Consider the following 49,792-nt stretch of genomic DNA (forward strand, 5'->3'; position numbering starts at 1 on the left):
GACGGTCCTGGCCAAGCTCGACCAGGTCTCCCGCGCGGGCGCCGCGAGCGCGGCGGTCGAGCACGGCCTGCTGCGCCTCCCCGTCCCCGGCGGCGGCCGCAGCATCAGCCGGCTGCCGGTCGGCCGGGTCGACGTCGCCGCCCGTCAGGCCGACGCGCCGCTTCCGCGCACGCCGGCCGCCGAGCTGCCGCTGATCCGGCGGTCCTCGCGCCAACGTCCGTTCCTGATCGGCTGCATCCTGCCGCTGTCGGGGCCGATGGGGGCCGACGGACGCGAGAAGCAGAACGGCTCGAGCCTCGCGATCGCCGAGGTCAACCGCCGCGGCGGGATCGGCGGGCGCCCGATCGAGCAGCTGGTGATCGACGTCGACATCGGCAGCGCGTCGGAGGTCGACGCCGCGCTCCGGCGGCTGGTCGAGGCCGAGGTCGACGCGATCACCACCGGCTACACCTTCGCCGAGGACCCGGCCCGCTACGAGACGGTCGCCGACTACGGCTGCCCGCTGCTGACCACCGAGACCTCCGAGATCCACGCCGAGTGGGTCGCCAGCGACCGCAGTCGGCTGGCCCAGGTCTTCCAGGTCGGGCCGACCGAGGTCCACTACGGCGCCGGCTTCGTGCGCTTCCTCGACGACCAGGTGCTCGCCGGGACCTGGCGCCCACCGAACCGCCGGCTCGTCTTCGTCGAGACCCGGGTCCCCGGCGGGCACATCACGACCCCGGCGGCGATCGACGCGATCGAGGCCTCGGGCTGGAAGATCGACGCGCTCCTGCACGTCGACGTCCACGGCGTCGACTGGACGACCGCGTTGGCCCAGATCCGCAGCACCGAGCCGGCGGCGGTGATGCTGACGCACTTCGTGCCGGAGGAGGTCGCGGCGTTCCAGCGAGCGTTCGTCGCGGACCCGACCGACACCCTGATCTACGGGGTCTACGCACCGTCGGTGCCGGAGTACGTCCAGCTGGCCGGTCCCGCGGCCGACGGGGTCGTCTGGGGCACGGTCACCGGCAGCTACAGCGACCGGATCGGGGCGGCGTTCGCGCAGCGCTACCAGGCCGCCTACGGGATGCTGCCCGGGCGCTCGCAGGCGGGGCTCTCGTACGACCAGGTCAGCCTCCTGACCCAGGCCTGGGCGCGGGTCGGCAACCCGCGCGCGTTCGACGCCGTCGGCGACGAGCTGCGGCGGGTCGCGCACCGCGGCGTCAACGGCACCTACGTGCTCGGCCACGACCGCCAGACCGGCCTCACCTACCCGTACGACACCCCCGATCCGTCGTTGGGCCAGGCGCACCTCGTCTTCCAGATCCAGGACGGGGCCAACCGGATCGTGCATCCGCGGCTCTACGCGGAGGGCAGCTTCCGGTTGCCACCGTGGTTCTCCCGCGCCCGCGGCTGAACGGCCGGAAACAGCGAAGAGTCCCGGCGACGACGGTCGCCGGCGAGCCCCGCGCCTACGTCGATTGACGTATGGCGCCCACCAGGAGCCCGGGTTACTGTGCGCCCTCGCACGGTCCGGTCCGGGCCCGGAGGAGGAACGGTATGACGCAGGAACCGACACGACGTCCCGCGGGTGTGACCCGTAAGCAGCTCGTCACCGGCATGGGGTCGGCGACGTTCGGCAGCCTGCTGCTCGGCGGAGCCGCCGGCTTCTTCGGCGGCCAGTCGGCGCAGGGCGCCGAATCAGGCGGCGGCACGGGCAAGCCCGTCGTCGTCGGCGCGCTGCTGCCGGTCACCGGCGCGGCTGCCGGGGACGCCCAGGAGCAGCTCCGCGGCCTCAAGCTCGGCGCCAAGCAGATCAACGACGCCGGCGGCATCGGCGGGCGCCCGATCGAGATCCAGGTCCAGGACGCCAAGGACCAGGCGCCGAACGTGATGACGGCGGCGATGCGGAAGTTCGTCGGCGACGGGGTCGCGGCGATCTTCTCGCCGTTCCTGACCTACACGAACATCGAGACGCCGATCGTCGGCAAGTCGAAGATCCCGCTCTTCCACATCAACACGTTCCAGGGCAACGTCGACTTCGCCGTCAAGAACGGCTACGACAACCTCTTCCAGGCCTGCCCCTCGGAGACGTGGTACGCGACCGGCTTCACCGCCGTCGTCGACGACCTGATCAAGAACGGCAAGTTCAAGCCGCGCCAGAAGACCGCGGCGATCGTCACCTCGAACGACGCCTACAGCTCGAGCGTGGCCAGCACCTTCCGCAAGGACATCGAGAAGTCCGGCTGGAAGGTCGTCCAGTACGACTCCTACACCGCACCGCAGGCCGACTGGGGCGGTGTCCTCGCCCGGATCCGCAAGCACGACCCGGACGTGGTCTTCCAGAGCGACTACCTGCCGGGCGACGAGGCGTCGTTCATCAAGCAGTTCGCCCAGGCCCCGACCCGCTCGCTGGTCTACCAGCTGTACGCGCCGTCGGTTCCGGAGTACCTCGACCTCGCCGGCAAGGCCGCCAACGGCGTGATGTGGGCGACGACGACCGGGACGATCTTCGACGACTCGCTCGGCAAGCGCTTCTTCGACTCGTACCGCAAGGCCTACAAGCAGGATCCGGGCCGCTCGAACGCCGGCGCCAACTACGACATGATCCGGCTCTGGGCCCAGGCCGCCTCGCTGGCCTCGACGCCCTACGCCTACGACGAGGTCTCGGCCAACGTCCGCGGCCAGGTCTTCCGCGGCGTCAACGGCGCCTACAAGATGGGCCCGGACCAGCTGACCTGCATGCCGTACCCGGCCGCCGAGCGCGATCCGTCGCTGGGGATGGTCCTCCAGACGTACCAGATCCAGAACGGCAAGCAGGTCCTGATCTCGCCCGATCCGTACACCACGGGCAGCTTCGAGGAGCCCTCGTGGCTGCGCTGAGCGATCAGGCGTCGAGCACCTCGGCGCTGGGCGTCGCGAACCCGGCGACGCTCGAGCTGCGCGGGATCCAGAAGCACTACGGCGGTCTGCGCGCCGTCGACGGCGTGTCGACGATCGCCCAGCCCGGTGAGGTGCTCGGGATCGCCGGTCCCAACGGCGCCGGCAAGACGACGCTGTTCGACGTCGTCAGCGGCCTGACCCCGGCGACCGCCGGCGAGGTCCTGCTCGGCGGGAGGTCCCTCTCCGGGGCCAGCGTCCACAAGCGCTGCCACGTCGGGATGGCCCGCACGTTCCAGCAGCCGACGGTCGCGGGCAGCCTGACCGTCTTCGAGAACCTGATCGTCGCCGCCCGCTTCGGCAAGGCCGGCGACCACTGGAACGGCCTCGGCCGCGACGCCGTCGCCGACGCCGAGTGGGCGCTGACGTGGTCCGGCCTCGCCGACCAGGCCGACGACCCGGCCGAGCTGCTGGGCGTCTTCGACAAGAAGCGGCTGATGATCGCGACCGCGGTCGTGCTCGGCCCGCGGACCCTGCTGCTCGACGAGCCGTTCGGCGGCCTCAACGCCGACGAGATCGATCGCACCCTGGTGCTGATCGAGGCCGTCGCCGCGTTCGGCGTCGCGGTCGTCTGCATCGAGCACGTGATGCGCGCGCTGGTCCAGCTCTCGGCCCGCGTCCTGGTGATGCACCAGGGCAAGCCGTTCTTCGAGGGCACGCCCCAGGAGATGCTGGCCGACCGGCGCGTCATCGAGATCTACCTCGGCGAGAAGGCGGCCCGCAATGCCGGACACTGAGCCCCAGTCGCTGCTGCGGGTCCGCGGCCTGCGGTCCGGCTACGGCGAGACGACGATCGTGCGCGACGTCGACCTCGACGTCCACCACGGCGAGACGCTCGTGATCGTCGGCCCCAACGGCCACGGCAAGAGTACCCTGCTGCGCGCGATCAGCGGCCTGCTGCCGCTGAGCGCGGGCGAGGTCGTCTTCGACGGCCAGCGGATCGACGGTCGTCCGGCCGAGCGCCTGACCGAGACCGGCCTGATCCACATCCCCCAGGGCGACCACCTCTTCCCCGACCTGACGGTCGAGGAGAACCTGCTGATGGGGGCCTTCCCCAAGGCCGCCTGGCGCGGTCGCCGGAAGGCGATCGAGCGGGTCTTCGACCAGTTCCCGAAGCTCCGCGAGCGGCGTGCCCAGCGCGCCCGGACCCTCTCCGGCGGTGAGCGGCGGATGGTCGCGATCGGTCGCGGCCTGATGCGCGAGCCGCGGCTGCTGGTGATCGACGAGCCCTCGCTCGGCCTCGCCCCGGTGATCGTCGAGCAGGTCTACGAGATCATCGCCGCCGTCGCCCGCGAGCAGGAGACGTCGATCCTGCTCGTGGAGGAGAACTTCACCCACGTCGAGGAGCTCGCCGACCGCGTCTGCGTCCTCGAGATGGGGCAGATCGTGCGGACCGGCTCGCCCACCGAGCTGGCCAACGACCCGACGGTCACGCAGTCCTACCTCGGAGTGCTCCCCTCATGAGCGACATCCTCAGCATCCTCGTCAGCACCGTCGTGCTCGGCTCGATCTACGGCCTGGTCGCGCTCGGCATGACCCTGATCTACGGGATCCTGCGCGTGCTCGACATGTCGCAGGGCTCGATGGTGATGATCGGCGGCTTCGTCGGCTGGGCGGTGATGACCAGCGCCGGGCTCAGTCCGGTCCTGGCGATCGTGGCCGCGTTCGTCGTCACCTTCGCCTTCGGCGTCCTGACCCAGGTCGTCTCCGTCCAGCCGTTGATCGGCCGCCGCGGGACCGACTTCGAGATGATCACCTTCATCACGACGTTCGCCGTCGCGATGGTCCTGGCGAACCTGGCCCTGCAGTTCTTCGGGCCCCGCCAGCGCAACGTGCCGGAGCTGGTCAGCGGATCGGTCCACCTCTACGAGAGCGTGTCGCTGCCGTACCAGTCGATCGTGATGACGCTGATCGCGCTCGCGATCATGGTCAGCTTCGCGCTCTTCCTGAACCGCTCGCGGTACGGGATCGCGATCCGCGCCGTCGCGCAGGACCTCGACGCGGCCCGCCTGATGGGCGTGCCGATCAAGCGGGTCTTCCCGCTCGTGATGGGCTTCGCCTCGGCGATCGCCGGTGTCGCGGGCGTCTTCCTCGCCACCCAGTACTTCGCCTCGCCGACCGCCGGCGACCAGCCGCTGCTGCTGGCCCTGATCGTCGTCGTCTTCGGCGGCCTCGGGAGCCTCCAGGGCGCGATCATCGCGGCCTACGTGATCGGCTTCGTCCAGGCCGCCGCGTCGGTCTACGTCAGCACGACCTGGGCGCTGCCGCTGCTCTACATCGTGATCCTCGTCGTGCTGGTCATCCGCCCGCGAGGTATCGCCGGCCGCTCTCTGGAGGCCCGACTGTGACCCGCCCGACCCTGATGCAGGCGACCTTCTCGCGCGAGAAGGTCCTGCTCAGCAGCGCGCTGATCGTCCTCGCCGCGCTGATCCCCTTCATCTACCCCAGTGCCTACGGCATCGGGGTGCTGGTGACGATGCTCGTCTTCGTCGTCCTCAACATCAGCTGGAACTTCCTGCTCGGGATCGCCGGGGTCTGGAACTTCGGCCAGCTGGCGATGTTCGCCGTCGGCGGCTACGGCGGTGGGCTGCTGATCATCCACCTGTCGCTCTCGCCCTGGTTGGCGATCGTGGTCGGCGGCATCGCCGGGGCGGCGCTCGCGGTCGTGATCGCGATCCCGACCCTGCGGCTCTACGGCATCTACACCTCGCTGCTGACCTTCGCCGCGGCCCAGGTCGTGCAACTGGTGATCCAGAACGACACCACCGGCACGACCGGCGGCGCGCTCGGGATGCCGAGCGTCGAGGGCCTGTTCACGTCGCTCTCGCCGCTCTGGTCGGCCCGCGCCTACTACTGGCTGCTGCTGGCGGTCGTGGTGCTCGCGACGATCGGCAGCGTGCTGCTGACGCGGGCGCCGTTCGGGCTCGCCCTGCGGACGATGCGCGACTCGCTCGCGTACGGCTCGGCACGCGGGATCGACCCGCTCCGCTACCGGGTGATGGCGTTCGCGGTCTCCGGCTTCCTGGCCGGGATGGCCGGGATGCTCTACACGCTCTACAACGGCAGCATCTCGCCGGCCGTGATGGGCCTGACCCCGATGAGCATCTACGTGACGATGATGGTCGTCGGCGGGCTCGGCACGATCGCCGGACCGATCGTCGGCACGATCGTCCTGACCGCCGTCCAGCAGGCCCTGATCGACCATCCCGGCACGCAGCTGACGGTGCTCGGCGTGGTCCTGATCGCGATCGTGGTCTTCGTCCCGCGCGGGATCGCCTTCGAGGTCGGCCGGGTCCGCGACCGGATCGTGCGCTGGATGAACGAGGAGGAGGTCGTTCCGCCCGCGTCCGGGAACGGCGCCCCGCCCGTGCCGCCCGCGGCCGGAGGGTCCGGCGGGACCGACGCCACGCGTGCACGGCCGAGCGCCGCCGGTGCGCCACTGACCACCCAGGAAGGCCTCTGATGGACGTCGCGTTCAGCTTCGACTTCGACGCCGAGGAGGTCTGGATCGGCGAGGATCCGGCCAACGCGGATCGCCCGGGGGTCCTCTCGCAGGGGACCTACGGGGCGAAGGTCGCGATCCCGCTGATCCTCGAGCTGCTCGAGCGCCACGGCGTGCGGTCGACCTTCTTCACCCCGGGACGGGTCGCCGAGCGCCACCCGCAGCGGGTGCGGGAGATCCTCGCCGCCGGGCACGAGATCGGCCTCCACGGCTACACGCACCGCTCGCCCGCCGGGCTCGCCCCGGGCGAGGAGGAGCAGGAGCTGATCCGCGCACGCGAGGTCCTCGAGGGGCTCGGCGCGACGCTCTACGGCTACCGCTCGCCCTCCTGGGAGTTCAGCCCGGAGACGATCGGCTTGCTCCAGCAGCACGGTCTGCGGTACTCCTCCAACTTCATGGACGACCTGCGGCCCTACCGCCACGAGGGCACCGACCTCGTCGAGCTGCCCGTGCAGTGGCTGCTCGACGACGCCGCGCACTTCTGGTTCTCCAACGCCGACTGGAACAACTCGATCGCCACGACCCGCCAGGTCCGCGAGATCTGGGAGGAGGAGTTCCTCGGGCTCCGCCGCCACGGTGGCTCGTGCGTCTTCACGATGCACCCGCAGATCATCGGCCGGCCCAGCCGGCTGGCCTTCCTCGACAGCTTCCTGGGGTTCGTCCTAACGCACGACGACGTCCGCGTGACCACCTGCGCCGAGATCGCCGAGGGCGTGGCATGAGGGCGATCGTGACCGGCGCGGCCCGCGGGCTCGGGGCCGGGATCGCCGAGCGGCTGGTCCGCGACGGCGGTTCGGTCGCGCTGCTCGACGCGATCCCCGCCGTCGAGGAGACCGCGGCGTCGTTCGCCGCCACCAGCGAGGCGACCGTCGTCGGGCTGGTCTGCGACATCGCCGACGAGCAGGCGGTGGCGACGACCTTCGGCGCCGCGATCGAGGCCCTCGGCGGCGTCGACCTGCTGGTCAACTGCGCCGGGATCGGCGGTCCGGGCGACCCGATCACCGAGACCGACGTGGCCGCCTTCCGGCGCACGCTCGACGTCAACCTGACCGGGACCTTCCTCGGCTGCCGTGCCGTCGTCCCCGCGATGGCCGCTCAGGGCTCCGGCTCGATCGTCAACATCGGCTCGATCTTCGGCCAGCAGGGCGTGCCGTTCGGCGGCGCCTACTCGTCGTCGAAGGGTGGCGTCACGCTGCTGACCCAGTCGCTGGCGCTGGAGCTGGCCCCGCAGGGGATCCGCGTCAACTCGATCGCGCCCGGCCACATGGAGTCGGTGATGCACTTCGACGAGCTGCGCGAGCGGGCCGTCCGCGCCGGGACGACGTTCGAGCACGAGCTGCAGCTCGCCCGCGAGATCGTTCCGCTCGGCCGCCACGGCACCGGCGAGGACGTCGCCGGGGCCGTCGTCTGGCTGGCGTCGTCGGACTCGTCCTACGTGACGGGCCAGACGATCAACGTCAACGGCGGGCTGTTGCTCTCGTGAGCGGCGCGTTCGCCGGCCGGCGGGCCCTGATCACCGGCGGTGCGTCGGGGATCGGCCTGGCCGTCGCCCAGCTGCTGCTCGACGCCGAGGCCGAGGTCGTCGTGCTCGACCGCGGTGCCGCTGCGGCGACGATCGCGGAGGGGATCGGTGCCGGCTTCGTCCGCGCCGACATCGCCAACGAGGTCGAGGTCGAGGACGCGGTCCGCGAGGCCGGCGTGCTGCTCGGCGGCACCCCCGACCTGCTCGTCTCGTCGGCGGGGATCTACCCGATCGCGCCGCTGGTCGAGGTCGACGCCGACGCCTGGGACGGCGTCCTGGCGATCAACCTGCGCGGCGCGTTCCTCGTCGGGCGGGCCGTCTACCGCGGCCTCCGCGACGCCGAGGACGGCCGCCCCGGCGCGATCGTCAACGTCTCGTCGTTGGCGGCGACCCACGCCGACGCCCACGAGCCGGCCGGGGCCTACGCCTCGAGCAAGGCCGGGCTGCTCGGCCTGACCCGCCAGATGGCCGCCGAGTGGGGGCCGCAGGTGCGGGTCAACGCGGTCAGCCCGGGGGTGATCGAGACGCCGATGCTGCGGATCACCGACGACCCCGAGGCGACCCGCGAGTTCCTGGCCGGGCGGGTTCCGCTCGACCGCCTCGGTCGCGCCGACGAGGTCGCGCGCACGATCGAGTTCCTGCTGTCCGACGCGGCCTCGTACGTCACCGGCGCGGTGCTGCCGGTCGACGGCGGCGCCAGCATCACCTGAGTCTCCGGGAGTTCCCGATGTATCCGAGGATCCGAGTCAGCGGCGGCCCGCGCGAGCGCGGCCGCCAGTACGGCGAGCAGGCGCGCGACCGCGTGCGCCGCTCGATCGAGGCCTACGAGCAGGTCTTCGCCCACTACGCCGGCTGGGACTGGGCGCGGGTGCTCGAGGAGGCGGCGCCGTTCCGGGCCCCGATCGAGCAGCACGGCGCGCGCTACCTGGAGGAGATCCGCGGGATCGCCGAGGGCGCCGGGGTCGACGAGCTCGACATCCTCGCGATCAACGTCCGGACCGAGGTGATGTTCGCCGCCAAGGCCCGCCAGGCCGCCGCGGGGACGTCGACCCCGGCCCCGCCGCTGGAGTGCAGCGCGCTCGCGGTCATGCCCGAGCGGACGGTCGACGGGCGGCTGCTGGTCGCGCAGAACTGGGACTGGCTCGTCCACAGCTTCGACACCGTCGTGGTGCTCGAGGCCGAGCAGGACGACCGACCGGACTACGTGACCGTGGTCGAGGCCGGGCTGCTCGCCAAGGCGGGGATGAACTCCTCCGGCGTCGCGCTCGTCACCAACGCGCTGGTCAGCTCCGAGGACGTCGGCAAGCCGGGCCTCCCGTACCACGTGCTGCTGCGCTCGATCCTCGACAGCGAGGCGATCAGCGACGGGCTCGCCGCGATCCTGCAGTCCGAGCGCTCGTCGTCGGCCAACTACCTGCTGGCACACCAGGACGGGATCGCCGTCGACGTCGAGGCGGCTCCGGGCGACCACACGCGGACCTTCCTCGGCTACCCGCAGGACGGGGTCGTCCTGCACGTCAACCACTTCACGAGCCCCGACAGCGACGTCCGCGACGTCTCGCTGTGGGCGATGCCCGACAGCCCGTTCCGGCTCGAGCGCCTGAACCAGCTGACCGGCCGCGACGCCGGCCCGCTCGACGTCGAGGCCTGCCAGCGGATCCTGATGGACGAGCGGATGCGGCCGTACGGGATCTGCTGCCGGCCCGATCCCCGTGACTCGGGCGTGACCCGCTGGGCGACCATCACCGGCCTGGTGATGGACCCGGCCGAGCGCACGCTCTGGCTCTCCTCGGGGATCCCCGCCGACGTCGCGTTCGAGCGGCTCGACTACGCGGAGTTCCTCTCGAAGCCGTCGCCGGTGGTGACCCCGCCGGCCTGAGCGTCGTGGGCGCCGTCGAGGCGGCGCGGCCGGTGGTTCGCGCGGGGCGGGCGGAGGCCACCCCGGAACGGCGCGCTGGCGGGCCCCGGCCGGTGAGCGCACCGAACTGGGGACTGGTGAGGGCAGAACGGTGCGTTCGTCGTCAGTGCCCCGGCGAGCGCACCGTTCTGGGGACTCAGCCGCCGGTCACCGCGTAGCTGACGGTCAGCGAGGCGTCGACCGAGCAGTCGGCGGCCGGGGCGGGCGCGACCGTGCGAGCGCTGGCCTTCGCCGGCTGCTTCTTCTTGCCCGACGGGTGCTTCCGCGCCGGCTTCGGCGCACGCGCCGGCTTCGCCGGGCGCTTGGCCGCGTCGCCCTCGGCGGCCATCGCGTAGCCGCCCTGGCAGCCGCTGATCGGCGTGTTGCTCTGCTCGACGACCGACTGGACCGACCCGAGCGCGACGCCGGTCGCGCCCGCGAGCGCCTGGGCCTTGGTCTTCGCGTCGGCCAGCGCGTCGGCGAGGGCCTGGCCGTAGGCCGCGGTCGCCTCGGCCGCGGGGGCGCTGCTCGCGACGCCGCGGGCGCCGGCGCCGTTGACGGTGATCACCCGGACTGGGGGTGCCGTGGTCGCCGGGGCGGGGCCGGTGTCGGCGTTCGCGACGCCGAGCACGCCGACGATCATCAGCGCGGCGGCCGCGCTCAGGACGATGGAGATCCAGCGCTTCATGGGAAGCCTCTCTGGGACGGGGAGGGGCGAACGTAGCACGGGCCCCCGCTGCTCCTCCCCGGTTGCCGGGGGCCTCCGACTACCGCCGCGGCGGCCGCTCGCGACCGTTGCGCCGGGGGATCCGGACCCGGACCCGCCAGCCCTCCGCACCGGGGACCGTGCGCGGGAGCCGGGTCGCCGTCGCCACCGGGGTGCTGAGGCCGCGGTGGACGGCGAGCAGCCGCAGGCCGACGGTGACCAGCAGCGAGACGACCAGCCCGAGCGCGACGCTGCCGCCGAGCGTCTCGGCGGCGACGTAGACGGCGCTGCCTGCGGCGGCGGCGAGGCCGTAGATCGGGCCGGGGCCGAAGATGTACGGCCGCTGGCCGCTGAGCAGGTCGCAGAGCACGCCGCCCGCGGTCGCCGAGACGACCCCGACGGCGGCCGAGGCGACCGGCCCGAGCCCGGCGTCGAGCGCCTTCGAGGCGCCGACGATCGCGAACAGCCCGAGCGCGATCGCGTCGAACAGGTCGAGCAGGTCGTCGAGCCGCTGGGCCTGGGGGTGCGCGATCAGCATCACCACCCCGGTCGCCAACGCGACCGGCAGGTACGAGCCGTGGGTCAGCGCGACCGGCATCTGGTTCAGCAGCAGGTCGCGGGTCACGCCGCCGCCGAGCCCGCCGCAGGCGGCCAGGCCGATCACGCCGGTGAGGTCGAGGTCGCGCCGCAGTGCCACCAAGGCCCCGAACACGGCACCGACCGCGACCGCGGCGAGGTCGAGTCCAAGCGGCAGGGCGACGGTGGTGATCGCGAGCGTCACGCGCTCATCATGACGAGCGGTTGGGTCGGCCGCCGGATGCGCTCGCGACCGCCGGTTGACAATACCCCTATGGGGTATATAGTGCGAGCGATGGAGGGGATGGCGCACAACCACCACGGCGGGCACGACCAGCACGCCGGCCACGAGCCGCAGTCGGGCGCCGAGCTGACCCGGACGGCGGTCGCGGCGACCGTTCACTGCCTGACCGGCTGCGCGATCGGCGAGGTCCTCGGGATGGTCCTGGCGACCGCGTTCGGCTGGGGTGACGCGCTCTCGATCGGGGTGGCGATCGCGCTCGCCTTCGTCTTCGGCTACGGCCTGACGATGCTGCCGCTGCTGCGGGCCGGGCTGCCGAAGCGGCAGGTGCTGCGGCTGGCGCTGGCGGCGGACACCTTCAGCATCGCGACGATGGAGGTCGTCGACTCCGCGATCATCCTGGTCGTGCCGGGGGCGATGGCCGCGGGGCTCGGTGACCCGCTCTTCTGGGGCTCGCTCGCGTTCGCGCTGCTGATCGCGTTCTTCGCCGCGGTGCCGGTCAACCGCTGGCTGATCGGCCGCGGCAAGGGGCACGCCGTGGTCCACGCCTACCACTAGGCGGCACGGCGGCCCCCGAGGCCAGCGCTCGCATCGCGATGCCTCGGTCCGCCGCGGTTCCCTGGCCCGCCGCGATGCCCCGGTCCGCCGCGATGCCCCGGTCCGCCGCGGTCCCCGGGCCCGCCGCGATGCCCGCCTCAGAGCGGCGTCAGGAGCCGCCGCGGCTCCCGCAGCGCAAGCGTCACCGCGTCGTCGCGGGGGGAGTCCATCCCCGGCCGGAGGGCGGTCTCGATCTCGCCCGGCGCCGGCGTCACGTCGCAGGTCGGGCAGCGGCCGTGGGCGTCGAGCTCGGTTCCGCAGACGGCGTGCGCGAACCAGCGGTAGGTCGGGCCGTCGACCCGGTGGCGGTCGCCCCAGCTGACGAGCGCGTGGATCACCGGCCAGAGGTCCTCGCCGGCGGCGGTCAGCCGGTAGTCGTGGCGATCGCCACGGTCGGGATCGGGCTCGCGGACGAGGATGCCGTCGGCGACCAGGCTGCGGAGGCGGTCGGAGAGCACCGCCCGCGGGACGTCGAGATGGTCGGCGAAGTCGCTGAACCGGCGGACGCCGTAGAAGGCGTCGCGGACGATCAGCAGCGTCCAGCGCTCGCCGATCGCCTCCAGCGTGCGGGCCGCGGCGCACGCCTGGCCCTCGTAGCGGTTGCCCAGCATCAGCCGATCGTAGCGCACGGTTCGGTGACCGAACTGAAGCTGGTACGGTCCCCGGCAGTTCGATCAACGAACCATGGGGACGACGGTGGCGACGATCCAGAGCGACGAGCGGCACGAGCAGCAGGTGGGGGCCGACGAGGCCGCCCGCACGCTCGTCGTGGCCGCGGCCGGCACGCTGCTGGTGCTCGTCGCCTTCACCACGATCACCACGATCGTCGGCCCGACGGCCGCCTCGTTCGGGGCCGGGGTCGCCGGTCAGACCTGGGCGCTGAGCGGCATGAGCCTGGGGCTCGCCGCGACGCTGCTGGTCGCCGGAGCGCTCGCCGACGACCTCGGCCGTCGCCGGACCTTCGTCGCCGGCACGATCCTGTTGGCCGCCGCGTCGCTGCTGGCCGCCAGCGCCTGGTCGATGTCGGTCGAGGTCGTCGCGCGCGTGCTCCAGGGCGTCGGTGGCGCGGGCGTGCTCGCCGCCAGCCTCGGCCTGATCGGTCACGCCTTCCCGAGCGGCACCGGGCGGACCCGCGCGACCGGGATCTGGGGGGCGATGGTCGGGGCCGGGATCGCGTTCGGGCCGCTGCTGGCGGCGCTGCTCGAGCAGCACGGCGGCTGGCGACTGGTGCACGTGGTCGAGGCGGTCGCCGCGCTCGCGCTCGCACTCGCCGGCCGGAGGCTGGTCGAGTCGCGCTCGTCGCGGCCGTCGCCGATCGACCTGCCCGGGGTGGCGACCCTCGCCGGCGGGATGGGTGCGCTGGCCGCGGGCGTGATCCGGGGCCGCGCGGGCTGGACCGACCCGGCGACGATCGGGCTGCTCGGCGGCGGGCTCGCCCTGCTCGGCCTGTTCGCGGCGATCGAGCTGCGGCGGCGCCGGCCGATGCTCGACCTGTCGCTCTTCGCCCGGCCGCTGTTCGTGGTCTCGACCAGCGGCGCGCTCTTCATGGGCCTGGCGCTGATCTCGCTGATGAGCTTCTTCCCGACCTTCGGCCAGGCCGCGCTCGGGCTCTCGGGCCTCGGCAGCGCCGCGGTTCTCGCGGTCTGGTCCGGCACCAGTGCCGTCGTCGCCTGGTACTCACGGCGGCTGCCGGCGCGGCTCGACGGCCGCCACCGGCTGATCCTCGCCTTCCTGCTCTGCGCCGTCGGCGAGCTGGCCCTGACCGGACTCACGACCGACGCCGGCTGGGCGCGGGTCGCCCCGGGCCTGCTGATCGCGGGGATCGGCAGCGGGATCGGCAACGCCGCGCTCGGGCGGGTCGCGGTCGAGTCGGTGCCGGCCGACCGCGCCGGGATGGGGGCCGGGGCCAACAACACCGCCCGCTACTTCGGGGGCGCCGCGGGCGTCGCGATCGTGGTCGCGCTGGTCTCCGCCGGCGGCTCGTCCCCGGGAGCGGCCGGCCTGGTCGAGGGCTGGAACCTGGCCGCCGCGGTGACGGCCGGGCTCTGCCTCGTCGCGGCCACGATCGCCGCGGTAAGTCGGCCGCGCGCCGGCCGCTGACGTCGCTCAGCCGCCCGCGAAGACCGCCGGGTCCGGCCCGAGTCGGTGACCGCGGTCGAGGGTCGCGATCGCGTCCAGGTCGTCGTCGCTCAGCGCGAAGTCGAAGACGTCGATGTTCTGCCGGATCCGCTCCGGCGTGACCGACTTGGGGATCACGACGTTGCCGATCTGGAGGTGCCAGCGCAGCACGACCTGGGCGGTGGTGCGGTCGTGGGCCTCGGCGATCTGGACGAGCACCGGGTCGTCGAGGACCTCGCCCTGGGCGAGCGGGCTCCAGGCCTCGGTCACGATCCCGTGCTCGGCGTGGAAGGCCCGCAGCTCGGCCTGCTGGAGCGCGGGGTGCAGCTCGATCTGGTTGACGGCGGGCACGATCGAGCCGACCTCGAGGACCCGCTCGAGCTGCTCGACGGTGAAGTTCGAGACGCCGATCGAGTGCACGCGCCCCTCGGAGAGCAGGTGCTCGAGCGCCCGCCAGCTGTCGAGGTAGAGGTCGTTGGCCGGGGCGGGCCAGTGGATCAGGTAGAGGTCGACGTCGTCGAGGCCGAGCTTCTCGAGGCTGGCGTCGTAGGCGGCGAGGGCGCTGTCGTAGCCCTGGTCGGCGTTCCACAGCTTGGTGGTCACGAACAGCTCGTCGCGGTCGACGTCGGCCTCGGCGATCGCCCGGCCGACGCCGTGCTCGTTGCCGTAGATCGCGGCGGTGTCGATGCTGCGGTAGCCCGCCTCGAGGGCGGACGTGACGGCGGCGGCGGTCTCCTCGTCGGGGACCTGGAAGACGCCGAACCCGAACTGGGGGATCGTCGGTCCGTTGTTGAGGGCGAGGTGGGGGATCGTGGGCATGGAGTGCTCCGGGGTGGGTTGCGGGTCGGGAAGGCTCGTCTGGCGTCTGCCCGTTGTGGGCGCGGGCAAACGGCCGGGTGGGTGTGCGGGTGGTGACGCCGAGGCCGTCCGGGACGCGGGGGACTTCCGCACGCCATCCGGAGGCGCCGGCGGGGCCGTCCATGTCCCGGACGGGGTGGGCCGTCGCGCGGCTCGGTCGGTCGCGGCCCGGTCAGGCCCGGGGCGCGGCGGGAATCGGGGCTGCGCCGGCGCGCGGCGCGGCTGCCCGGTTGCGGTCTCGTCGCTCGAGGCCGCCGGCCAGCAGGGCGACCAGCAGGCCGGCGAGGGCGAGCCCTGCGCCGACGAGGTTCGGCGCGGTGTAGCCGAGCCCGGCGGTGATCGTCATCCCGGCGAGCCAGGCGCCGGCCGCGTTGCCGAGGTTGAAGGCGCCGATGTTGGCGGCCGAGGCGAGCGTCGGCGCGCCCGCGGCCTTCTGCAGCACCCGCGCCTGGAACGGCGGGACGGTCGCGAAGCCGACGGCGCCGAGCAGGAACAGCGTGATCACCGAGCCGATCTGGGAGTGGGCGGTGAAGGCGAAGGCGAACAGGATCACCGTCAGTGCGGCGAGCATCGCGTAGAGGCTGGGCATCAGCGAGCGGTCGGCGAGCTTGCCGCCGACGACGTTGCCGATCACGAGGCCAACGCCGAAGACGATCAGCAGCAGGGTCAGCGAGCTCTCGGAGAAGCCCGCCAGCCCGGTCATCATCGGGGCGATGTAGGTGAACGAGGCGAAGACGCCGCCGAAGCCGAGCGCGGTCATGCCCAGCGCGAGCCAGACCTGGCGGTCGCGGAAGGCGGCGAGCTCGCGGCGGAGGCCCCCGCCCGGCACCAGCGGCTGGCGCGGGACGAGGAAGAGGATCGCCAGCAGGCTGATCAGGCCGAGCGCGCTGACGACCCAGAAGGTCGAGCGCCAGCCGAACGACTGGCCGAGCAGGGTGCCCATCGGCACGCCGAGCACGTTCGCCACGGTCAGGCCGGTGAACATCAGGGCGATCGCGCTGGCCCGCCGCTCGGGGGCGACGAGGTCGGCGGCGACGACCGCGCCGATCCCGAAGAAGGCCCCGTGCGAGAGCGCGGCGACGATCCGGCCGGTCATCAGCAGGCCGTAGCTGGGGGCGAGCGCGGAGAGCAGGTTGCCAGCGATGAACAGGACCATCAGCCAGAGCAGGACGGTCTTGCGGGGGATCTTGGTCGCGGCGGCGGTCAGGACCGGGGCGCCGACCACGACGCCGAGCGCGTAGCCGGAGATCAGCAGGCCGGCGGTCGGGATCGAGACGCCGAAGCTGCCGGCGACGTCGGGCAACAGGCCCATGATCACGAACTCGGTGGTGCCGATTCCGAACGCGCTGATGGCGAGGGCGATGAGGGCGATGGGCATCGGGAGGACCTCGGAGGGCGGTGGTAGGCTTGGTCTGCGGCTTGAACAACAACCAGCGACCGAAATACTTGCGGACGCCGATGATTGCAGACGCGGGCTATCCGTGCAAGCAGCGGTCTCCGGTCGTCCGTCTCCGCCCGCCTACCGAGGACCCGCCATGTCCATGCCCGACGACGCCATCGAAGCCCGAGCCCAGGGGTGGCGCACGCTCGCCGCGCTGCACGCCCGGATCGAGGACCGGCTCGCCCGGGCGCTGGAGGCCGAGCACGACATCAGCGTCAGCGAGTACACGGTGCTCGACGTCCTCAGTCGCCAGGACGAGCACCACATGCGGATGAACCAGCTCTCGAACGCCGTGGTCCTCAGCCAGAGCGCGACGACCCGCCTGGTCGCCCGCCTGGAGGAGCGCGACCTGCTCGGCCGCTACCTCTGCGAGACCGACCGGCGCGGGATCTACACCGAGGTCACGCCGACCGGTCAGGCGCTGCTGGAGGCGGCGCGGCCGACCCACGATCGCGTCCTCCACGAGGCGCTGACCGAGGCGGCCGAGCTCCCCGAGCTCGCCCCGCTGGTCCGCGCGCTGGAGCAGGCGCCGGTCGCCGGCTGAGGTTGGGCCGCGGCGTGGGTTGAGGGAGGCGGGCGCGGGCTGGTTGGGGGACGGCGCGGGTTGGGGCGGCACGGCCGGGGTCGGGTGGCACGGCGGGGGTTGGGGTGGCACGGCCGGGGCGGGGCGCGTTCTCTTTGAGGTTTGCCACCCCTACGGTGGTCAACCTCAAAGAGAACGAGAACCGGGTCGCCACGGCTCCTGCAGCCGGGTTCTCCTTGAGGTTTGCCACCCATACGGTGGTCAACCTCGAAGAGAAGCTCCGGGCACCGCTCCGCGGAGCGGTGCCTCCCCAGCCGGTTGACGTTGAGCACCTGCACAGGTGCTCAGCCTCAACGGGTCGCCGGGTGCGGGCCCTACGGCCCGCCGCCGCCCCCTGCGCGCCCTCAATCCCGCGCCCGCCGCCGCGCCCTGCGCGCCTCAACCCCGCGCCCGCCGCCGCACGAGGCCCCGCGTCACCCGCCGCGAGCCGCGCCCTGCCCCTCAGCCCCGCAACCGCAGGGTCACCTTCTTGGTCGCCTTCGCCCCGCCGGCCGGCTGGAGCGTGAAGCGGGCGATCACCCGCGGCGTCGGGGTGGCCCGCAGCAGCCGCCGGCCGGCCGCGTTCGGGCGGACCAGCACCGTCGTGGCCTTGCCCGCGGCGACCCGGATCCGCGCGCTCCCGAGGGTCTGGGTGCGCTTGCGGCCCTGGACCGTGATCGTCCGGCTCAGGACCAACGTGCCCGAGACGCTGCTCGTGCCCCGGTTGCGGAGCGCGATCCGGATCCGGCCCCCGGCGACCCGGCCGCTCGCCGGCAGGCCGACCCGCAACGTGGTGCGGGCGACCGTCGATCCTCCGGGCTTCGAGCCCGCCCCGACCCCCGGGCCCGGAGCCGGCGGGACGACGGCGGGCGCGGTCTCCGTCGGCGGCTCGTACGGGGCCGGGGTGACCGGCGGCTCCGGCTTCTCGATCTCGATCGGGGTCGGCGTCGCGTCGGCGTCGTAGCGGAGCTTCGGCGCCTGGTCCGAAAGCCGGTGGCCGTCGCCCTGGAGCTGCTGCTCGAGCGCGTAGCCGTAGCCGAGGACCTTGGCGTCGTCGAAGGCCCGCCCGACGATCTGGAGCGACATCGGGTCGCCGTGCGGGTTGGCCCCGACCGGCAGGATCAGGGTCGGCAGCCCGACGTTCGAGGTCGGCACGCCGGTCCCGCGGTCCGACGACAGGGTCTGGGCGCCGTCGTTGTCGTAGACGTCGCTGCGGAAGCCCGGGTAGACGACCGCGTCGACCCCGGCGTCGTCCATCCACTGCCGGTAGCGGTCCTTGGCCGCGTCGCGGGCGGCGATGATCTTGGCCACGTCGGTCTCGTTCAGCCGCGGCTGCGGGGTCGAGCTCTGGCGGTTGTAGGGCAGGACCTTCGGCGACGACAGGATCCCGGCGGCGGTCGTGAACGGCGGGTCGTCGTGGGCCTCGAAGTAGTGCTGCCAGCCCTCCTCGGTGCGGCTGCCGCTGAGGCCGGAGACCGAGGTCGACTGGCTCGGGGCCGCGGTCTCGATCGGGACCAGGGTCGCGCCGGCCGCCTCGAGGTCGAGCAGCCGCGTCTTCAGCGCGACCACGGTCCCGTCGTCCTGGCCGTAGGTCGGGTTGTCGTCGAAGGCCCCGGGCAGGTAGCCGATCCGCTTGCCGGCCAGCGCCCCGCGGTCGAGGGAGGTCGTCCAGTCCTCGGGCCGCTTGGCGTCGGCGTCGGCGTGAACGGTCGCCGGGTCGTTCGGGTCGGTGCCGGTGGTGACGTTGAGGATCCGGGCGACGTCGCTGGTCGTCCGGGCGAGCGGGCCCTCGAAGTCCTGGAGGTAGGTCAGCGGCATCACGCCGGAGCCGGACGAGATCCCGTCGGTCCCGCGCAGCGAGACGAGGCTGGCGCCGGTCGCCGGGGCGTAGAGCGAGACGCCGGTCTGGGTCCCCATCGCGAAGCCGGCGAAGCTGAGCGCGGTCGCGACGGCGGAACCGCCGCTGGAGCCGAGCGCGGTCTTCGACGGGCCGAACGCGTTCCACGTCATCCCGTAGCCGCTGTCGCTGTAGCTGCCGGAGTTGGCGAACTCGGAGAGATTGGCCTTGCCGAGGACCACCGCGCCGGCGGCGCGCAGCCGCGCGACCTGGAAGGCGTCCTGCTTGGGCCGCCAGCCCTCGAAGGCGAGGCTGCCGTCGGTCGTCGGCATGTCCTTCGTGTCGTAGAGGTCCTTGACCGCGACGGGGATCCCCAGCAGCGCGCCGGTCGCCCCCTTGGCGCGGGCGATGTCGGCCGCCTTCGCCTGGGCCATCGCGTCGTCGGCGACGGTGATGAAGGCGTGGAAGCCGAAGGCGCCGGTGTCGTAGGCGGCGATCCGGTCGAGGTAGGCGCGGGTGATCTCCTGCGAGCTGGTGCGGCCGGCGGCGAGGTCGTCGCCGAGCTCGGTGATCGACTTGTCGACGACGTCGTAGCGGGAGGTCGTGACCGCCGGCGCCGGCGGCCTCTGGGCCGGGACGTCCGGCGGGACCGCGCCGGCGCAGGCGGCGGGGTCGAAGCCGACGACGGTCGCGACGTCCCAGTTGGCGATCGTGCAGCGGACGCCGGTGCTGACGTCGTCGAGGTTGGGCGCGGCGGCGAGGCCGGCGGCCGCGGTCTGGACGGCGGTGATCTGGGTCCCGGCGGTCCCGCTCGTCTCGCGGCGGCCGGCGACCACGAAGTGCAGCAGCGAGGCGGTCTCGCCCGGCTCCAGGGTCAGCTGGTTGCGGTAGCCCTGGAAGTTGGCGTCGAGGCCGGTCAGCGGCAGCAGCGAGCCGAACGGGTTGCGCTGCTGGTTGCCGGTCCCGAGCAGCGCGCCGCCGAACGGGGTCGGGCTGCCGAGCACGACCGCCGACGGCCCGCGCGAGGCCGGTCCGGCGGCGGTCGCGTTGGCCATCGCGACCCAGGCGTCGTCGCGGCCGATGGTGGTGTCGCCGCTGGAGCTGCCGACGACCTGGCTCTGGTTGGTGCCGGTGTTGAGGCCGACGGTGCCGCCGAACGAGACGTCGACGGTCACGGTCCGGTTGCTGGTGTTGGTGAAGCCGTCGATCCAGCGTGCCCAGTTGCCCGGCTTGCCGATCTTGATCGCGCGGCTGATCGCGACCCCGCCGAGGGTCACCGTGCGGGTCGAGGAGAAGCCGTCGACCCCGTCGAAGCGGAGCCCGAAGCCGCGCATCAGCTCGCCGTTGAAGCGTGAGCTGGGGTCGCTCTCGGGGACGTCGGAGACCCGGACCTTGATCCCGCCGTAGCCGTAGAAGGCGTTGTCGGTGATCGCGCGGATGCTGCCGGTGTCGACGGCCGGGGCGGCGGCGTCGTGGACCTGCCAGTCGGCGTCGTTGGCGGTCCGGACGGTGTTGACGGCGGCGGCCGGGGACGCGGCGGCGAACGAGACGGCCAGGGCGGTGAGGCCCCCGGCGGTGACGCGGGCGAGTGCTGGGTGCTTCATGGGGGGTCCCCTCGAGAGCGCGTGCGGCCGACCGGGCGACGGTCCAGCGCCGCGCGGTCGGCCGCGGAGCGCGGCGTACAGGTGTGCCCGACCAGCGTCGCAACGGGGTTCGCCGCGCCGACTAGCAGCGTGTCCTGTACGCCGCAGGGGCGATGCGCCCGGCGTCCAATCGCTGGCCCGCGTGTCGTGTACGCCACGGCGAGCGTGCGCCCGGCGGCCAAGTCGACCTCGCCCCGAGACCCGCTACCGCGCGGGGGCGGCCGGGAGACTGAGGCCCGTCCCGCCCCGGCCGCTCGCCCCGTCCGTCCGGCCCCGCCTGCCCGTCCCGCCCGTCCCGCCCGCCCGTCCGCCCGGCCGGTCCTGCACGCCGGCCGGTCCCGCCCGCTCGCCCGCGGAGTCGGAGCCCGCGCCCGGTTCTCCTCGAGGTTTGCCACCCATACGGTGGTCAACCTCGAAGAGAACGCGCCCCCGCGCCCCCGCGCCCCCGTAGTCCCGTTATTTCCCCGCCGAGGCCGGGAAGTAGGCGCCGAGCCAGCGCTCCAGCTCGGCGTAGACCTGCTTGCGGACGGGAGCGGCGGAGAGCACCAGGTCGTGCATCCCGTCCTCGACCCGCAGGCAGCTGACGTGGCGGCCGATCGCGGTCGCCCAGCGGGCGATCAGGTCGGCGTCGAGCACGCTGTCGGAGCGGAGCAGGACGTCGTCCCAGCCGCGCGGGGCGCTGCTCGCGGTCGAGCACATCACCAGCGTCGGCACGCGCACGTCGAGCCCGCGGTGGAGCTGCTTCTGGGCGCGGCGGATCGCGTGCAGCCAGCCGGCCCGGACCGGGAAGCCCTCGATCGGCTTGAGCGCGAGGTCGAACTCCCACTCGCCCTCGTGGTCGCGGTGGATGCTGCGCGGGTAGAGCGTCGAGAGCCCGCCGGGGAGGATCCGGTACGGCCGCCGCGGCCCGACGGCTGCGGCCAGCCCGCCGGTCAGCTCGCGGACGACCGCCGGCATGTTGAGGTCGAGGAACGGGCTGTTGAGGAAGAGCGCGTCGGGGCCGCCGCCGATCCGGCGCGCGTGGGCCCAGAGGGCGGCGGTCAGGCCGCCGGTCGAGTGGCCGTTGACGAGGATCTGGCGGTGCCCGTCGGCCCGGATCGCGGCGGCCGCGGCGTCCAGCTCCTCGAAGTAGTCGCCGATCGCGTGCACGAAGTAGGGCGTCTGGTGCGAGCCCAGCGAGCGGCCCGACTTGCGCAGGTCGAGCGCGTAGAAGGCGTAGCCCTGGGCGGCGTAGAACTCGGCCAGCTCGCGCTGGAAGAAGTAGTCGACGAAGCCGTGCACGTAGAGCACGGCCCGCTCGCCGTCGCTGGCGGCGTGGCGGACGAGGGTCGCCTCGACGGGGCCTTCGTCGTCGGGTGTGAGCGGGATCGTCCGCGTCGTGTAGCCGTCGCCGAGCAGCGGGTCGGGGCGCGTCATGCCCGGAGTCTGACGCACGCGTGCGGGGACCGAGGCGAACCGACGCCAAGACGCCGCCGGTTCGGACGGTCTGGAGTCAGCTCGCGTCGGCGGCCGGGTTCTGGCGTGCGATCTCGCGTCGAAGGGCGACGCACATGGACGCCGGGCCGGAAGGAGCGACGCGAAAGGACGCCGAGAGGCTGTGCCGGTCGGGGATCTGGAGTCAGGACGCGTCGGTCTCGGGCTCTGGAGTCAGTTTGCGTCGGATAGCGACGCGAAATGACCCCAGCTCGGTGAGGTGACGCGAAATGACTCCACCTGGGCCGCCGCCCACGGAGCCCCGCCGTCCGGCCGACCGCCGTCCGGCCGACCGCCGTCCGGCCGACCGCCGTCCGGCCGACCCGCCCCGTGCAGGCCGACCACCGACCGCGACTCCGACTAGGCGCCGAGGCCGTCGACGCAGAGGTACTTCAGCTCGAGGAAGTCGTCGAGGCCGTGGCGCGAGCCCTCGCGGCCGAGGCCGGACTGCTTGACGCCGCCGAACGGCGCGCCCTCGTACGAGATCAGGCCGGTGTTGACGCCGACGACGCCGAACTCCAGCGCGTTGCCGACCCGGGCGATCGTGCCCGCATCGCGCGAGAAGAAGTACGCCGCGAGGCCGAACTCGGTCGCGTTGGCCTGGGCGACAGCCTCGGCCTCCTCGCTGAACCGGAAGATCGGCGCGACCGGCCCGAAGGTCTCCTCGGTGGCGATCCGCATCTCCGACGTGACGCCGGTCAGGACGGTCGGCTGGAAGAACGTCCCGCCGAGCTCGTGGGCGTCGCCGCCGCAGGCCACGGTGGCCCCGCCGTCGACGGCGTCCTGGACGTGCTCGCGGACCTTCTGCAGCGCGGCGTCGTTGATCAGCGGCCCCTGCTCGGAGCCGACGTCGAAGCCGTTGCCGACCTTGAGCGCGGCGACGGCGGCGGTGAAGCGCTCGACGAACGCGTCGTGGATGCCGTCCTGGACCAGGATCCGGTTGGCGCAGACGCAGGTCTGGCCGGCGTTGCGGAACTTCGAGTCGATCGCGCCCTTGACGGCGACGTCGAGGTCGGCGTCGTCGAACACGATCAGCGGAGCGTTGCCGCCCAGCTCGAGCGAGAGCTTCTTGACGGTCTCGGACGTCTGCCGGATCAGGTGCTTGCCGACGGCGGTCGAGCCGGTGAAGGTCAGCTTGCGGACCAGCGGGTTCTCGGTCAGCTCGCCGCCGACCTGCTCGGCCGGGCCGGGCACGACGTTGACGACGCCCGCGGGGATCCCGGCGCGGTCGGCCAGCTCGGCCAGCGCGAGCGCGGAGAGCGGGGTGGCGGGGGCGGGCTTGACGACCATCGTGCAGCCGGCCGCGAGCGCGGGCGCGAGCTTGCGGGCGATCATCGCCATCGGGAAGTTCCAGGGCGTGATCGCGGCGCAGACGCCGATCGGCTGGCGGACGGCCAGCAGCTGACGGCCGGGCACGTTGGTCGGGATCACGTCGCCGTAGGCGCGCTTGCCCTCCTCGGCGTACCACTCGACGAACGAGGCGCCGTAGAGGATCTCGCCCTTGGCCTCGGCGAGCGGCTTGCCCTGCTCGGCGGTGATGATCGTGGCGAGGTCGTCGGCGTGGGCGACGATCAAGTCGAACCAGGCCCGCAGGACGTTCGAGCGGTCCTTGGCGGTGCGGGCGGCCCAGGCGGGGAAGGCCGTGGCCGCGGCGGAGACGGCCCGGCCCGCGTCGCTGCGGTCGCCGTCGGCGACGGTCGCGACGGCGTTGCCGGTGGCGGGGTCGGTGACCTCGGCGCGAGCGCCGGTGGCTGCGGGGCTCCACTGGCCGTCGACGTACAGCTCGTCCCGCAGCAGCGTGGGGTCGTTGAGCGCGAAGGGAAAGGCGAGGGTCGTCATGGGCGTGCTCCTGCGGGGGCTCGGGAAACGGGACAGCGAACGTCTGAATGCTCGCATAACGCGCAATTGAACGCAATCCGTGCAAAACGCTGGACAACGACGCGTTCGTCTGCGAATGTGCGAGGACCGCGCACCTGACCGCAATGCGAGCAACTGTGACTGCACGAACCGATTCCCGCGACGCCGACCGTCGCTTCGTCTTCCACCCCTTCAGCAACGCCGGGCGCCACGAGCGCGACGGCGCGGCCGCGATGATGATGTCCGGCTCCGGCGCGCGGCTGACCGCCGCCGACGGCACCGAGTACATCGACGCGATGGCCGGCCTCTGGTGCGTGAACGCCGGCTACGGCCGGCAGGAGATCGCCGACGCGCTGCACGAGCAGGCCCTGACGCTGCCGTACTTCCACGGCTTCTCGTCGATGGCGACCGCCCCGCCGGCCGTGCTGGCCGAGAAGGTCGTCCAGCTCGCCGGCCCGCAGATGTCGAAGATCTTCTACGGCAACAGCGGCTCCGACGCCAACGACACCCAGCTCAAGCTGGTCTGGCTCTACAACAACATCCTCGGCCGGCCCGAGAAGAAGAAGGTCATCGCCCGCAACCGTGGCTACCACGGCGTGACGATCGCCTCCGCGAGCCTCACCGGCCTGCCGGCGATGCACAAGAGCTTCGACCTGCCGCTGCCGCAGATCAAGCACACGAGCGCCCCGTACCGGCTCTGGGACGCGCTCCCGGGCGAGACCGACGCCGCCTTCTCGCAGCGCCTGGCCGACGACCTCGAGCAGCTGATCCTGGCCGAGGGCCCCGACACCGTCGCCGCCTTCATCGCCGAGCCCGTCCAGGGCGCGGGCGGCGTGCTCGTCCCGCCGGACGGGTACTTCCCCGCGATCCAGGCCGTCCTGCGCAAGTACGACGTGCTGATGATCGCCGACGAGGTCGTCAGCGGGTTCGGGCGTCTGGGAAGCTGGTTCGGCAGCCACCTGCTGGGCATCGAGCCCGACCTCATGACCGTCGCCAAGGGGATCACCTCCGCCTACGTCCCGCTCTCGGGCTGCATCGTCTCGCAGAAGGTCTGGGACGTCGTCTCGAGCGAGGAGGACGGGGTCTTCCAGCACGGCTACACCTACAGCGCGCACCCGCTGGCCGCCGCCGCGGCGCTGGCCAACCTCGAGCTGATCGAGCGCGACGGGCTGATCGAGCAGGTCAACGCCCGCGGCGACGTCATGCGCAAGGCGCTCAACGACGCCTTCGCCGACCACCCGCTGGTCGGCGAGGTCCGTGGCATCGGCCTGGTCGGCGCCGTCGAGTTCGTCGCCGATCGCGATCCGATGACCCGCTTCGACCCGTCGCAGATGGTCGCGGCCCGGATCACCCGGGCCTGCCTCGACCGCGGGATCATCACGCGCGCCCTCCCGGCCGCCGACACGATCTCGTTCTCGCCGCCGTTCGTGATCAGCGAGGACGAGATCGGCGCGATCGTGTCCGGGGCCCGCGCGGCGCTGGACCAGGTCGCGGACGAGCTGGTCCGCGAGCGCGTCTAGCCCCCGACCACACCGCCCGCCCGTGCCGCCGTCGCCCGAACCCGATCCGTCGCGGCCCCTCCGGCTGGGGTTGCTCGTCAACCCGGTCGCCGGGCTCGGCGGGCGGGTCGGGCTGAAGGGCAGCGACGGCGGCGCGATCCAGCGCCGGGCCGTCGTGCTCGGCGCGCGGCCGCTGGCGGGCGTGCGGACCGTGCGGGCGCTGCGGCGGCTGGCCGACCGCGCGCCCGAGGTCGAGGTCGTCGCCGCGCCCGGCGAGATGGGGGCCGACCAGGCCCGCGCCGTCGGGTTGCGGACGACCGAGCTGCCCGGGGCGACCGGCGAGCCGACCACCGCCGACGACACCCGCGCGGCCGCGAGCGAGCTGCGCCGGCTCGACGTCGACCTGCTGCTGGTGGCCGGCGGCGACGGCACGATCTGCGACGTCTACGACGCGATCGGCGCGACGCTGCCCGTGCTCGGGCTCCCGACCGGGGTCAAGATGCACTCCGGGGTCTTCGCCGCCACCCCCGAGGCAGCCGGCGAGGCCGCTGCCGCCTACCTGCTCGATCCGGCCGCGATCGGCCTCCGCGACGCCGAGGTCGCCGACATCGACGAGGCGGCCGTCCGCGAGGGCCGGATCGCCACCCACCTCTACGGCGTCGTCCGCGTCCCGCGCGACGCCGGCCGCGTGCTCGCCGCCAAGGGCGGTCCGCCGCGCGTCTCCGACCACGACCTCGACGGCGCCGCCGCCCGGATCGTCGCCGACCTCGAGCCGGGCACGCTGCTGCTCGTCGGTCCCGGCACCACCACCGCCCGGATCATGCGGGCGCTCGACCTGCCCGCGACGCTGCTCGGCGTCGACGCGGTCCGCGACGGCGAGCTGCTCGGCCGCGACCTCGACGAACGGGCGATCCTGCGGCTGCTCGACGAGTCGCCGCAGGCGCTCCTCGCGCTCGGCGTCGTCGGCGGCCAGGGCTCGCTGCTCGGCCGCGGCAACCAGCAGCTCTCCGCCGCCGTCGTCGGCCGGATCGGGCGCGACGGCCTGCGGATCGTCGCCGCCCGCGAGAAGCTGATCACGCTCGACCCGCCGGTGCTCCGCGTCGACACCGGCGACCCGGCCGTCGACGAGGTCGTCTGCGGCTACCTACCCGTCCGAGTGTCACGACGTGAGACCGTCGTGATGCGCCTGTGCCCCTGACCCCACCCGGAGGCTCCTGCATGTCACCCCCGTCCGCTCACCCGTACATGGCCAACTCGGCGCCCGCGCTGCGGCGCGAGCTGCTGGACGCGATCGGCGTGGACGACGCCGAGACGCTGTTCGAGCAGATCCCCGCCGACCACCGCCTCCAGGGCGAGCTGCGGCTGCCGCGGGCGCTGCGCTCGGAGGCCGAGCTCGAGCGTCACCTGCGCACGACCCTCGGCCGCAACGGCTCGACCGAGGACCACCTGAGCTTCCTCGGCGGCGGGGTCTGGCCGCACTACGTGCCGGCGATCTGCGACGAGATCGCGGGCCGGACCGAGTTCGTGACCTCCGAGTGGGGGACCCCCGCCTCCGACCACGGCCGCAACCAGGCCTGGTTCGAGTTCGCGAGCATGCTCGGCGAGCTGGTCGACCTCGACTTCGTCGGCCTGCCCGTCTACAGCTGGGGCTGCGCCGTCGGCCACGCGGTCCGGATGGCGAGCCGGATCACCGACCGCTACGAGGTCCTGGTCCCCGAGAACCTCGACCCCGAGCGGCTCGCGGTCCTGCGGACCTACTGCGACCCGACCGAGCTGCCCGGGCACATCGGGATCGTCACGGTCGCCGTCGACCCCGAGACGGGCGGCCTCGACCTGGCCGACCTCGAGCGGCTGGTCAGCGCGAAGACGGCCGCGGTCTACTTCGAGAACCCCTCGTCGCACGGCGCGATCGAGACCCGCGGCGCGCAGCTCGCCGCCGTCGCCCGCGCGGCCGGCGCCGAGACGATCGTCGGCGTCGACCCGCTCTCGCTCGGCGTGCTCGCCCCGCCGCCGTCCTACGGTGCGGACATCGTCGTCGGCTCGACCCAGCCGCTCGGCATCCACATGAACTGCGGCGGCGGCACCGGCGGCTTCATCGCCACCCGTGACGACGAGCGCTACGCCCGCCAGTACCCGACCCTCCAGGTCTCGATCGCCCCGACCCGGGTCGCGGGCGAGGTCGGCTTCGCGATGGCGCTGTTCGAGCAGTCCTCCTACGGGCGCCGCGAGGACGGCAACGACTGGACCGGCAACTCCGTGTACCTGTGGGCCGTCGTCAACGCGACCTACATGGCGCTGATGGGGCCGCACGGCTTCGTCGAGCTGGGCGAGCTGATCCTCCAGCGCAGCCACTACGCCGCCCGCCGGCTGGCCGAGCTGCCCGGGGTCAAGATCGCCCACGAGCACGTCTTCAAGGAGCTGGTGGTCGACTTCTCGATGACCGGCAAGACCGTCGCCGAGATCAACGCCGCGCTGCTCGAGCGCGGGATCTTCGGCGGCGGCGACCTCTCCGGCGGCGCCGACGACCCGCGCCAGCGGGCGCTCTACTGCGTCACCGAGGTCCACGCCCAGGACGACATCGACCGGCTCGTCGCGAGCCTCCAGGAGGTGCTCGCCGCATGAGCAACGCGCTGCCCCGCTACCACGCCGCCGTCTGGGACGAGCCCGTCGTGCTCGAGATGGGCCGCCCCGGCCGCCGCGGGATCCTGGCCCCCGAGCCGGAGGAGGCCGTCCGCGCCGACGTCGCCTCGCTGCTGCCCGCGGGCGTCCGCCGCCAGACCCCGCCGGCGCTGCCGGAGCTGTCCGAGTTCGAGGTCCAGCGCCACTACCTGCACCTGTCGCAGATGACGCTGGGCATGATGGGCGTCAACCTCTTCGGCACCTGCACCATGAAGTACAACCCGCGGGTCAACGAGCGGGTGACCGCGCGCCCCGAGCTGGCCGAGGTCCATCCCGGCCAGGACCCGTCGACGCTCCAGGGCGTGCTCGAGATCGTCCACGGCTTCGAGCAGATCCTGCGCGAGCTGTCGGGGATGGAGCGGTTCGTCTTCCAGCCCGGCGGCGGCGCCGACGCGGCCTACACGCACGCCTGCATCACCCGCGCCTACCACGCGTCCCGCGGCGAGCAGGCCCAGCGGACCGAGGTCATCACCACGATCCAGACCCACCCGTGCAGCCCGGCGACCGCCGCGGCGGCCGGCTTCGACGTGGTCACGCTGCCGCTCGGCCCCGACGGCTACCCGACGCTCGAGTCGCTGAAGGCGGCCGTCTCGGACAGGACCGCGGCGCTGATGGTCGGCAACCCGGACGACATGGGGATCTACAACCCCGAGATCAAGGAGTGGGTGCGGATCGTCCACGAGGCGGGCGGGCTCTGCTTCTACGACCACGCCAACTTCAACGGCGTGATGAGTCGGATCCGCGCCCGCGAGCTCGGCTTCGACGCCTGCATGTACATGCTCCACAAGACCTTCGCGGGCCCCAAGGGCGGCGGCGGTCCGGCCGTCGGCGCCTACGGCTGCTCGGAGGAGCTGGTGCCGTTCCTGCCGCGGCCGCTGGTCGACCTCGTCGACGGGACCTACCTGCTCGACGAGGAGGGCCCGCAGTCGATCGGCAAGGTCCGCGAGTACTGGGGCAACGTCCCGGTCGTGGTCAAGGCCTACTCGTGGGCGCGCTCGCTGGGGGCCGAGGGGCTCCGCCAGGCGGCCGACCTCTCGGTGATCGCCAACAACTACATGGAGGGCCGCCTGCTGAAGATCCGCGGCCTGACCAAGTCGCAGCCGCACGTCACCCAGCACCGGTTGGAGATGACCCGCTACAGCCTCGGCCAGGTCGCCGAGGACACCGGGATCGACGTCCACGACATCCAGAACCGGATGGTCGACTTCGGCGTCGATGCGCCGTGGCTCAGCCACGAGCCGTGGATCGTGCCCCAGCCGGTCACCCCGGAGGCGGGCGAGACCTGGTCGAAGGAGGACATCGACCTCTGGATCGACGTGCTCGAGCACGTGGTCGAGGAGGCCTACGCGAACCCGGAGATCGTCCGGACCGCACCCCACAACCAGGCGATCCACCAGGTCCAGGTCGACGGGGTCGACGATCCCGCCCGCTGGGCGACGACCTGGCGGGCGCACGTCCGGAAGCGGGCGACGGCATGAGCGGGGCAGCCCCCGGCCCCGCCGATCCGGTCGCCGTCGCGATCGTCGGCAGCGGCAGCATCGGCGTCGCCTGGGCGCTGGTCTTCGCGCGCGGCGGCCACCCGGTGACGGTCCACGACCCCGACGCCGAGCGGCTGGCGGCGTCGGAGGGCGAGCTGCTGCTGCGGTTGGAGGAGCTGCACGGCCACGGCCTGCTGGCGGAGGCGCCGGCGACCGTCGCCGCGCGCGTCAGCCGCAGCGTCTCGCTCGAGCAGGCGCTCGAGGGCGCCGGCTACGTCCAGGAGTGCGCGCCGGAGAGCGTCGCGCTCAAGCGCGAGCTGTTCGCGGCGCTCGACGCCGCGGCAGCGCCGGACGTGCCGCTGGCGTCGTCCTCGTCGTTCCTGACCGCCTCCGAGTTCGCCGACGAGCTGTCCGGACGCCACCGCTGCCTGGTGGTGCACCCGGGCAACCCGCCCTACCTGCTGCCGGTCGTCGAGCTGGTCCCGGCACCGTTCACCGACCCGGCGCTGGTCGACCGCGTCGACGCGCTGCTGGCGTCGGTCGGGATGTCGCCGGTGCGGGTCCGGCGCGAGGTCGAGGGCTTCCTCTTCAACCGCCTCCAGGGGGCGCTGCTGCGCGAGGCCTACTGCCTCGTCCGCGACGGGGTCGCCTCGGTCGAGGACGTCGACCGGGTCGTCCGCGACGGGCTCGGCCGCCGCTGGTCGGTGATCGGGCCGTTCGAGACGGTCGACCTCAACACCCGCGGCGGGATCGCGGCCCACGCCGAGCGGATGGGACCGTCCTACGCCCGGCAGGGCGCCGAGCGCGGCCAGGACGATCCGTGGACCCCGGAGCTGGTCGCGGAGGTCGCCGCCCAGCGCCGCGCGCTGCTGCCGCTCGAGGACTGGCCGGCACGGGTCGACTGGCGCGACCGACTGCTGATGACCCTCGAGGCCGCGCGGGCGACGGAGTCCGCCGACGGCGGGGAACGGTAGGTTGCGCCCGTGAGTACGAGCAGCCCAGGCCCCGCGACGGCGGACGACGACGAGGCCCCCGCGCGGTCGCGCGACTTCGTCCAGTCGCTCGAGCGCGGCCTGGCGATCATCCGCGTCTTCAGCGCCAAGACCCCGTCGCTGACGGTCACGGAGATCGCCCAGATGACCGGTCTGACCCGGGCGGCGGCACGACGGTTCCTGCTGACGCTGGTCGAGCTCGGCTACGTGACCACCGACGGGCGCCGCTACGAGCTGACCCCGCGGGTGCTGGAGCTGGGGTACTCGTACCTCTCGGCGCTGTCGTTCCCCGAGGTCGCGCTGCCGCACCTCGAGCAGCTGGTGACCGACGCCCAGGAGGCCAGCGAGGGCGCGATCCTCGACGGCGGCGACGTCGTCTACGTGGTCCGGGTCCCCGGGCCGGCGCTGATGACGATCTCGGTCAACGTCGGCGCGCGGATGCCCGCCTTCGCGACCGCGCTCGGTCGCGTGCTGCTGGCCGGACTGCCCGACGACGCGCTCGAGCGCTACCTCGCCCGCGTCAAGATGCCGGCGCTGCTGCCCCGTACGATCACCGACCCGACCCGCCTGCGCGAGGAGATCCTGCGGATCCGCGAGCAGGGCTACGCGATGGTCGACCAGGAGCTGGAGGAGGGCCTGATCGCGCTCGCCGTCCCGGTCCGCGACCGCTCGCGCCGGGTCGTCGCGGCGATCAACGTCTCGACCCACATCGGCCGCAAGTCGGCGGAGGACATGCGCGGCCTGCTGCCCGCGGTCCAGCAGGCGGCGACGAACATCGAGGCGGGCCTGTCGGGGTCGGTCGAGCGAAACACCGGGCCCGCCCGCTGATCCGCGGGAGCGGAGCGAACGCGACCACGGGAGGACTGGCGTCAGATTGCGTCGGCTGGCCGAACTGGCGTCAGGTTGCGTCGCTATCCGGGCTCGTCTGACGCCAGAAGCTGACGCCAGTTGGTGCGAGGCGGCGGTTGGCGCTGAGGTGATCGTGGACCAAGCAGGTCGGGGCGGATGATGCGAGAGCTGGCCGCCAGGCCTGCCGAGCGTCAGCCGGCCCGAGATGCGCCGCGTCCACGGCCGCCTCAGCGCCAACCGGCTAGGCCCGGACCTCGGTGACCGAGACGAAGAGGTCGTCCGGGTCCTGGAAGTAGGCGTAGCGCCAGCTCGCGCCGTCGCCGAGGTCGATCGTCTGCGGCTCGCAGAGCAGCTCGGCGCCCTGCGCGCGCAGGTGCGCGACCGCCAGCTCGAGGTTGCGGGCGCCGATCGCGAACTCGAACGGCCCGACGTGGCCCCACTCGCCGCGCATGTCCGGCGACGGCGGGTCGTGCTGGACCGGCTCGAGGCCGCCGCCGTGGGGGTTGGTCAACAGCATCATGTGCTGGCTCGGCGGCGTCCGCGGGGCGAACCACGGGTCCATCGAGTCGAGCCGGCCGTTGGTCTCGAACAGCTGGCCGGTGAAGCCGAGCGCGCGGTAGAAGGCGCGCGAGCGCTCGATGTCCTTGACGCCGAAGGCGACGTGGTTGACGCCCTGGAAGCCGGGTTCGGCGGGCCAGCCCTGCTGGAGGTCGGCCCAGTCGATCATCTCGATCTTGGCGCCGTCGGGGTCGGCGACGTAGGACATGCTGCAGCGGGTGTCGAGCGGCGGCACCAGCGACTCGTCGGGCTCCATCAGGCTGGCGGCGCCGATCTCGTCGACCATCCGCCGGTACATCGCCGGCTGGTCCTTGACGTGGAGGCAGACCTCGCAGATCCCGAGCTCGCCCCAGGCCATGCCCTCGGGCATCGGCGGCGGGGTCCGGTCGCTGGTCTGGACGAGCTTGATCGCCGCCGGGCCGAGCGGGGTCGCGTTGGCGCTGCGCAGCAGCACGACCCGGGCCTCGGTGCCGGAGCGGCCGGCGACGGCCTCGAGGCCGGGCAGCGGCCCGCTGTGGTCGAAGGCGACCTCGGTGAAGCCGATCGCCCGGTAGAAGGCGAGCGATCGCTCCATGTCCGTGACCCCGACCCCGATGTGGTCGACGCCGATCATGGTTCCGTGACTGCGGTCTGCGGCCATCCCGTGCCCTCTTCTCGGGTGCCGTCGCGGCGACGACACCGGGTTCCGCGGGCGCCGGAGCGCGGTGCCCGCCTGTGTTCTTCCTACTGGTTCCAGTCTGGCGCGCGTGGATTTCACGGGCGCTGCATGAATGCTCGCAGAACGCACAAGTAGCCGCAATCCGCGCATTTCCGTGGTCGAATGCACGCACTGCGACCAACTGTGCGCTTGACGAGCGGAGCGTTCTCACTTATCGTGCCGTCAATGCTTCGCTTCTCCGTCACGTCCGACCCGGGTGCTTCGCCCACGGTCGGCGAGGTTGCGCGCCCGGCGAAGGGCACGCGATGACGCTCCGTCTCGGTGCCAAGGTCCCGAACAGCGGGCCGCTCCCGACGTCGATCGGGATCCCCACGATGGCGCGCGACCTGGAGGACGTCGGGTTCGAGTCGCTGTGGGTCAGCGACCACGTCGTCCTGCCGCGGACGATCGAGTCGCACTACCCGTTCGCCGAGGACGGCAAGGCGACCTGGGCGACCGACACCCCCTACTTCGAGGCCCTGATCGCGCTGGCGCTGATGGCCGCCGCGACCGAGCGGGCCACGCTCGGCACCGCCGCGCTGGTGCTGCCGCTGCGCAACCCGGTGATGCTGGCCAAGCAGGCCGCCACGATCGACGTGATCAGCGGTGGGCGGCTCTCGCTCGGCGTCGGCGCCGGCTGGCTGCGCGAGGAGTTCGAGGCGCTCAACGTCCCGTTCGAGAAGCGCGGCGCACGGATGGCGGAGTGGATGAAGATCCTCCGCGAGTGCTGGACCGGGACCCCGGCCGCTCACTCCTCCGAGCGCTACGAGCTCGCCGCGGACACGCTCTGCCTGCCCCCGGCGACCTCGACGATCCCGCTGCTGGTCGGCGGCCACTCGCCGATCGCGCTCCGGCGCGCCGGTCGCCTCGGCGACGGTTGGCTGGCCCAGCAGGCCGTGCCGGAGATCGACACCGACGAGCTCGCCGCGGGCAAGGCGGCGATGGCCGCCGCCGCGACCGAGGCCGGCCGTGACCCGCAGGCGCTGCGGCTGGTGCTGCGGCTCGTCGAGTCGGCCGGCGCCTGCGACGTCGTCGCCCAGCGGATCCCGGACCTGGTCCGGGCCGGGGTCGACGAGATCATCGTCGACGTCGTCCGCGACGGTGGCGACCTGAAGGCCGACCACGACCTGCTCCGCGACGCGGCGGTCTCGGTATGACCGGCCCCGACGTCCACGCACCCGACCCGCACTCCGCCGCCAGCGGCCTGCTCCGGGGCCGCAACGTCGTCGTGACCGGCGGCGCCAGCGGGATCGGCGCCGCCGTCGCCCGCCTCTGTGCCGCCGAGGGCGCCAACGGCGTCGTGCTCGACCGCGCCGTGACCCGCGAGACCCCCGTGCCCGAGGGCTGGGGCGCGCTCGCCGTCGACGTCACCGACGACGCCGCCGTCGCCGAGGCCTTCACCGCGATCGACGGCCTCTTCCCGCGGATCGACGTGGTCGTCGCGGCCGCCGGGATCGTGCCGCGCTGGCGCCCGATCGCCGAGCTCGACCTCGACGAGTTCGACCAGGTCCTGGCCGTCAACGCCCGCGGGGTCGCCTCGACGATCAAGCACGCCGCCCCGCGGCTGAGCGACGACGCCTCGATCGTCGCGGCCGCCTCGCTCAACTCCTGGCGCGGCGACGCCAACCTCACCAGCTACGCCGCCAGCAAGCACGCCGTGCTCGGGATCGTCCGCTCGGCGGCGCTCTCGCTCGGCAAGGCCGGCGTCCGCGTCAACGCGGTCGCCCCCGGGCCGATCGCGACCGAGGCCCTGCTGGCGCGGATGGCCGCTCGGGCCGCCGGCGACGGCCTGCCGGTCGAGGACGCGCTCGCCGGCGCCGCCGCGGGCACCGCGCTCGGCCGGATCGCCACCCCCGACGACGTCGCCGGTGCGGTCCTGTTCCTCGCCAGCGGTCTCGCGGGCGGGATCACGGGCCAGTTGCTGCCCGTCGACGGCGGGATCATCTAGGTATGCCCAGTACGCGCTCCTCGATCTCCTTGACCGGTCGCAGCGTGCTGCTGACCGGAGCATCGCGCGGGATCGGTGCGGCGACGGCGCGGGCCCTGGCCGCCGCCGACGCCTCGGTCGTCGCGCACTACCGCAGCGGTCGCGACGGCGCCGACGCGGCGACCGCCGCCCTGCCGGAGGCACAGCGCCTGCTCGCCCAGGCCGACCTCGCCGTGCCCGGCGCCGGTCGCGAGCTGTGGCAGGCCGCGACCGCCTGGCGCGAGCGGATCGACGTGCTCGTGCTCAACGCCGGGATCATGCCGTCGACGCCGATCGACGGCGACGACGCGAGCTGGGACGCCGGCTGGGAGACCGCCCTCCGCGTCAACCTGCTGGAGCCGGCCTCGCTCCTGCGCGAGGCCGTCAACCACTTCGTCGCCCACGGCGGGGGCACGATCGTCGTGCTCTCCAGCTGGGCCGCTCAGCAGGGCTCGCGGGTCGCCGACCTGCCCGCCTACGCGGCCTCGAAGGCCGCGATCCGCAACCTCGCCCAGACCGTCGCGCGCAACCACGCCCGCGACGGCGTCCGCGTCCACGTGATCGCTCCGGGCCTCGTCCGGACGGAGATGATGGAAGCCTCGGCCGCCGATCGCGGCGGAGCCGAGGCGGTCGCCGAAGGTCTCGCCTCCGGCAAGCTGATCGAGCCGGAGGAGGTCGCAGGCCTGATCACCTTCCTGGCCAGCGACGCCTGTCCCAACCTCTCGGGCGCCACGCTCGACCTCAACGGAGCCTCGTATGTCCGCTGATTCCCCCGTCGCCCTCGTGACCGGAGGCGCTCGCGGCATCGGCCGCGGGATCGCCAGCGTCCTCGCCGCCCGCGGCGACGACGTCGTCATCGCCGACGTCCAGCTCGCGCTGGCCGAGGCGACCGCCGCCGAGCTGGTCGCCGCCGGTCACCGCGCCCGCGCGATCCAGATCGACGTCTCCGACGTCGAGGCCGCCGCAGCCGTCGTCGCCGAGCTCGACGCCGCGACCCCGTTGACGACCGTCGTCAACAACGCCGCGCTGGCGTCGTCCGGCCCGATGGTCGAGGTGACGCCGGCCGAGTACGACCGCGTCACCAACGTCAACGTGCGCGGAACCTTCTTCATGGTGCAGGCCGCACTGCGGGCGATGATCCCGCGGGGGACCGGAAACGTGGTCAACATCTGCTCGACCTCGTCGTTTACCGCGTCGACGAGCGATATGACCGTCTACGATACGTCGAAGACCGCCGTACGCATGATCACCCAGGCCGCCGCCAAAGAGGTCGCGCGGACGGGGGTGCGGGTCAACGGCGTGGCTCCGGGAACGCTCGAGACCGAGCTGACCAAGCCGCTGTTGACCGCGGACGGCTTCGCCAACCTGGCGACCACCCGGATCCCGCTCGGGCGTCTGGGCCGGCCGACCGAGATCGGCGAAGCCGTTGCCTGGCTCGCGTCCGACGCATCGTCGTACGTGACCGGCCACATCCTCGTCGTCGATGGCGGTTGGCTCGCGTAGGCGGGCCGCGAACCCTCCCTCACCTGACCACCTGACGCACGCGAATGAGAGCAGCCCCGACCGTGTCGCAGCCCCCTGACACCCATCCCACGCCCGCGCACGCCGCCTCCTCCGACGCGGGCGAGCCGATCATCGAGCTGCGCGAGCTGCGCAAGTCGTTCGGCGACCTCGAGGTCCTGAAGGGCATCGACCTGCGCGTCCAGCAGGGCGAGCACGTCGTCCTCTTCGGTCCCTCCGGCTCCGGCAAGTCGACGGTCCTGCGGAGCATCAACCTGCTCGAGCAGCCGACCTCGGGCTCGCTCCGGGTCGCCGGCGTCGAGTACGGCCCCGGTCTGCCCGGCGAGGCCTCGGTCCCGCGCGGCAAGCCGCTCGACCTGCGGCGCTCGGTCGGCATGGTCTTCCAGTCCTTCAACCTCTTCCCGCACCTCACGGCGCTGGAGAACGTCTGCCTGCCGCTGCGCTCCGTGCGCAGCGTCAAGCGCGACGAGGCCGAGCAGCGCTCGGCCGAGGCGCTCCGCCGCGTCGGTCTGCTGCCGCGCGCCGGGCACTACCCGAAGCAGCTCTCCGGTGGACAGCAGCAGCGGGTCGCGATCGCCCGTGCGCTGGCGCTCGACCCGAAGGTGATGCTCTTCGACGAGCCGACCTCCGCGCTCGACCCCGAGCTCGTCGGCGACGTGCTCGCGACGATGCGCGAGGTCGCCGAGATGGGGATGACGATGGTGATCGTCACCCACGAGCTCGGCTTCGCCCGTGAGATCGGCGACCTCAACGTCTTCATGGAGGACGGCGTCGTGGTCGAGAGCGGCCCGCGCGGCTTCTTCGACCAGTGCCTCAACCCCCGTACCCAGAAATTCCTCTCGGCGGTCCTCTGATGCCTCTCGCGACCAACTACGACTGGGGGCTCGTCTGGGAGAACCGGACGATGCTCCTCGACGGCCTGATGACCGCGATGGGGGTGGCCGGCGTCGCGCTGGTGATCTCGGTCGTCGCGGGCATGGCCCTCGCCCTGCTCCGGATGCGGCCCGCGCCGTTCTCCTGGATCGCGGCGATCTACATCAACGTCTTCCGTGGCGTGCCGGCCCTGGTCAGCGTGATCTGGGTCTACTTCGGCGTCTCGCTGCTGCTCGGCGTCAGCTTCACGGTCTTCCAGGCCGGTGTGATCGCGCTCTCGCTGCTGTACAGCGCGTTCCTGGCCGAGATCTTCCGTTCGGCGCTGAACGCGGTGCCGCCCGGACAGAAGGAGGCGGGCCTCGCCCTCGGCATGCGGCCGGTCCGGATCTTCATCTCGATCACCCTGCCGCAGGCGATCAAGATCGCGCTGCCGAACGTCGGCAACATGTTCATCGGGATGGTCAAGGACACCTCGACCTTCACCGTGATCGGTCTGCTCGAGGTCGTCCGCGTGACGCAGAACCTCGTCGCCAGCACCTTCCAGCCGTTCGTCCTCTACACGGCCGCCGCGGCCCTGTACGTGATCGTCGCGTTCATTCTCGACTTCCTCTTCCGCCTCATCGAGCGCACGCTGGAGAGCCCGCCCAACGGGCGTCTCTCGCGAGCGATTCGCCGTCGTCGTCAGCAGCGGATCCAGGCCATCATCGACAGCATGTCGGCCCCTCCGCAGTCGACCAACGCAGCAGCGTGAGCACCGCTCGCGTTCCGCAGATCCCCGAAGGAGACCCTTCCATGACCACCACCACGCGGTTCCGCCGGCACGCCCGGCGGGCCTCGATCGCGGCCGCCACCGCCGCGATCGCCCTCACCCTCACCGCCTGCGGATCATCGGACGACGACAAGTCGGCCAACGCCGCGTCGGGCGACAGCTCCAGCAAGTCGGCGGACCTGGGTCTGCAGACCCCGGGCACGCTGACCGTCGGCATGAACCTCCAGTTCGAGCCGGAGATGTACCTCAAGAACGGCAAGCCGGCCGGCTACGACGTCGACCTGCTGAACGTCCTGGCCAAGCAGCTGGGCGTCAAGCTGAAGATCGAGAACCTCGACTTCAACGGCCTGATCCCGGGCCTCCAGAGCAAGAAGTTCGACATGGTCTCCGTCGGCCTCTCGCCGACCCCCGAGCGCAAGAACGCGATCGACTTCACCCGCGGGTACGTCCCGTACACGCAGGTCGTCGCGGTCGCCAAGGGCGACACGACCCCGGGCACGATCGAGGCCTTCAACAACTCGGGCAAGTCGTTCACGGCGCTCCAGGGCTCGACCGGCGAGTCGCTGGCCAAGAAGCTGTTCCCGAAGGCGAAGCTGACCGGCTTCAGCGAGCAGAACGCCGCCCTCCTGCAGGTCGCGACGAAGCGCGCGAACGCCAGCGTGCTCGAGGACTACATCCTCGCCCGCTACCAGGCCGCCAACCCCGGCCAGCTCGTGAAGGCGCCGTTCGCCAAGCCGCTGGACATCCAGTACGGCTCGTGGGGCGTCCAGAAGGGCAACGACGCGCTCGTCACGAAGCTCGACGGCTTCCTCTGCACGGTGCAGAACGACGGCACGCTCGCGAAGCTCTACAAGAAGAACTTCGCGGTCACCGAGTTCCCGCCGATGCCCAAGGGCTGCTGAGCCGATGACGCGTGACGTCGAGTACCGCGACCTCGTCGTCGTCGGCGGTGGACCGGCCGGCATGTCGGCCGCTGCCGCCGCGGCGGAGGCCGGGCTCGACGTCAGCCTCGTCGACGAGCGGGTAAGCCTGGGCGGGCAGATCTACAAGCAGCCCGGCCCGGGCTTCACCGTCCGCGACCCCCAGGCGATGGGTCGCGAGTACCGGCAGGGCCGGGCGCTGATCGAAGCCGCGGAGGCCTCGGGCGCTCGGATCCACCTGCGCACCAGCGCCGTCACGATCGAGGGCGACCAGGTCGTCCTGGTCGAGGACGGCGCCCCCGCGCGGACCGTCCGCGCCGGCCGGATCGTGCTCGCCCCCGGCGCCCACGACCGGCCCGTCGTCTTCCCGGGCTGGACGCTGCCCGGCGTGCTGACCGCCGGCGGCATGCAGACCTTGATCAAGACCCAGCGGGTGCTGCCCGGCGAGCGGATCCTGTTCGCCGGTGCCGGTCCGCTGGCGCTGGCCTTCCCCGCGCAGCTGCACGGCTACGGGGCCAACATCCTCGAGGCGCTCGAGGCCGGCCCCGCCCCGCGGCTCGGCGACGTCGCCCGGATCGCCGCCGCCGCCCGCGGCAACAGCCAGCTGCTGCGCGACGCGATCCGCTACCGCAGCCACCTGCTGCGGGCCCGGATCCCGCTCCGCTACCAGCGGATGATCGTGCGGGCCGAGGGCGAGGACCGCGTCGAGCAGGTCGTCCACGCCGCCGTCGACGGCGACTGGCGGATCGTCCCCGGGACGGAGGAGACCGTCGCCGTCGACACCCTCTGCGTCGGCTACGGCTTCGTGCCCTCGATGGAGCTGCTGCGGCTGGCCGGCTGCCGAATGGGCTACGACGAGCACCTCGGCGGCCCGGTCGTCGAGCGCGACGCGTGGCTGCGGACGTCCGTCCGCGGCGTCTTCGCGGCCGGCGACGGGACCGGCGTCGAGGGCGCCGACGTGGCGATCCCCGAGGGCCGGATCGCCGGCCTCGGCGCCGCGATGGACCTCGGCGCGCTGAGCCTCGAGCAGGCCAACGCCGCGGCCCGCCCCGCCCGCACCCGGCTCCGTCGTCGTCAGGGGCTCGGGAACGCGATGCAGCGGATGCACGCCGTCGGCCCCGGGGTCTACGAGCTGCCGACCCCGGAGACGGTCGTCTGCCGCTGCGAGGAGGTCCGCCGCAGCCAGCTCGACACGATCGTCGAGACGACCACCGACATCAACGTCGTCAAGGCGATGACCCGCGCCGGGATGGGCCTCTGCCAGGGCCGCAACTGCCAGCGCCAGGTGGCCTCGATGGTCGCCCGCCGCCACGGCACGCCGCTCTCGGGCAGCTCGTTCTCGACCCCGCGGATGCCGGTCCGCCCGACCCCGATCGCGAGCATCGCCGACGCCTCGGTCGGCGGCAAGACGCTGTTCACCCGTACCGGCGCCGACGCCGACGTCCCCGCCGGAGAGCTGGCCGATGACTGATCCCTACGTCAACGACCCGGCGCCGACCTGGCTCTCGTACGAGCAGACCCAGCAGCCGCTGCCCGACTCCACCGACGTGGTCGTCGTCGGCGGCGGGATCGCCGGCACCGCGCTGGCCTACTACCTGGCCCGCGACGGGGTCGACGTGGTCCTGCTCGACCGGGCCGACCTCAACCGCGAGGCGTCGGGCACCAACGCCGGCAGCTTCCACATCCAGCTGGCGATCCACCAGCTGCCCGCGGCCGGGTCCGCGGCCGTCGACACCGAGCGGCTGCTGACCGAGGCCAAGCTGAACTTCGACGCGTTCCGCGTCTGGGACACGCTCCACGAGGAGCTGGGCGCCACGCTCGACGTCCACAACACCGGCGGCTGGATGGTCGCCGAGACGGCCGAGCAGCTCCAGATCCTGCGCGACAAGCAGGAGCTGGAGGCCAAGGTCGGGATCGAGACCGAGGTCGTCACCGGCGACGAGCTGCGGCGGCGCGCGCCGTACCTGGCCGAGGACCTGGCCGGGGCGTCGTACTGCCCGCAGGAGGGCCACGCCAATCCGCTGATCGCGGCCCCGCTCTACGCCCTGCGCGCGGTCGAGCACGGCGCGGTCGTCCGCACCCAGACGCCGGTGACCGCGATCGAGGAGCACCCCGACGGCGGCGCCCGGCGGTTCAGCGTCCACACCAGCGCCGGCACGATCGGTGCCCGCCGGGTGGTCAACTGCGGCGGCGCCTGGGCCGGCGAGCTGGGGCGGATGGTCGGCCTGCGGCTGCCCGTCCGGCGCGAGGGCCTGCACGTCAACGTGACCGAGCAGCGCGAGCGGATCCTCGAGCCGATGGTGCAGCACATCGGTCGCCGGCTGACGCTCAAGCAGTCGGCCAACAACACCTTCATCATCGGCGGCGGCTGGCCGACCCCGGCCGCCCCGCCGCCGCGGCGCTACCCGACGGCCTGGGAGAGCGCCGCCGGCAACACCGCGGTCGCCCTGCGCGTGATGCCGCTGCTGGCCGACGTCCGCGTCGTCCGCACCTGGTCGGGCGTGATCGTCTTCACCGACGACCTCTCGCCCGTGGTCGGCGAATCGCAGCGCGTGCCCGGCTACCACGCCTGCATCGCCTCGACCGGCTTCACGCTGAGCCCGCTGCTGGCCCGCCAGCTCGCCGAGCAGATGACGGGCAGCGCGACGGCCTCGCCGTTCCCGCCCAGCTACGCGCTCGACCGCGGTACGCCGCCCGCGGTCGCGCCGACCCCCACGAAGAACAACCCCTAGAAGGACCACTCATGGACCGCAACGACGTCGACTTCAAGGGCTACTTCCCCGCCTTCATCACCCCGTTCCGGGAGGACGGCGCCGTCGACGAGGACGGCATCCGCGCGCTCGTCGACCACTACGTCGACCAGGGCATGCACGGGATCATGGTCAACGGCACCTGCGGCGAGTGGTTCGCGCAGACGCCGGCCGAGCGCCGGCTGGTCGCCGAGACCGCGCTGAACCAGGCAGCAGGACGGCTGACGGTCTTCGTCGGCTGCTCCGCGTACACCGCGATCGAGGCCGCCGAGATCGCCAACCACGCGCTCGCCCACGGCGCCGACGCGGTCGCGATCACGCCGCCGCCCTACGCGAAGCCGTTCCCGAACGAGATCGTTCAGTTCTACACCGACGTCAGCGACCTGGTCGACGGTCCGATCGTCGTCTACAACTGGCCGCACGGCACCAGCGTCGACATCGGCACCGAGCTCGCGAGCGAGCTGGCCGAGATCGAGAACGTCGTCGCGCTGAAGGACAGCACCCCCGACGCCGAGCAGTTCTACGCGACGGTCCGCGCCGTGATCGGGCGGATCCGGGTCTTCGGTCCGTTCATGAGCGAGCGCGGCCTCGAGGTCCTGCGCGAGTCCGGGGGCGACGGCACGATCGGCGGCGGCTCGCTCTACGGCCGCCCCGACCCGGAGTTCTGGGAGGCCCACTGGCGCGGCGAGACGGAGTACCCGGAGGCGCACGCCAAGCGCTCCGACGCGCTCTTCCCCAAGCTCTGGCTGCCGGGCGGTTGGGCCGGGCACTGGGGCGCCTACCAGTCGCAGCTGAAGGTCCTGATGGGGATGCTCGGTCAGCCGACCGGCCAGGTCCGTCGGCCGCGGCTGCCGATCACCGATCCCGCCGCGCTCGAGGCGATGCGCGCCGTGCTCGTCGAAGAGGGCCTGCTGACCGCGGACGCCCCGGCGGCCTGAGCGAGAGCCCGGCGATGGCGTTCCTCCGACGACCGGCCCTCGGGCCCGCGCTCGAGCGCGGGCCGCTGGTGACGATCACGCTCGACGGGCGTCCCGTCGAGGCGCACCTCGGCGAGAGCGTCGCGGCGGTGCTGCTGGCCGAGGGCCAGGCGGCCACCCGCCGGACGGCCTCCGGTGAGCCGCGCGGCGTGTTCTGCGGGATGGGCGTCTGCTTCGACTGCCTCGTGATCGTCGACGGGGTGCCGAACACGCGCTCCTGCATGACCTGGATCCGGGAGGGGATGGTCGTCTCCCGCCAGGAGGGCTACGGCCGCCCGGCGGCCTAGCCGCACTCGCGACCGTGGTCCGCGGACCACGGTCGACCTAGCGGCGGCGGGAGCCGGCGTCCAACGCCGGCGTGCTCGTCGCCCACATGTTGTCGGCGACGTTGACCGTGTGGCCGGGAGGGACGATCTCGTCGATCCGATCGAGCAGGTCTCCGGGCAGGTCGACGTCGCTGGCCGCCAGGTAGGACTCGAGGTGCTCGATCGTGCGCGGGCCGACGATCGCCGAGCTGACCGCCGGGTGGCGGGTGACGAAGGCGATCGCCATCTGGACGAGCGTGATCCCGGCCTCGTCGGCGAGCGCCCCGAGGGCGTCGGCGGCATCGAGCTTGGGGGCGTTCGCCGGGGAGCTCCCGTCGAGGTTCGCGGCGAAGCGGCGCTGCCGGGCGACCGAGCCGGGACCGCTGATCTCCCGGCCCTTGCGGTACTTGCCCGACAGCCAGCCGCCGGCGAGCGGGCTGTAGGTCAGGACGCCGATCCCGTGGCGCAGGCTGGTCGGCAGCACGTCGTACTCGACGGCGCGGGTCAGGAGCGAGTACGGCGGCTGCTCGGTGCGGAAGCGCTCGCGGCCGCGGCGCTCGGCGGCCCACTGGGCCTCGACGATCTCGGAGGCGGCGACCGTCGAGGCGCCGAAGGCGCGGATCTTGCCGGCGTGGACCAGGTCGGACAGGACGCCCAGGGTCTCGTCGATGTCGACGGTCGGATCGAGGCGGTGGACCTGGTAGAGGTCGATCCAGTCGGTCCCCAGCCGCCGCAGCGAGCCCTCGACGGCCTCGGTGATCCACCGCCGGGAGGCCCCACGGTGGTTGGGGTCCTCGCCGAACGGCAGGCCGACCTTGGTGGCGAGGATCACGTTCTCGCGCCGGCTGCCCTGCTTCAGCGCCTTGCCGACGATCTCCTCCGACTCGCCGCCGGAGTAGACGTCTGCGGTGTCGATGACGTTGATCCCCGCGTCGAGGGCGCGGTGGATGATCCTGGCCGAGTCGTCGTGATCGGGGTTGCCGAAGGCGCCGAACATCATCGCGCCGAGGCACAGCTGGCTGACCGAGACGCCGGTGCGCCCGAGGGGTCGGTAGTGCATGAGGGGTCCTTGGAGGTCGCGGTTCCGTCTTCGCCGAGAAGCGGAGAGGGTGTCCAGTCAGTGTAGCGGAGAGCCTCTCCGCTTATCTCGGTCGGGTCCGAGCAGCGCGACCGGCGCGGGGGATGGTCCGCCGAATGCGCTGAGACGTCGCCCAAGCGGGCGATACCGTCCCCAGCTCGAAACCGACCTGCTCGCCTTCCTGGAGGACAACGCATGAGCCCCGCTCCCGACGGCCCCGACACGATCGTCCTGGTCCACGGCTTCTGGGTGACCCCGCGCAGCTGGGAGCACTGGATCGCGCACTACGAGCGCGCGGGCTATCGCGTGCTCGCGCCGGCCTACCCCGGCTTCGAGGTCGAGGTCGAGGCGCTCAACGCGGACGTCACGCCGATCGAGGCGCTGACCGTGCCCGCGATCCTCGAGCGCCTGGGGGCGGTCGTCGGCGAGCTCGACGCCCCGCCGATCCTGATCGGCCACTCGGCCGGCGGCGCGTTCGTCCAGCTGCTGCTCGACCGCGGCCTCGGGGCGGCCGGCGTCGCGATCAACTCGGCGCCGACCGAGGGCGTCCCGATCGTGCCGCTCACGCAGCTGAAGGCGACGTTCCCGGTGCTGAAGAACCCCGCGAACCGCCACAAGGCGGTCGGCTTCACGCACGAGCAGTGGCACTACGCGTTCACGAACACGTTCAGCGAGGAGCGGTCCCGGGAGCTGTACGACCGCTACGCGATCCCCACCTCCGGCCGGATCTTCTGGGGCAGCGCGCTCGCGAACCTCCAGCCCGGCCACCAGGACACCTGGGTCGACTACGAGAACGACGCCCGCGCGCCGTTGCTGTTCATCTCCGGCAGCGAAGACCACCTGATGCCGCCGAAGATCCAGCGGTCCAACGCCAAGCACTACACGTCGAACACCGTCACCGAGGTCAAGGAGTTCGCGGGCCCGCACCTGCTCCCCGCCGTCGACGGCTGGGAGCAGATCGCTGACTACGCACTCGGGTGGGCGGTCGGTCAGGCCACCGGCGCGGCGCCCGCAGCGCCCGCGTGAGTGCCGCATGGGCGCCGTGCGGAAGGGCGTGGGGCGCCGAGCGAACGTCGCCCCGGCCGTGGTCGCGGTCCGCGGACGGCCTTCGCCTGCGGAGGCCCGCCGCCGCTAGTCGCCGCCGTGGCGCCGCCGCCGCGACGCCGCCTGGGCCTCGGCCATCGCCCGCGCCTGCACGTGGAGGGCGGCTTCGACCGACGCCTCGAGCTCGGTCCGGGCCGCCCGCTCCGGGGGCGGCGGCAGCGGGTGGTCGACGTCGCGGGGGATCCCGCCGACGAACATCCGCACCCGGTCGACGAGCTGGGTCATCCGCCGGTCGGGCCCGAACCGCGCCTCGGCCTGGGCCTGGCGCTTCGGGTCACGGGTCCCGTAGCGCCAGTGCGCCCACGGCGACGACGGCTTCGCCAGCCGGGCCAGCGCCCAGAGCCCGATCGGGAAGAAGACCAGGGCGGCGAAGCCGTGGAAGAACCGCGACTTCGCGAAGCAGATCCCGGTCAGCAGCAGGGCGCCGGTGGTGTAGGCCAGGGAGACGAGCGTGGCGAGCACGTCGTCGCCGGTCACCTGGAGCGGGTTGATCCCGAAGAACACCAGGCCCATGAACGCGGCGGTGATCGCGACCGCGTCGATCGAGGTCCGGCCCTCGCGCGCCCAGTAGACGTCGCGCAGGTAGACCCAGAGCGCGAACTCGTCGAAGGTCAGTCCGACCCCGATCCCGAACAGCACCGCGCTGACCTCGAACCACGGCGGACGCCCGTCGAGCGCGAACCCGAGGGTGCCGCCGGCCATCATCAGGACGATCCCCCAGACCAGGTGGTGCAGGTGCACGCCGCTGTCGGTGACGACGCTGCCGGGCCACCACGGGAAGCGATCGCTGCGGGCCATCCGGGCGCTCGTCCGGATGAACAGGAACGAGCCGAGGAAGGCGGCGAGGACGAGGAAGATCCCCTGCCGGCCCGGCTCCTGGACGTACTCGCGCCACAGATCCGAGACGATCACGGTGGCGACGGACATCCCCCCGAAGGTACAGCGTCAGGGGCCCTCTCAACCGCCGACCTCGGGGAGTGGCCTGCCGCCCTCGACCAGCTGCCGCCCCCACTCGTAGTCGTCGTCGGCCTCGTAGGTGAGGACGCCGACGGTCACGCCGTCGCGGCCGTACCAGACGCTGAAGCCGTCGCCGTGGTCGACGTGGCGGATCTCGTCGAAGCCGTCGCCCCAGGCCACCTGCTTCAGGGTGTGGCCGCCGATCGTCGACCAGAACCCCGGTGCGTTGTCCCAGGCGTCCTCCTCGCCGGCCGCAGTCCGGCCCGCGACCTCGCCCATCCGCAGCGCCTCGCCCCAGTGCTCGACCCGCAGCCGGCGGCCGGCGGTGGGGTGGAGCACGAGCGCGACGTCGCCGGCGGCGAGCAGGCCGTCGTGGACGGTCTGCATCCGCCCGTCGACCGGCACCCGCTGGTCGTCGAGCGCGATCCCGGAGCGGGTCGCGAGCATCACGTCGGGGCGGACGCCGGTCGCGAGCAGCACCAGATCGGCTTCGAGCGTGGTGCAGGGGAGCTGGACCACGCGTCCCTCGGCGATCCACGAGGCCTGCTCGCCGAGCCGCAGGTGGACGCCGGCCTGCTCCAGCCAGTCCGCGATCCGGCGCCCGACCCATCCGCCCAGACGCGACTCGTGCGGGGTCGGCTCCGGGGTCACCAGCGTGACGTCGAGGCCGCGCGCGGCGAGCGAGGAGGCGGCCTCGCAGCCGATGAAGCCGGAGCCGACCACGATCGCGCTGCGGGCGGTCGTGGCGGCGGCCCGCAGCCGCTCGCCGTCGGCCAGCGACCGCAGCACCAGCACCCGCTCGTCGTCGGCGCCCGGCACCGACGGACGGACCGGGAGCGAGCCGGTGGTGAGGATGCAGTGGCCGTAGTCGAGGATCCGGTCGTCGAGCAGGGCGACGGTCCGGCGGTCGGGATCGATCAGTGCGACCTCGGTCGCCCGGCGGACCTCGATCCCCCGCTCGGCGAGCCAGACCGCGCCGGAGAGCGGCAGGTCGTCGTAGTCGATCTCCCCGCGCAGGTACTGCTTCGACAGCGGCGGACGCTCGTACGGCAGCGCGTTCTCGCGGGTCAGCAGCAGGACCTCGCCGGTCCCTCCAGCGTCGCGATAGGCGATCGCGGCGGTGTGCCCGGCGGCTCCCCCGCCGATCACGATCAGGCGGTCGCTCGCGTTCATGCGCGGTCCTCGCCGACGTCGATCGGGGGCCGAACGGCGGTCATGGCCGACCCTCTACCCGTCCTGGTGGCGCGCCACGCGTCGGGCGGACGGATCGCCGGGAGTGGCCGCGAGACGTTCCCGAGGGGCGCGGGTGATCTGTCAGGATGGATGGTGCCCCGCAACGCGCGACGACGAGCGATGAGGCCCGCTCCACAACCGCGATCCGATCGCTGATGGCTTCTACGACTTCGTCGAACGACGCTCGTAGAGGCTGCCATGACGTTCCTTCCCACTCCGGCCCGCGCCATCATTCGCCCCCTTGCCCCCGACGCGACCGCCGGGTCCGCTCCGCGCTCCGGCGAGCAGCGGAAGATCACCAGCTACTACGGCGAGGCCGATCGTCACGGCGGCCAGCTGCTCGGCGATCGGCTGGCGGAGATCTACGCCGCCCACCGCGTGGAGGCGAGCATCGTGCTCCGCGGCAGCGAGGGGTTCGGGAGCAGGCAGCGGCTCCACAGCGAGCAGATCGAGGTCCTCTCGCTCGACCCGCCGCTGGTCTCGATCGCGATCGACTCCGCCGAGCGGATCGACGCGGTCCTGCGCGACGTCGTCGCCGTCCAGACCGGAGGCATGATCACCGTCGAACGGGTGCGGCTGCTGGACCCGGAGCTGACCGAGGAGCGGACGGCCGAGGCGATCCGCGAGCTGCGGCTGGCGGAGGAGACCGGCGAGCAGGTCCGGCTGGTGGTCCACGTCGGCCGCCGCGAGCGGACCCGCTACGGCCAGCCGGCGCTGCGCGCGGTCGTCGCCGAGCTGCACGACCAGGGGGTGGCGGGGGCGACGGCGCTGCTCGGGGTCGACGGGACGCGCCACGGCCTGCGGCGGCGGGCGGCGTTCCTCTCGGGCAACCGCGAGGTGCCGGTGATGATCCTCAGCGTCGGCGACGTCGGGCCGATCTCGGCCGCGGTCGCACAGCTCGGCGTGCTGCTCGAACGGCCGCTGATCACCGCCGAGCGGGTCCGGATCTGCAAGCGCGACGGCGAGCTGCTCGCGCGCCCGCCGCTGTTGCGGGACGAGGACCACGAGGGCCTCTCGCTGTGGCAGAAGCTGACCGTCCACGGCTCCCACGCCCACCGCCACGGCCGCCACAGCGTCCACGAGGAGCTGATCCGCCAGCTGCAGGCGGCGGGCGGCTCCGGCGCGACGACCCTCAGCGGCGTCTGGGGCTACCACGGCAACCACGCGCCGCATGGCGACCGCTTCCTCCAGGCGACCCGCCACGTGCCCGTGATCACCACGATCGTCGACCGCCCGAGCCGGATCCCGGAGCTGTTCGCGATCGTCGACGAGCTGACTGGGACGGCCGGCCTCGTCACCAGCGAGATCGTCCCGGCCCGCCGCGCCACCGCGGACGGTCACGAGGGCGGGCTGCGGCTGGCGGCCGACCGGTGACGCGCGATCCACGGTTGGTGGCGGCGATCCTCGTCGGAGGCTTCGTCGGAGCGGTCCTGCGGGCGGAGCTGGCGGAGGCCTGGCCCCACGCCGCGACCTCGTGGCCATGGGCGACGTTGGTGGTCAACCTCGTCGGCGCGTTCACGCTCGGCTACGTCTTCACCCGGCTGCAGGAGCGACTCGCGGTCACGACCTACCGCCGGCCGCTGCTGGCGACCGGCTTCTGCGGCGGCCTGACGACCTTCTCGACGATGCAGCTCGAGCTGCTGCGGATGCTCGACGCGGATGCGTTCGGGTTGGCCCTCGCGTACGCCACGGTCAGCATCGTCGCCGGTCTGGCCGCGGTCTTCGTCGCCTCGCAGCTCGTCCGTCGGGCCCGGGTGCTGGCGTGAGCGGGGGCACGACGGTCCTGGTCGGGCTCGCCGGCGCCCTCGGGGCGCTCCTGCGCTACCTCGTCGACGGGGCGGTGATGCGCCGGATCGGCCGGGCGCTCCCGCTCGGCACGATGGCGGTCAACCTCTCGGGCGCGTTCCTGCTCGGGGTCCTGACCGGGCTGGCGGCCTCGACCGACGCGACCCTGGTCGCGGGGACGGGCCTGGTTGGCGGCTACACGACCTTCTCGACCTGGATGTTCGAGACCCAGCGGCTGGTCGAGGATCGTCAGAGCCGATGGGCGATCGCCAACGTCGTCGTCGCCCTGCTGGTCGGCCTGGCGGCGATCGCGCTCGGTCGCGCGCTGGCGGGCTGAGAGGCTGGCGGCCGATGCCGTTCGAGGACGCAGGCCCCGAGGATGCCGCCCGCCCCCGCCGCTGGTCGCGGCGCTCCGCTGAGGCCACGGCTCCGCACGACGAGCGGGCGCACGGGATCGGCCGGCCGATTCGGGCCGCCCGCACCGTCCCCGTGGCACCGGCGACGCTGTTCGGCTTCCTCGCCGACCTCGAGAACCACTGGCGGATCGCCGAGCGGTTCGTGCGGGTCGTGCGCCTGGAGGGCGAGCCGGGGCGGCACCACGGGAGCGTCCTGCGCGTGCACGGGCCGCTCGGGATCGCGCGGACGACCCGGGCGGCGGTCGAGGCGACCGAGCCGGAGCGGACGATCGAGGGGACGGCGACGGTCGGGCGACGGACCCGGGCCCGGGTCCGCTGGCGGCTCGATCCGGTTCCCGGCGGCACGGCGGTCACGCTGACGGCGACGGTCCTGCGGGCCGGACCGCTCGACCGGGCGCTGCTGCTGATCGGCGGCCGCTGGTGGCTGCGGCGCGGCTTCGAGGCGGCGCTGCGGACGCTGGCGGAGACCGTCCCGGACCCGGGCGCGGGCGGCGTGGGGCCGGAGCGCCCCGTGCGCGAGGTCGCGGCGGACGACGCCGTGCGGGGTGGGGCCGCGCCGGAGGGGTTGGCCGGGGACGCGGCGGTGCAGGACGGCGGGCGGGACGGGACGGACCGCTGACCTGCCGCTGACGTGCCG

General features: G+C 73.0%; 47 protein-coding genes and 1 riboswitch (1 of these 48 cut by a window edge). Of the genes, 35 read left to right on the forward strand and 12 right to left on the reverse strand.

Translation table 11 applies throughout. The annotated features are described in order from the left end of the window. The 10 genes from ACVUH9_RS10140 to ACVUH9_RS10185 all read left to right on the forward strand — a co-directional run. A protein-coding gene (locus tag ACVUH9_RS10140; RefSeq protein WP_475756467.1) for an ABC transporter substrate-binding protein crosses the window boundary here: on the forward strand, window positions 1-1,396 show its 3' portion. 437 nt of this gene lie to the left of the window's left edge; the window shows 1,396 of its 1,833 coding nt (coding positions 438-1,833); its start codon lies off the left edge, out of view; its stop codon occupies window positions 1,394-1,396. Between the two features lie 176 nt (window positions 1,397-1,572). Then, entirely contained in the window at window positions 1,573-2,862 is a 1,290-nt protein-coding gene (locus tag ACVUH9_RS10145) for an ABC transporter substrate-binding protein (RefSeq protein WP_475756469.1), read from the forward strand. Then, entirely contained in the window at window positions 2,850-3,656 is an 807-nt protein-coding gene (locus ACVUH9_RS10150; protein WP_475756471.1) for an ABC transporter ATP-binding protein, read from the forward strand. The genes ACVUH9_RS10145 and ACVUH9_RS10150 overlap by 13 nt, the downstream gene beginning before the upstream one ends. Then, entirely contained in the window at window positions 3,643-4,383 is a 741-nt protein-coding gene (locus ACVUH9_RS10155; RefSeq protein ID WP_475756473.1) for an ABC transporter ATP-binding protein, read from the forward strand. The genes ACVUH9_RS10150 and ACVUH9_RS10155 overlap by 14 nt, the downstream gene beginning before the upstream one ends. Beyond that, window positions 4,380-5,267 (forward strand): branched-chain amino acid ABC transporter permease, encoded by an 888-nt coding sequence (locus ACVUH9_RS10160; protein WP_475756475.1) that lies wholly within the window; start codon window positions 4,380-4,382, stop codon window positions 5,265-5,267. Before ACVUH9_RS10155 ends, ACVUH9_RS10160 begins: the two co-directional genes overlap by 4 nt. After that, on the forward strand, window positions 5,264-6,382 hold the full coding sequence (locus ACVUH9_RS10165; RefSeq protein ID WP_475756477.1) for a branched-chain amino acid ABC transporter permease: 1,119 nt from the start codon (window positions 5,264-5,266) through the stop codon (window positions 6,380-6,382). Before ACVUH9_RS10160 ends, ACVUH9_RS10165 begins: the two co-directional genes overlap by 4 nt. Continuing rightward, window positions 6,382-7,143, forward strand: a complete 762-nt coding sequence (locus ACVUH9_RS10170) for a polysaccharide deacetylase family protein (RefSeq protein WP_475756479.1) — start codon at window positions 6,382-6,384, stop codon at window positions 7,141-7,143. The genes ACVUH9_RS10165 and ACVUH9_RS10170 overlap by 1 nt, the downstream gene beginning before the upstream one ends. Further along, the gene (locus tag ACVUH9_RS10175) at window positions 7,140-7,904 is read left to right on the forward strand and encodes an SDR family NAD(P)-dependent oxidoreductase (protein ID WP_475756481.1); all 765 of its coding nucleotides are present in this window, start codon (window positions 7,140-7,142) and stop codon (window positions 7,902-7,904) included. The genes ACVUH9_RS10170 and ACVUH9_RS10175 overlap by 4 nt, the downstream gene beginning before the upstream one ends. Further along, window positions 7,901-8,653 (forward strand): SDR family NAD(P)-dependent oxidoreductase, encoded by a 753-nt coding sequence (locus tag ACVUH9_RS10180; protein WP_475756483.1) that lies wholly within the window; start codon window positions 7,901-7,903, stop codon window positions 8,651-8,653. Before ACVUH9_RS10175 ends, ACVUH9_RS10180 begins: the two co-directional genes overlap by 4 nt. A 17-nt stretch (window positions 8,654-8,670) precedes the next feature. Further along, a complete protein-coding gene (locus ACVUH9_RS10185) occupies window positions 8,671-9,822 on the forward strand; it encodes a C45 family autoproteolytic acyltransferase/hydolase (protein ID WP_475756485.1) in 1,152 nt (383 codons plus the stop codon). A 175-nt stretch (window positions 9,823-9,997) separates the two neighbouring features. On the opposite strand, the gene ACVUH9_RS10190 is transcribed toward ACVUH9_RS10185, so the two are convergent. Both ACVUH9_RS10190 and ACVUH9_RS10195 read right to left on the reverse strand, forming a co-directional pair. Beyond that, window positions 9,998-10,528: an SIMPL domain-containing protein gene (locus ACVUH9_RS10190; protein ID WP_475756487.1), complete on the reverse strand. Its 531-nt coding sequence runs from the start codon at window positions 10,526-10,528 to the stop codon at window positions 9,998-10,000. A gap of 79 nt (window positions 10,529-10,607) precedes the next feature. After that, on the reverse strand, window positions 10,608-11,327 hold the full coding sequence (locus ACVUH9_RS10195) for a trimeric intracellular cation channel family protein (RefSeq protein WP_475756489.1): 720 nt from the start codon (window positions 11,325-11,327) through the stop codon (window positions 10,608-10,610). A gap of 90 nt (window positions 11,328-11,417) precedes the next feature. Between ACVUH9_RS10195 and ACVUH9_RS10200 the strand changes: the two genes are divergently transcribed. Further along, on the forward strand, window positions 11,418-11,921 hold the full coding sequence (locus ACVUH9_RS10200) for a DUF4396 domain-containing protein (protein WP_475756491.1): 504 nt from the start codon (window positions 11,418-11,420) through the stop codon (window positions 11,919-11,921). A 137-nt stretch (window positions 11,922-12,058) separates the two neighbouring features. Here ACVUH9_RS10200 and ACVUH9_RS10205 read toward each other — a convergent pair whose 3' ends face one another. Continuing rightward, window positions 12,059-12,574: a winged helix-turn-helix transcriptional regulator gene (locus tag ACVUH9_RS10205; RefSeq protein ID WP_475756567.1), complete on the reverse strand. Its 516-nt coding sequence runs from the start codon at window positions 12,572-12,574 to the stop codon at window positions 12,059-12,061. Between the two features lie 70 nt (window positions 12,575-12,644). Between ACVUH9_RS10205 and ACVUH9_RS10210 the strand changes: the two genes are divergently transcribed. Further along, window positions 12,645-14,060, forward strand: a complete 1,416-nt coding sequence (locus ACVUH9_RS10210; RefSeq protein ID WP_475756493.1) for an MFS transporter — start codon at window positions 12,645-12,647, stop codon at window positions 14,058-14,060. A 6-nt stretch (window positions 14,061-14,066) separates the two neighbouring features. Here the strand turns inward: ACVUH9_RS10210 and ACVUH9_RS10215 are convergent, their stop codons facing one another. Beyond that, complete coding sequence (locus ACVUH9_RS10215) at window positions 14,067-14,897, reverse strand: aldo/keto reductase (protein ID WP_475756495.1); 831 nt, start codon at window positions 14,895-14,897, stop codon at window positions 14,067-14,069. Between the two features lie 211 nt (window positions 14,898-15,108). Further along, the gene (locus ACVUH9_RS10220) at window positions 15,109-16,314 is read right to left on the reverse strand and encodes an MFS transporter (RefSeq protein WP_475756497.1); all 1,206 of its coding nucleotides are present in this window, start codon (window positions 16,312-16,314) and stop codon (window positions 15,109-15,111) included. A 157-nt stretch (window positions 16,315-16,471) separates the two neighbouring features. On the opposite strand from ACVUH9_RS10220, the gene ACVUH9_RS10225 reads away from it, so the two are divergent. After that, window positions 16,472-16,921, forward strand: a complete 450-nt coding sequence (locus tag ACVUH9_RS10225) for a MarR family winged helix-turn-helix transcriptional regulator (RefSeq protein ID WP_475756499.1) — start codon at window positions 16,472-16,474, stop codon at window positions 16,919-16,921. Between the two features lie 480 nt (window positions 16,922-17,401). On the opposite strand, the gene ACVUH9_RS10230 is transcribed toward ACVUH9_RS10225, so the two are convergent. The 3 genes from ACVUH9_RS10230 to ACVUH9_RS10240 form a co-directional block, all read right to left on the reverse strand. Further along, window positions 17,402-20,380 (reverse strand): amidase, encoded by a 2,979-nt coding sequence (locus ACVUH9_RS10230; protein ID WP_475756501.1) that lies wholly within the window; start codon window positions 20,378-20,380, stop codon window positions 17,402-17,404. 495 nt (window positions 20,381-20,875) lie between these two features. Next, the gene (locus tag ACVUH9_RS10235) at window positions 20,876-21,835 is read right to left on the reverse strand and encodes an alpha/beta hydrolase (RefSeq protein ID WP_475756503.1); all 960 of its coding nucleotides are present in this window, start codon (window positions 21,833-21,835) and stop codon (window positions 20,876-20,878) included. Window positions 21,836-22,252: 417 nt separating this feature from the next. Continuing rightward, window positions 22,253-23,731: an NAD-dependent succinate-semialdehyde dehydrogenase gene (locus ACVUH9_RS10240; RefSeq protein ID WP_475756504.1), complete on the reverse strand. Its 1,479-nt coding sequence runs from the start codon at window positions 23,729-23,731 to the stop codon at window positions 22,253-22,255. Window positions 23,732-23,874: 143 nt separating this feature from the next. Between ACVUH9_RS10240 and ACVUH9_RS10245 the strand changes: the two genes are divergently transcribed. Genes ACVUH9_RS10245 through ACVUH9_RS10270 form a run of 6 tightly spaced genes read left to right on the forward strand, consistent with a single transcriptional unit; the run spans window position 23,875 to window position 31,225 of the window. Continuing rightward, window positions 23,875-25,269, forward strand: a complete 1,395-nt coding sequence (locus ACVUH9_RS10245; protein ID WP_475756506.1) for an aminotransferase — start codon at window positions 23,875-23,877, stop codon at window positions 25,267-25,269. A gap of 22 nt (window positions 25,270-25,291) precedes the next feature. Beyond that, window positions 25,292-26,446 (forward strand): ATP-NAD kinase family protein, encoded by a 1,155-nt coding sequence (locus ACVUH9_RS10250; RefSeq protein ID WP_475756508.1) that lies wholly within the window; start codon window positions 25,292-25,294, stop codon window positions 26,444-26,446. 20 nt (window positions 26,447-26,466) lie between these two features. Further along, entirely contained in the window at window positions 26,467-27,870 is a 1,404-nt protein-coding gene (gene gcvPA, locus ACVUH9_RS10255; protein ID WP_475756510.1) for an aminomethyl-transferring glycine dehydrogenase subunit GcvPA, read from the forward strand. Beyond that, a complete protein-coding gene (gene gcvPB / locus ACVUH9_RS10260) occupies window positions 27,867-29,405 on the forward strand; it encodes an aminomethyl-transferring glycine dehydrogenase subunit GcvPB (protein WP_475756512.1) in 1,539 nt (512 codons plus the stop codon). Before gcvPA ends, gcvPB begins: the two co-directional genes overlap by 4 nt. Next, window positions 29,402-30,379: a 3-hydroxyacyl-CoA dehydrogenase gene (locus ACVUH9_RS10265; protein WP_475756514.1), complete on the forward strand. Its 978-nt coding sequence runs from the start codon at window positions 29,402-29,404 to the stop codon at window positions 30,377-30,379. Before gcvPB ends, ACVUH9_RS10265 begins: the two co-directional genes overlap by 4 nt. Before the next feature lie 9 nt (window positions 30,380-30,388). Continuing rightward, entirely contained in the window at window positions 30,389-31,225 is an 837-nt protein-coding gene (locus tag ACVUH9_RS10270) for an IclR family transcriptional regulator domain-containing protein (RefSeq protein WP_475756516.1), read from the forward strand. A gap of 262 nt (window positions 31,226-31,487) precedes the next feature. Here the strand turns inward: ACVUH9_RS10270 and ACVUH9_RS10275 are convergent, their stop codons facing one another. Next, window positions 31,488-32,444 carry a VOC family protein gene (locus tag ACVUH9_RS10275; RefSeq protein ID WP_475756519.1) on the reverse strand — a complete coding sequence of 319 codons (957 nt, stop codon included), beginning with the start codon at window positions 32,442-32,444 and terminating at the stop codon, window positions 31,488-31,490. Window positions 32,445-32,767: 323 nt separating this feature from the next. On the opposite strand from ACVUH9_RS10275, the gene ACVUH9_RS10280 reads away from it, so the two are divergent. From ACVUH9_RS10280 to ACVUH9_RS10330, 11 genes are all read left to right on the forward strand, one after another. Then, entirely contained in the window at window positions 32,768-33,658 is an 891-nt protein-coding gene (locus tag ACVUH9_RS10280; RefSeq protein WP_475756521.1) for a TIGR03619 family F420-dependent LLM class oxidoreductase, read from the forward strand. Further along, window positions 33,655-34,449 carry an SDR family NAD(P)-dependent oxidoreductase gene (locus tag ACVUH9_RS10285; RefSeq protein ID WP_475756523.1) on the forward strand — a complete coding sequence of 265 codons (795 nt, stop codon included), beginning with the start codon at window positions 33,655-33,657 and terminating at the stop codon, window positions 34,447-34,449. Before ACVUH9_RS10280 ends, ACVUH9_RS10285 begins: the two co-directional genes overlap by 4 nt. Before the next feature lie 2 nt (window positions 34,450-34,451). Further along, the gene (locus ACVUH9_RS10290) at window positions 34,452-35,234 is read left to right on the forward strand and encodes an SDR family NAD(P)-dependent oxidoreductase (protein ID WP_475756525.1); all 783 of its coding nucleotides are present in this window, start codon (window positions 34,452-34,454) and stop codon (window positions 35,232-35,234) included. Beyond that, entirely contained in the window at window positions 35,224-35,970 is a 747-nt protein-coding gene (locus ACVUH9_RS10295; RefSeq protein WP_475756527.1) for an SDR family NAD(P)-dependent oxidoreductase, read from the forward strand. Before ACVUH9_RS10290 ends, ACVUH9_RS10295 begins: the two co-directional genes overlap by 11 nt. Window positions 35,971-36,098: 128 nt before the next feature. Further along, window positions 36,099-36,842: an amino acid ABC transporter ATP-binding protein gene (locus ACVUH9_RS10300; protein ID WP_475756569.1), complete on the forward strand. Its 744-nt coding sequence runs from the start codon at window positions 36,099-36,101 to the stop codon at window positions 36,840-36,842. Then, window positions 36,842-37,612 (forward strand): amino acid ABC transporter permease, encoded by a 771-nt coding sequence (locus ACVUH9_RS10305; protein WP_475756529.1) that lies wholly within the window; start codon window positions 36,842-36,844, stop codon window positions 37,610-37,612. The genes ACVUH9_RS10300 and ACVUH9_RS10305 overlap by 1 nt, the downstream gene beginning before the upstream one ends. 41 nt (window positions 37,613-37,653) lie before the next feature. Further along, a complete protein-coding gene (locus ACVUH9_RS10310; protein ID WP_475756531.1) occupies window positions 37,654-38,532 on the forward strand; it encodes an ABC transporter substrate-binding protein in 879 nt (292 codons plus the stop codon). Window positions 38,533-38,536: 4 nt separating this feature from the next. Then, entirely contained in the window at window positions 38,537-40,021 is a 1,485-nt protein-coding gene (locus tag ACVUH9_RS10315) for an FAD/NAD(P)-dependent oxidoreductase (RefSeq protein WP_475756532.1), read from the forward strand. Further along, window positions 40,014-41,282 (forward strand): NAD(P)/FAD-dependent oxidoreductase, encoded by a 1,269-nt coding sequence (locus ACVUH9_RS10320; protein ID WP_475756534.1) that lies wholly within the window; start codon window positions 40,014-40,016, stop codon window positions 41,280-41,282. The genes ACVUH9_RS10315 and ACVUH9_RS10320 overlap by 8 nt, the downstream gene beginning before the upstream one ends. Before the next feature lie 11 nt (window positions 41,283-41,293). After that, the gene (locus ACVUH9_RS10325) at window positions 41,294-42,238 is read left to right on the forward strand and encodes a dihydrodipicolinate synthase family protein (protein ID WP_475756536.1); all 945 of its coding nucleotides are present in this window, start codon (window positions 41,294-41,296) and stop codon (window positions 42,236-42,238) included. A 14-nt stretch (window positions 42,239-42,252) separates the two neighbouring features. Further along, the gene (locus ACVUH9_RS10330) at window positions 42,253-42,564 is read left to right on the forward strand and encodes a (2Fe-2S)-binding protein (protein ID WP_475756538.1); all 312 of its coding nucleotides are present in this window, start codon (window positions 42,253-42,255) and stop codon (window positions 42,562-42,564) included. A 37-nt stretch (window positions 42,565-42,601) separates the two neighbouring features. On the opposite strand, the gene ACVUH9_RS10335 is transcribed toward ACVUH9_RS10330, so the two are convergent. Next, the gene (locus ACVUH9_RS10335) at window positions 42,602-43,642 is read right to left on the reverse strand and encodes an aldo/keto reductase (protein ID WP_475756540.1); all 1,041 of its coding nucleotides are present in this window, start codon (window positions 43,640-43,642) and stop codon (window positions 42,602-42,604) included. Window positions 43,643-43,855: 213 nt separating this feature from the next. Here ACVUH9_RS10335 and ACVUH9_RS10340 point away from each other — a divergent pair, with 213 nt between their 5' ends. Next, window positions 43,856-44,686: an alpha/beta hydrolase gene (locus ACVUH9_RS10340; RefSeq protein ID WP_475756542.1), complete on the forward strand. Its 831-nt coding sequence runs from the start codon at window positions 43,856-43,858 to the stop codon at window positions 44,684-44,686. A gap of 105 nt (window positions 44,687-44,791) precedes the next feature. On the opposite strand, the gene ACVUH9_RS10345 is transcribed toward ACVUH9_RS10340, so the two are convergent. Continuing rightward, complete coding sequence (locus ACVUH9_RS10345; RefSeq protein WP_475756544.1) at window positions 44,792-45,691, reverse strand: hypothetical protein; 900 nt, start codon at window positions 45,689-45,691, stop codon at window positions 44,792-44,794. Window positions 45,692-45,721: 30 nt separating this feature from the next. Next, entirely contained in the window at window positions 45,722-46,894 is a 1,173-nt protein-coding gene (locus ACVUH9_RS10350; RefSeq protein WP_475756546.1) for an NAD(P)/FAD-dependent oxidoreductase, read from the reverse strand. Window positions 46,895-47,061: 167 nt separating this feature from the next. Beyond that, window positions 47,062-47,126, forward strand: a riboswitch (Fluoride riboswitch). Window positions 47,127-47,152: 26 nt separating this feature from the next. On the opposite strand from ACVUH9_RS10350, the gene ACVUH9_RS10355 reads away from it, so the two are divergent. The 4 genes from ACVUH9_RS10355 to ACVUH9_RS10370 are packed head-to-tail and all read left to right on the forward strand — an operon-like array spanning window position 47,153 to window position 49,774. Beyond that, the gene (locus tag ACVUH9_RS10355; RefSeq protein WP_475756548.1) at window positions 47,153-48,328 is read left to right on the forward strand and encodes a DUF190 domain-containing protein; all 1,176 of its coding nucleotides are present in this window, start codon (window positions 47,153-47,155) and stop codon (window positions 48,326-48,328) included. Next, window positions 48,325-48,720: a fluoride efflux transporter CrcB gene (crcB, locus tag ACVUH9_RS10360; protein ID WP_475756550.1), complete on the forward strand. Its 396-nt coding sequence runs from the start codon at window positions 48,325-48,327 to the stop codon at window positions 48,718-48,720. Before ACVUH9_RS10355 ends, crcB (ACVUH9_RS10360) begins: the two co-directional genes overlap by 4 nt. Then, window positions 48,717-49,076 (forward strand): fluoride efflux transporter CrcB, encoded by a 360-nt coding sequence (gene crcB / locus ACVUH9_RS10365; RefSeq protein ID WP_475756552.1) that lies wholly within the window; start codon window positions 48,717-48,719, stop codon window positions 49,074-49,076. The genes crcB (ACVUH9_RS10360) and crcB (ACVUH9_RS10365) overlap by 4 nt, the downstream gene beginning before the upstream one ends. 14 nt (window positions 49,077-49,090) lie before the next feature. Then, window positions 49,091-49,774: an SRPBCC family protein gene (locus tag ACVUH9_RS10370; RefSeq protein WP_475756554.1), complete on the forward strand. Its 684-nt coding sequence runs from the start codon at window positions 49,091-49,093 to the stop codon at window positions 49,772-49,774. Window positions 49,775-49,792 lie beyond the last annotated feature (18 nt).

Source organism: Patulibacter ginsengiterrae, assembly GCF_056269115.1.

Excerpts from the sequence above, each read along its gene's own strand:
- ACVUH9_RS10155 (WP_475756473.1), top strand. The coding sequence starts at position 3,643 with ATGCCGGACACTGAGCCCCAGTCGCTGCTGCGGGTCCGCGGCCTGCGG.
- ACVUH9_RS10160 (WP_475756475.1), top strand. The coding sequence starts at position 4,380 with ATGAGCGACATCCTCAGCATCCTCGTCAGCACCGTCGTGCTCGGCTCG.
- ACVUH9_RS10170 (WP_475756479.1), top strand. The coding sequence starts at position 6,382 with ATGGACGTCGCGTTCAGCTTCGACTTCGACGCCGAGGAGGTCTGGATC.
- ACVUH9_RS10175 (WP_475756481.1), top strand. The coding sequence starts at position 7,140 with ATGAGGGCGATCGTGACCGGCGCGGCCCGCGGGCTCGGGGCCGGGATC.
- ACVUH9_RS10185 (WP_475756485.1), top strand. The coding sequence starts at position 8,671 with ATGTATCCGAGGATCCGAGTCAGCGGCGGCCCGCGCGAGCGCGGCCGC.
- ACVUH9_RS10190 (WP_475756487.1), bottom strand. The coding sequence starts at position 10,528 with ATGAAGCGCTGGATCTCCATCGTCCTGAGCGCGGCCGCCGCGCTGATG.
- ACVUH9_RS10200 (WP_475756491.1), top strand. The coding sequence starts at position 11,418 with ATGGAGGGGATGGCGCACAACCACCACGGCGGGCACGACCAGCACGCC.
- ACVUH9_RS10210 (WP_475756493.1), top strand. The coding sequence starts at position 12,645 with ATGGGGACGACGGTGGCGACGATCCAGAGCGACGAGCGGCACGAGCAG.
- ACVUH9_RS10215 (WP_475756495.1), bottom strand. The coding sequence starts at position 14,897 with ATGCCCACGATCCCCCACCTCGCCCTCAACAACGGACCGACGATCCCC.
- ACVUH9_RS10220 (WP_475756497.1), bottom strand. The coding sequence starts at position 16,314 with ATGCCCATCGCCCTCATCGCCCTCGCCATCAGCGCGTTCGGAATCGGC.
- ACVUH9_RS10225 (WP_475756499.1), top strand. The coding sequence starts at position 16,472 with ATGTCCATGCCCGACGACGCCATCGAAGCCCGAGCCCAGGGGTGGCGC.
- ACVUH9_RS10230 (WP_475756501.1), bottom strand. The coding sequence starts at position 20,380 with ATGAAGCACCCAGCACTCGCCCGCGTCACCGCCGGGGGCCTCACCGCC.
- ACVUH9_RS10235 (WP_475756503.1), bottom strand. The coding sequence starts at position 21,835 with ATGACGCGCCCCGACCCGCTGCTCGGCGACGGCTACACGACGCGGACG.
- ACVUH9_RS10240 (WP_475756504.1), bottom strand. The coding sequence starts at position 23,731 with ATGACGACCCTCGCCTTTCCCTTCGCGCTCAACGACCCCACGCTGCTG.
- ACVUH9_RS10245 (WP_475756506.1), top strand. The coding sequence starts at position 23,875 with ATGCGAGCAACTGTGACTGCACGAACCGATTCCCGCGACGCCGACCGT.
- gcvPA (WP_475756510.1), top strand. The coding sequence starts at position 26,467 with ATGTCACCCCCGTCCGCTCACCCGTACATGGCCAACTCGGCGCCCGCG.
- gcvPB (WP_475756512.1), top strand. The coding sequence starts at position 27,867 with ATGAGCAACGCGCTGCCCCGCTACCACGCCGCCGTCTGGGACGAGCCC.
- ACVUH9_RS10265 (WP_475756514.1), top strand. The coding sequence starts at position 29,402 with ATGAGCGGGGCAGCCCCCGGCCCCGCCGATCCGGTCGCCGTCGCGATC.
- ACVUH9_RS10275 (WP_475756519.1), bottom strand. The coding sequence starts at position 32,444 with ATGGCCGCAGACCGCAGTCACGGAACCATGATCGGCGTCGACCACATC.
- ACVUH9_RS10280 (WP_475756521.1), top strand. The coding sequence starts at position 32,768 with ATGACGCTCCGTCTCGGTGCCAAGGTCCCGAACAGCGGGCCGCTCCCG.
- ACVUH9_RS10285 (WP_475756523.1), top strand. The coding sequence starts at position 33,655 with ATGACCGGCCCCGACGTCCACGCACCCGACCCGCACTCCGCCGCCAGC.
- ACVUH9_RS10290 (WP_475756525.1), top strand. The coding sequence starts at position 34,452 with ATGCCCAGTACGCGCTCCTCGATCTCCTTGACCGGTCGCAGCGTGCTG.
- ACVUH9_RS10295 (WP_475756527.1), top strand. The coding sequence starts at position 35,224 with ATGTCCGCTGATTCCCCCGTCGCCCTCGTGACCGGAGGCGCTCGCGGC.
- ACVUH9_RS10305 (WP_475756529.1), top strand. The coding sequence starts at position 36,842 with ATGCCTCTCGCGACCAACTACGACTGGGGGCTCGTCTGGGAGAACCGG.
- ACVUH9_RS10310 (WP_475756531.1), top strand. The coding sequence starts at position 37,654 with ATGACCACCACCACGCGGTTCCGCCGGCACGCCCGGCGGGCCTCGATC.
- ACVUH9_RS10315 (WP_475756532.1), top strand. The coding sequence starts at position 38,537 with ATGACGCGTGACGTCGAGTACCGCGACCTCGTCGTCGTCGGCGGTGGA.
- ACVUH9_RS10320 (WP_475756534.1), top strand. The coding sequence starts at position 40,014 with ATGACTGATCCCTACGTCAACGACCCGGCGCCGACCTGGCTCTCGTAC.
- ACVUH9_RS10325 (WP_475756536.1), top strand. The coding sequence starts at position 41,294 with ATGGACCGCAACGACGTCGACTTCAAGGGCTACTTCCCCGCCTTCATC.
- ACVUH9_RS10330 (WP_475756538.1), top strand. The coding sequence starts at position 42,253 with ATGGCGTTCCTCCGACGACCGGCCCTCGGGCCCGCGCTCGAGCGCGGG.
- ACVUH9_RS10335 (WP_475756540.1), bottom strand. The coding sequence starts at position 43,642 with ATGCACTACCGACCCCTCGGGCGCACCGGCGTCTCGGTCAGCCAGCTG.
- ACVUH9_RS10340 (WP_475756542.1), top strand. The coding sequence starts at position 43,856 with ATGAGCCCCGCTCCCGACGGCCCCGACACGATCGTCCTGGTCCACGGC.
- ACVUH9_RS10345 (WP_475756544.1), bottom strand. The coding sequence starts at position 45,691 with ATGTCCGTCGCCACCGTGATCGTCTCGGATCTGTGGCGCGAGTACGTC.
- ACVUH9_RS10350 (WP_475756546.1), bottom strand. The coding sequence starts at position 46,894 with ATGAACGCGAGCGACCGCCTGATCGTGATCGGCGGGGGAGCCGCCGGG.
- ACVUH9_RS10355 (WP_475756548.1), top strand. The coding sequence starts at position 47,153 with ATGACGTTCCTTCCCACTCCGGCCCGCGCCATCATTCGCCCCCTTGCC.
- ACVUH9_RS10370 (WP_475756554.1), top strand. The coding sequence starts at position 49,091 with ATGCCGTTCGAGGACGCAGGCCCCGAGGATGCCGCCCGCCCCCGCCGC.